The organism is Capnocytophaga leadbetteri (genome assembly GCF_003054025.1).
In the GTDB taxonomy this organism is placed as follows: domain Bacteria; phylum Bacteroidota; class Bacteroidia; order Flavobacteriales; family Flavobacteriaceae; genus Capnocytophaga; species Capnocytophaga leadbetteri.
The window spans coordinates 1-57,671 of record NZ_QBKG01000004.1 but is presented as its reverse complement, the minus strand read 5'-3'; the positions used below and the strand labels follow the sequence as shown (position 1 = coordinate 57,671).

At 40.7% G+C, this 57,671-nt stretch carries 57 protein-coding genes and 2 pseudogenes (1 of these 59 running past the window's edge); 28 read left to right on the top strand and 31 right to left on the bottom strand.

All coding sequences use genetic code 11. From position 1 onward, the window contains the following. From C8P65_RS05145 to C8P65_RS05100, 10 genes are all read left to right on the top strand, one after another. Nucleotides 1-376, top strand: partial view of a tRNA threonylcarbamoyladenosine dehydratase gene (locus tag C8P65_RS05145; protein ID WP_107781981.1) — the 3' portion only. The gene continues 338 nt to the left of window position 1, outside the view; only the last 376 of its 714 coding nucleotides appear in the window; its start codon lies off the left edge, out of view; its stop codon occupies nt 374-376. Between the two features lie 60 nt (nt 377-436). Further along, nucleotides 437-1,012: a DUF3592 domain-containing protein gene (locus C8P65_RS05140; RefSeq protein ID WP_146162916.1), complete on the top strand. Its 576-nt coding sequence runs from the start codon at nt 437-439 to the stop codon at nt 1,010-1,012. Nucleotides 1,013-1,138: 126 nt separating this feature from the next. Beyond that, complete coding sequence (locus tag C8P65_RS05135) at nt 1,139-1,327, top strand: hypothetical protein (RefSeq protein WP_107781883.1); 189 nt, start codon at nt 1,139-1,141, stop codon at nt 1,325-1,327. Beyond that, entirely contained in the window at nt 1,309-1,872 is a 564-nt protein-coding gene (locus tag C8P65_RS05130) for a GNAT family N-acetyltransferase (protein WP_107781881.1), read from the top strand. Before C8P65_RS05135 ends, C8P65_RS05130 begins: the two co-directional genes overlap by 19 nt. 83 nt (nt 1,873-1,955) lie before the next feature. Next, on the top strand, nt 1,956-3,575 hold the full coding sequence (pgi, locus tag C8P65_RS05125) for a glucose-6-phosphate isomerase (RefSeq protein ID WP_107781879.1): 1,620 nt from the start codon (nt 1,956-1,958) through the stop codon (nt 3,573-3,575). Between the two features lie 88 nt (nt 3,576-3,663). Beyond that, complete coding sequence (gene map / locus C8P65_RS05120) at nt 3,664-4,467, top strand: type I methionyl aminopeptidase (RefSeq protein ID WP_107781877.1); 804 nt, start codon at nt 3,664-3,666, stop codon at nt 4,465-4,467. Nucleotides 4,468-4,523: 56 nt separating this feature from the next. Then, nucleotides 4,524-4,703, top strand: a complete 180-nt coding sequence (locus tag C8P65_RS05115) for a hypothetical protein (RefSeq protein ID WP_107781875.1) — start codon at nt 4,524-4,526, stop codon at nt 4,701-4,703. 2 nt (nt 4,704-4,705) lie between these two features. Continuing rightward, a complete protein-coding gene (locus C8P65_RS05110) occupies nt 4,706-5,170 on the top strand; it encodes a hypothetical protein (protein ID WP_107781873.1) in 465 nt (154 codons plus the stop codon). Between the two features lie 23 nt (nt 5,171-5,193). Beyond that, nucleotides 5,194-6,942 (top strand): aspartate--tRNA ligase, encoded by a 1,749-nt coding sequence (gene aspS / locus C8P65_RS05105; protein ID WP_107781871.1) that lies wholly within the window; start codon nt 5,194-5,196, stop codon nt 6,940-6,942. A gap of 115 nt (nt 6,943-7,057) precedes the next feature. Then, a complete protein-coding gene (locus C8P65_RS05100) occupies nt 7,058-7,675 on the top strand; it encodes a DUF7691 family protein (protein WP_107781869.1) in 618 nt (205 codons plus the stop codon). A 154-nt stretch (nt 7,676-7,829) separates the two neighbouring features. Here C8P65_RS05100 and C8P65_RS05095 read toward each other — a convergent pair whose 3' ends face one another. After that, complete coding sequence (locus C8P65_RS05095; protein WP_107781867.1) at nt 7,830-8,324, bottom strand: TlpA family protein disulfide reductase; 495 nt, start codon at nt 8,322-8,324, stop codon at nt 7,830-7,832. Nucleotides 8,325-8,472: 148 nt separating this feature from the next. Between C8P65_RS05095 and C8P65_RS05090 the strand changes: the two genes are divergently transcribed. From C8P65_RS05090 to C8P65_RS05060, 7 genes are all read left to right on the top strand, one after another. Next, on the top strand, nt 8,473-9,045 hold the full coding sequence (locus C8P65_RS05090; protein ID WP_107781865.1) for an outer membrane beta-barrel protein: 573 nt from the start codon (nt 8,473-8,475) through the stop codon (nt 9,043-9,045). A 114-nt stretch (nt 9,046-9,159) separates the two neighbouring features. Beyond that, a complete protein-coding gene (locus C8P65_RS05085) occupies nt 9,160-11,286 on the top strand; it encodes a prolyl oligopeptidase family serine peptidase (protein WP_107781863.1) in 2,127 nt (708 codons plus the stop codon). A gap of 183 nt (nt 11,287-11,469) precedes the next feature. Then, nucleotides 11,470-12,846 carry a T9SS ring complex lipoprotein PorK/GldK gene (gene porK, locus C8P65_RS05080; protein WP_009388430.1) on the top strand — a complete coding sequence of 459 codons (1,377 nt, stop codon included), beginning with the start codon at nt 11,470-11,472 and terminating at the stop codon, nt 12,844-12,846. Nucleotides 12,847-12,914: 68 nt separating this feature from the next. Then, on the top strand, nt 12,915-13,589 hold the full coding sequence (porL, locus tag C8P65_RS05075) for a type IX secretion system motor protein PorL/GldL (protein ID WP_107781861.1): 675 nt from the start codon (nt 12,915-12,917) through the stop codon (nt 13,587-13,589). Between the two features lie 39 nt (nt 13,590-13,628). Continuing rightward, nucleotides 13,629-15,197: a type IX secretion system motor protein PorM/GldM gene (gene porM, locus C8P65_RS05070; RefSeq protein ID WP_107781859.1), complete on the top strand. Its 1,569-nt coding sequence runs from the start codon at nt 13,629-13,631 to the stop codon at nt 15,195-15,197. A gap of 11 nt (nt 15,198-15,208) precedes the next feature. After that, nucleotides 15,209-16,111 carry a type IX secretion system ring subunit PorN/GldN gene (gene porN / locus C8P65_RS05065; RefSeq protein ID WP_107781857.1) on the top strand — a complete coding sequence of 301 codons (903 nt, stop codon included), beginning with the start codon at nt 15,209-15,211 and terminating at the stop codon, nt 16,109-16,111. 93 nt (nt 16,112-16,204) lie between these two features. After that, entirely contained in the window at nt 16,205-16,531 is a 327-nt protein-coding gene (locus C8P65_RS05060) for a nucleotide pyrophosphohydrolase (protein WP_009388426.1), read from the top strand. Nucleotides 16,532-16,583: 52 nt separating this feature from the next. On the opposite strand, the gene recA is transcribed toward C8P65_RS05060, so the two are convergent. From recA to C8P65_RS05005, 12 genes and pseudogenes are all read right to left on the bottom strand, one after another. Further along, nucleotides 16,584-17,747, bottom strand: coding sequence for a recombinase RecA (gene recA, locus C8P65_RS05055; RefSeq protein ID WP_107781855.1), 1,164 nt, complete (start codon nt 17,745-17,747; stop codon nt 16,584-16,586). A 76-nt stretch (nt 17,748-17,823) separates the two neighbouring features. Further along, a complete protein-coding gene (locus C8P65_RS05050; RefSeq protein ID WP_107781853.1) occupies nt 17,824-18,285 on the bottom strand; it encodes a PLDc N-terminal domain-containing protein in 462 nt (153 codons plus the stop codon). Nucleotides 18,286-18,535: 250 nt separating this feature from the next. Then, nucleotides 18,536-19,141, bottom strand: coding sequence for a beta-phosphoglucomutase (gene pgmB / locus C8P65_RS12225; RefSeq protein ID WP_281260401.1), 606 nt, complete (start codon nt 19,139-19,141; stop codon nt 18,536-18,538). Nucleotides 19,142-19,180: 39 nt separating this feature from the next. Further along, nucleotides 19,181-19,621, bottom strand: a pseudogene (locus tag C8P65_RS12220) (6-pyruvoyl trahydropterin synthase family protein); the annotation flags it as partial. A 30-nt stretch (nt 19,622-19,651) separates the two neighbouring features. After that, entirely contained in the window at nt 19,652-20,419 is a 768-nt protein-coding gene (locus tag C8P65_RS05040; RefSeq protein ID WP_107781849.1) for a UDP-2,3-diacylglucosamine diphosphatase, read from the bottom strand. 1 nt (nt 20,420) lies between these two features. Beyond that, nucleotides 20,421-21,305: an NAD kinase gene (locus C8P65_RS05035; RefSeq protein ID WP_107781847.1), complete on the bottom strand. Its 885-nt coding sequence runs from the start codon at nt 21,303-21,305 to the stop codon at nt 20,421-20,423. An 88-nt stretch (nt 21,306-21,393) separates the two neighbouring features. Beyond that, nucleotides 21,394-22,686 carry a Fic family protein gene (locus C8P65_RS05030; RefSeq protein WP_107781845.1) on the bottom strand — a complete coding sequence of 431 codons (1,293 nt, stop codon included), beginning with the start codon at nt 22,684-22,686 and terminating at the stop codon, nt 21,394-21,396. A 91-nt stretch (nt 22,687-22,777) separates the two neighbouring features. Next, complete coding sequence (locus tag C8P65_RS05025; RefSeq protein WP_009388416.1) at nt 22,778-23,746, bottom strand: glycoside hydrolase family 130 protein; 969 nt, start codon at nt 23,744-23,746, stop codon at nt 22,778-22,780. A gap of 32 nt (nt 23,747-23,778) precedes the next feature. Beyond that, nucleotides 23,779-26,043 (bottom strand): NADP-dependent malic enzyme, encoded by a 2,265-nt coding sequence (locus C8P65_RS05020; RefSeq protein WP_107781843.1) that lies wholly within the window; start codon nt 26,041-26,043, stop codon nt 23,779-23,781. A 15-nt stretch (nt 26,044-26,058) separates the two neighbouring features. Then, nucleotides 26,059-27,183 carry a DegT/DnrJ/EryC1/StrS family aminotransferase gene (locus C8P65_RS05015; protein WP_107781980.1) on the bottom strand — a complete coding sequence of 375 codons (1,125 nt, stop codon included), beginning with the start codon at nt 27,181-27,183 and terminating at the stop codon, nt 26,059-26,061. A gap of 14 nt (nt 27,184-27,197) precedes the next feature. After that, nucleotides 27,198-27,830 (bottom strand): HNH endonuclease, encoded by a 633-nt coding sequence (locus C8P65_RS05010; RefSeq protein WP_107781841.1) that lies wholly within the window; start codon nt 27,828-27,830, stop codon nt 27,198-27,200. Then, entirely contained in the window at nt 27,827-28,951 is a 1,125-nt protein-coding gene (locus C8P65_RS05005) for an AAA family ATPase (RefSeq protein WP_107781839.1), read from the bottom strand. Before C8P65_RS05005 ends, C8P65_RS05010 begins: the two co-directional genes overlap by 4 nt. A gap of 304 nt (nt 28,952-29,255) precedes the next feature. Here C8P65_RS05005 and C8P65_RS05000 point away from each other — a divergent pair, with 304 nt between their 5' ends. The 5 genes from C8P65_RS05000 to C8P65_RS04980 all read left to right on the top strand — a co-directional run bounded on the left by C8P65_RS05000 (nt 29,256) and on the right by C8P65_RS04980 (nt 33,730). After that, nucleotides 29,256-29,477 carry an antitoxin gene (locus C8P65_RS05000; protein ID WP_107781837.1) on the top strand — a complete coding sequence of 74 codons (222 nt, stop codon included), beginning with the start codon at nt 29,256-29,258 and terminating at the stop codon, nt 29,475-29,477. 119 nt (nt 29,478-29,596) lie between these two features. After that, nucleotides 29,597-30,535 (top strand): hypothetical protein, encoded by a 939-nt coding sequence (locus C8P65_RS04995; RefSeq protein ID WP_107781835.1) that lies wholly within the window; start codon nt 29,597-29,599, stop codon nt 30,533-30,535. A gap of 55 nt (nt 30,536-30,590) precedes the next feature. Beyond that, the gene (locus tag C8P65_RS04990; RefSeq protein ID WP_002666358.1) at nt 30,591-30,869 is read left to right on the top strand and encodes a SemiSWEET family transporter; all 279 of its coding nucleotides are present in this window, start codon (nt 30,591-30,593) and stop codon (nt 30,867-30,869) included. A gap of 105 nt (nt 30,870-30,974) precedes the next feature. Continuing rightward, the gene (locus C8P65_RS04985; protein ID WP_311337982.1) at nt 30,975-31,247 is read left to right on the top strand and encodes a hypothetical protein; all 273 of its coding nucleotides are present in this window, start codon (nt 30,975-30,977) and stop codon (nt 31,245-31,247) included. 203 nt (nt 31,248-31,450) lie between these two features. After that, nucleotides 31,451-33,730: a TonB-dependent receptor gene (locus C8P65_RS04980; RefSeq protein WP_107781832.1), complete on the top strand. Its 2,280-nt coding sequence runs from the start codon at nt 31,451-31,453 to the stop codon at nt 33,728-33,730. A 68-nt stretch (nt 33,731-33,798) separates the two neighbouring features. Here C8P65_RS04980 and feoB read toward each other — a convergent pair whose 3' ends face one another. Further along, nucleotides 33,799-35,958 (bottom strand): ferrous iron transport protein B, encoded by a 2,160-nt coding sequence (gene feoB, locus C8P65_RS04975; protein ID WP_107781830.1) that lies wholly within the window; start codon nt 35,956-35,958, stop codon nt 33,799-33,801. Next, nucleotides 35,942-36,196 (bottom strand): FeoA family protein, encoded by a 255-nt coding sequence (locus C8P65_RS04970; RefSeq protein WP_095914877.1) that lies wholly within the window; start codon nt 36,194-36,196, stop codon nt 35,942-35,944. The genes feoB and C8P65_RS04970 overlap by 17 nt, the downstream gene beginning before the upstream one ends. 121 nt (nt 36,197-36,317) lie before the next feature. Between C8P65_RS04970 and C8P65_RS04965 the strand changes: the two genes are divergently transcribed. From C8P65_RS04965 to C8P65_RS04945, 5 genes are all read left to right on the top strand, one after another. Then, nucleotides 36,318-37,550, top strand: a complete 1,233-nt coding sequence (locus C8P65_RS04965; RefSeq protein ID WP_107781828.1) for a M23 family metallopeptidase — start codon at nt 36,318-36,320, stop codon at nt 37,548-37,550. Further along, nucleotides 37,551-38,552: a DUF3592 domain-containing protein gene (locus tag C8P65_RS04960; RefSeq protein WP_107781827.1), complete on the top strand. Its 1,002-nt coding sequence runs from the start codon at nt 37,551-37,553 to the stop codon at nt 38,550-38,552. 164 nt (nt 38,553-38,716) lie between these two features. Continuing rightward, nucleotides 38,717-39,694, top strand: a complete 978-nt coding sequence (locus C8P65_RS04955; protein ID WP_107781825.1) for a pyruvate dehydrogenase complex E1 component subunit beta — start codon at nt 38,717-38,719, stop codon at nt 39,692-39,694. A gap of 332 nt (nt 39,695-40,026) precedes the next feature. Beyond that, a complete protein-coding gene (locus C8P65_RS04950; RefSeq protein WP_107781823.1) occupies nt 40,027-40,644 on the top strand; it encodes a 4'-phosphopantetheinyl transferase family protein in 618 nt (205 codons plus the stop codon). Nucleotides 40,645-40,836: 192 nt separating this feature from the next. Further along, a complete protein-coding gene (locus tag C8P65_RS04945) occupies nt 40,837-43,128 on the top strand; it encodes a TonB-dependent receptor (RefSeq protein ID WP_107781821.1) in 2,292 nt (763 codons plus the stop codon). 86 nt (nt 43,129-43,214) lie between these two features. On the opposite strand, the gene C8P65_RS04940 is transcribed toward C8P65_RS04945, so the two are convergent. From C8P65_RS04940 to C8P65_RS04890, 11 genes are all read right to left on the bottom strand, one after another. Next, nucleotides 43,215-44,726: a GH3 auxin-responsive promoter family protein gene (locus tag C8P65_RS04940; protein WP_107781818.1), complete on the bottom strand. Its 1,512-nt coding sequence runs from the start codon at nt 44,724-44,726 to the stop codon at nt 43,215-43,217. A 102-nt stretch (nt 44,727-44,828) separates the two neighbouring features. After that, nucleotides 44,829-46,382 carry a phosphoethanolamine transferase gene (locus C8P65_RS04935; RefSeq protein WP_107781816.1) on the bottom strand — a complete coding sequence of 518 codons (1,554 nt, stop codon included), beginning with the start codon at nt 46,380-46,382 and terminating at the stop codon, nt 44,829-44,831. A 124-nt stretch (nt 46,383-46,506) separates the two neighbouring features. Beyond that, on the bottom strand, nt 46,507-47,256 hold the full coding sequence (locus tag C8P65_RS04930; RefSeq protein WP_107781814.1) for a uroporphyrinogen-III synthase: 750 nt from the start codon (nt 47,254-47,256) through the stop codon (nt 46,507-46,509). A gap of 56 nt (nt 47,257-47,312) precedes the next feature. Further along, the gene (locus C8P65_RS04925; protein WP_107781812.1) at nt 47,313-47,984 is read right to left on the bottom strand and encodes a DUF4271 domain-containing protein; all 672 of its coding nucleotides are present in this window, start codon (nt 47,982-47,984) and stop codon (nt 47,313-47,315) included. A 14-nt stretch (nt 47,985-47,998) separates the two neighbouring features. Further along, complete coding sequence (locus tag C8P65_RS04920; RefSeq protein ID WP_107781810.1) at nt 47,999-48,409, bottom strand: DUF4296 domain-containing protein; 411 nt, start codon at nt 48,407-48,409, stop codon at nt 47,999-48,001. A 1-nt stretch (nt 48,410) separates the two neighbouring features. Further along, the gene (locus C8P65_RS04915; RefSeq protein ID WP_107781808.1) at nt 48,411-49,748 is read right to left on the bottom strand and encodes a dihydroorotase; all 1,338 of its coding nucleotides are present in this window, start codon (nt 49,746-49,748) and stop codon (nt 48,411-48,413) included. 6 nt (nt 49,749-49,754) lie between these two features. Further along, nucleotides 49,755-50,297 carry a GNAT family N-acetyltransferase gene (locus tag C8P65_RS04910; protein WP_107781806.1) on the bottom strand — a complete coding sequence of 181 codons (543 nt, stop codon included), beginning with the start codon at nt 50,295-50,297 and terminating at the stop codon, nt 49,755-49,757. 4 nt (nt 50,298-50,301) lie between these two features. After that, entirely contained in the window at nt 50,302-50,592 is a 291-nt protein-coding gene (locus tag C8P65_RS04905; protein ID WP_107781804.1) for a DciA family protein, read from the bottom strand. Between the two features lie 169 nt (nt 50,593-50,761). After that, nucleotides 50,762-51,664 carry a radical SAM mobile pair protein B gene (locus C8P65_RS04900; RefSeq protein WP_107781802.1) on the bottom strand — a complete coding sequence of 301 codons (903 nt, stop codon included), beginning with the start codon at nt 51,662-51,664 and terminating at the stop codon, nt 50,762-50,764. A gap of 17 nt (nt 51,665-51,681) precedes the next feature. Continuing rightward, on the bottom strand, nt 51,682-52,446 hold the full coding sequence (locus C8P65_RS04895; protein WP_107781801.1) for an MBL fold metallo-hydrolase: 765 nt from the start codon (nt 52,444-52,446) through the stop codon (nt 51,682-51,684). A gap of 12 nt (nt 52,447-52,458) precedes the next feature. Continuing rightward, entirely contained in the window at nt 52,459-52,911 is a 453-nt protein-coding gene (locus tag C8P65_RS04890; protein ID WP_009388372.1) for a cupin domain-containing protein, read from the bottom strand. 234 nt (nt 52,912-53,145) lie between these two features. On the opposite strand from C8P65_RS04890, the gene C8P65_RS04885 reads away from it, so the two are divergent. Beyond that, nucleotides 53,146-53,937, top strand: a complete 792-nt coding sequence (locus C8P65_RS04885; RefSeq protein WP_231121867.1) for a helix-turn-helix domain-containing protein — start codon at nt 53,146-53,148, stop codon at nt 53,935-53,937. A gap of 647 nt (nt 53,938-54,584) precedes the next feature. On the opposite strand, the gene C8P65_RS04880 is transcribed toward C8P65_RS04885, so the two are convergent. The 5 genes and pseudogenes from C8P65_RS04880 to C8P65_RS04855 all read right to left on the bottom strand — a co-directional run. Then, a complete protein-coding gene (locus tag C8P65_RS04880; RefSeq protein WP_107781799.1) occupies nt 54,585-55,031 on the bottom strand; it encodes a hypothetical protein in 447 nt (148 codons plus the stop codon). A 135-nt stretch (nt 55,032-55,166) separates the two neighbouring features. After that, nucleotides 55,167-55,610: a hypothetical protein gene (locus C8P65_RS04875; protein WP_107781797.1), complete on the bottom strand. Its 444-nt coding sequence runs from the start codon at nt 55,608-55,610 to the stop codon at nt 55,167-55,169. 166 nt (nt 55,611-55,776) lie between these two features. Beyond that, complete coding sequence (locus C8P65_RS12215) at nt 55,777-56,874, bottom strand: hypothetical protein (protein WP_245887328.1); 1,098 nt, start codon at nt 56,872-56,874, stop codon at nt 55,777-55,779. A 1-nt stretch (nt 56,875) separates the two neighbouring features. Continuing rightward, a complete protein-coding gene (locus C8P65_RS04860) occupies nt 56,876-57,298 on the bottom strand; it encodes a hypothetical protein (protein WP_107781793.1) in 423 nt (140 codons plus the stop codon). A gap of 105 nt (nt 57,299-57,403) precedes the next feature. After that, nucleotides 57,404-57,671: pseudogene (locus tag C8P65_RS04855) on the bottom strand (hypothetical protein); the annotation flags it as partial.

The window sequence follows — 57,671 nt, the reverse complement described above, 5'->3', positions numbered from 1 at the left end:
CGATTATGTGATAGACTGCATCGATAGCATCACCCCGAAGCTCAATCTTATTTTGTCCTCAAAGCGCAAACGCGTAAAGATAGTCAGTTGTATGGGGGCAGGAGGGGCAACCGATGTTTCGCAAATAAAGGTCGTCGATTTGATGAAGACCTATAACTGTCCATTGGCGAAGTTCATCCGCAAACGACTCAAAAACGAACACATCGATTCCGGAGTAAAGGCGGTCTTTTCGGCAGAGATAGTTTCTAAGGACAGTATGCAGCGCACCGATGGCTTAGATTATAAGAAGTCGTATTATGGTACCATCAGTTTTCTCCCAGCTGCCTTCGGACTCCACGCGGCTGCCACCGTAATAAACTATCTACTAAAGCGATAACCTAAGTTTGCTAAATAGGCAATAATTTTGTATATTTGCATTTTTAGATAATATAACAATATGCCTTCAATTCGAATCTTTTGGACAATCACAGCGGTTTCAGTAATGGCTCTTGCTCTTGTGTTTTTCCCTATAGATAGCTTTGAAACTTATGGCATTCCCTGCGCAATAGCCTTAGGCATATCGGTAGGGATGCTCTCCTATTTGGCTATGGTCAAGGTTAAAAATTTTAGCGAACTCTACACCGCTATGTACGATAAAGAGGCTAAGTCAAATAACTTTATTAATGTGGCCATTACGTATGCCATAATGGTGGGGTCAAGTATTTTGTTTTACCAATTGATAAGTCATCGTATTGAGAATTTACTTAAAACAGAAGGAGTTTATACCCAAGCAACTATTGAAGAGCGGCAAAAAGACACCAGTCGCAGAAGAGGCAGCACTTATACTACTTGCACCATAAGGATAGCATATAATGATAAACAAAGCGGACAATCTTATAAGGTCAATGGCAAAATAGCTAAAGATGTCTATGAAAATCTCTATCAAGGTCAAGAAATAGAAGTGCTTTATTTACCTAAACACCCCTCCATTTTCCGATTGATGACAGAGGATAACATCACACGTTACAAATAACTAAAAAGTTGAAAGATGAGTTTGTGGTATTTTGATAAGTTATTTGATAGAGAAGAGATAACAATTTTCGTGTTTTACGATTATTTTGTACATTTGCATTTTGAAAACAATTAAAATCTGAAAACTATGGCAAGAGAGATAAAACCAACCCCTGTATTAGAGGGACAAGACGTAATAGAGTTCTATAAAAAAATGGCAAACTTCAAGCAAAGTTTAGCTGAAAAAGGAATTACACGTGAGAGTGTTCGTAAGAATGCTATGATTTTAAAATCGATATTTAAAGACGATAGAGAAGAATGCAAACAAGTAATTTAACCAACACATTGCAAGATATGTCTTTTTTCAGGCTCAGAGAGGGACATATTATCAAACCTTTTGATTGTGAAGATGATGATTTGAATGAGTTTCTTTTTCAGGAAGCCATACCTTACCGAAAAGAAAAACTTGCTACTACTTTTATAATAGAAAATAAGGAACGCACTTTAGGGTATTACAGCTTGCTAAATGATAGCTTACAGCTAAAAGAAGAAATGTTTAGCAGTAAAAGTCAATATAATAAATTTCGCAGAGATTTATTACCTTATCCAAAACGGCATTTAAGCAATATCCCGTCAGTAAAAATAGGGCGTTTAGCTATTGATAAGACCTTTAAAGGCAAGGGATTAGGAAGAGTTATCATTGATACAATTATAAATCATTGTATAGATTTGAATGAAGATCAAGCCTGCCGTGTTATTACAGTAGATGCCTATGCTCAAGCTGTAAATTTTTATCATAAAATAGGGTTTGAATTCTTAACAAAATTAGATGAAGAAGAAGAAACCCGACTAATGTTCCTTGATTTAACAAGCTTTATTTAGAAAATAAAATTAACTCCCTTCTAACGACTAACGGCTAATAACTAACGACTAAAAATTACAACTAAAAAATAATTATACTAAAAATGTTAAAAAATAGTAACCCAACACAAACCAATGCTTGGAAAGCATTGCAAAAACATTTCGCGGAAGTAAAAGACCGCCATACTCTTTCTCTTTTCGAGAAAGATGCTGCTCGCGCTGATAAATTCAGCATTCAGTGGCACGATTTCTATGTAGATTATTCTAAAAACCGCATTGATGAGGAAACAATGAAGCTCCTCGTACAATTAGCGGACGAGTGTCACCTTAAAGAGGCTATCGAAAAGTACTTTGGTGGCGACCTTATCAACAACACCGAAAAACGTGCGGTTTTGCACACTGCTCTTCGTGCGCCCGAAAACAGTGTAGTGAATGTAGATGGCAAGAATGTAATGCCCGAAGTAGCCGCTGTAAAGCATAAAATCAAACAGTTTAGCGAGGAAGTCATCAGTGGCAAACGCAAAGGTTATAGCGGTAAAGCCTTTACCGATGTAGTAAATATTGGTATTGGTGGTTCTGATTTAGGTCCAGCAATGGTAACTGAGGCGCTTAAGTTCTACAAAAATCACCTCAATGTGCATTTCATTAGCAATGTAGATGGCGACCACGTGCTCGAAACCATTAAGCACCTCAATCCAGAAACTACCCTGATAGTGATTGTATCTAAAACTTTCACAACATTAGAAACCCTTTCTAACGCACTTACTGTAAAAGAATGGTTCCTCAAATCAGGTAGCGAGAAAGATATTGCTAAACACTTTGTAGCGGTGTCTACTAACCTCCAAGAGATTGACAAATTTGGCATCGACCCCGATAACGTATTCCCTATGTGGGATTGGGTAGGCGGACGCTTCTCATTGTGGAGTGCCGTAGGCTTGAGCATCGCTCTATCAGTAGGCTATGACAATTTTGATAAGTTGCTCAAAGGTGCTCACGCTATGGACGAGCATTTCCGTACCGCTGCTTTTGGCCAGAACATTCCGGTAGTCTTGGCATTGCTTAGCGTATGGTATAACAACTTCTACGGAGCCGAAAGCCAAGCTATCATTCCTTACACTCAGTATTTGCACCGCTTAGCGGCATACCTACAACAGGGTATTATGGAAAGTAACGGCAAGCAAACCGACCGCGATGGCAACCCTATCCCTTACCAAACAGGGGTAATCATCTGGGGCGAACCAGGAACCAACTCTCAACACGCATTCTTCCAGCTTATTCACCAAGGTACTAAGTTAATACCTACTGATTTCATTGGCTTTAAGCACTCTTTGCACGGTAATACTGACCACCACAACAAGCTAATGGCCAACTTCTTTGCTCAAACTGAAGCGCTTCTTAAAGGTAAGACTGAAGCTGAGGTGCGCAAAGAAATGGGCGATAAGGTAAACGAAGCTTTAGTGCCTTTCAAAGTGTTTACAGGCAATCGTCCTACTACTTCTTTCCTTATCAATAAGCTTACCCCAGAGAGTTTGGGTAGCCTTATCGCTATGTACGAGCATAAGATATTCGTAGAGGGTGTTATTTGGAACATCTACAGCTACGATCAATGGGGCGTAGAGCTTGGCAAACAGTTAGCAAGCAAAATCCTTAAAGACATTGCAGCTACTGAAATCTCAGCTCACGACAGCTCAACCACCAATTTACTGAAACAATTTAAAAAATAAATAAAGGCGTTAGTTATCAGTCGTTAGTGGTTAGAAATCGTAGTATTCTAACGACTAACGACTAACGACTAACAGCTAATTGCTAAAAATGATTCATATTAGAACAACCGAAGAAATAGAACTACTACATCAGGCAGCCCAAGTGGTATCTCGCACTTTGGGGTTAATGGCAAAAGAAGTAAAACCAGGGGTAACCACTCTCTACTTAGATAAGATAGCAGAGGAGTACATTCGCAGTCAGGGGGCAATCCCAGGATTTTTGGGCTTGTATGGTTTCCCTAACACATTGTGTATGAGCCCTAATGCACAAGTAGTACACGGTATCCCTAACGACCGTCCGCTACAAGAGGGCGACATCATTTCAATAGACTGTGGAGCACTGAAAAACGGTTATTACGGCGACCACGCTTATACTTTCGAGGTAGGCGAAGTAGCTCCCGAAGTAAAAGAACTATTACGTGTAACCAAAGAATCGTTGTACATAGGCATTCGTCAGTTTCGTGCGGGCAACCGTGTAGGCGATGTGGGACACGCTATACAGCAGCACTGCGAGGCTCACGGCTATGGAGTAGTGCGCGAACTCGTAGGGCACGGTGTAGGACGCAAGATGCACGAAGACCCTGAGATGCCTAACTACGGCAAGCGCGGTAATGGTAAGAAGTTCAAAGACGGAATGGTAGTGGCTATAGAGCCAATGATTAATATGGGCACTAAGAGCATACGCCAACTCAAAGACGGCTGGACAATCCTCACTGCCGACGGCAAACCTTCAGCTCACTTCGAACACGATGTAGCCCTCATCGACGGCAAACCCCGATTGCTTTCCACCTTCAAATACATATACGAAGCCTTAGGCATTGAAAGCGATGAAGAGGACGAGTTTTTATTGTGATTTGCCGGAGTTTTCGCATACTTTAGCAAAGTTAGAAACATAAAAAAGAGATACTAATGGAAAAAGAAAAAGTAAACGAGAGAGTAGTGCTGCACAAAACCCATAATGCAGAGACTATAGAGATTAGAAACCCCAGTGAAAAGCTATTAGCTTTTATGGAAGAACTTGAGGAACGAAAGAAGAGACTTAAAAAAGAAATAAGGGAAATGAAACACAAAGAATATATAAAAATTTAATTTTGGACTTTGATCTTAGAATATCTTTCGAAATAGAGGAAGGACTATATACTTTAGCCTTATCAGAATATCAACCTAATACTGATATTCCAATAACTGTAGTTGAAATAGTTTTAGAATTAGAAAAATATCCTCTATCACCTAATCCTCTAAAAGTTTTCTCTTATATAATCTCAAAGATAGAAAAATATATAGCAGAAAGAGAGGTTATCCTATACTATTATTGTGATAGTGCGGGTATATATTACAGAAATAACAATAAACGTAGATTCCAATCGCCTCAACATTTTAGAAGTGAGTTGTTTCAGGCTTTATTCCTAAGAGTAAATTCGAAAACACTATTTATTAAAAACTCTGTTATTTCTAATCCTTTAGTAGGCAACCATTATATCTCTTTTATCTATAAACAAAAACATCAACCCTATGTAGATATTCTTACTGAGGAATTAGAAGAATATCAAAAGTAATTCAAAATTCATAATTAAAAGAAATGTACAGAACGCATACTTGTGGAGAGCTACGTCTCTCGCACGAAAACCAACAAGTAACCCTCAGCGGATGGGTACAACGCGTCCGCAACAAGGGATTTATGATTTGGGTAGACCTACGTGACCGCTACGGTATCACCCAGCTTATTTTTGATGAAGAACGCACTGACAAAGCAGTATTCGAGAAAGCGAAAACCCTTTCGCGCGAAGATGTTATCCAGATACAAGGTATTGTTATCAAGCGTGAGGCAGCTAACACAAATATCCCTACCGGAGAAGTAGAAATACTCGTTACAGCACTCACTTTGCTCAACCATTCTGAACTTCCTCCTTTTACCATTGAAGATAATACCGATGGCGGTGAAGACCTCCGTATGAAGTACCGCTACCTCGATATACGCCGTACTCCTGTGCGCGATAATCTTATTTTCCGCCACAAAGTGGGGATAATGGTGCGCAACTACCTTTCTGAACAAGGTTTTATAGAGGTAGAAACGCCTGTACTTATCAAATCGACACCTGAAGGGGCACGCGACTTCGTGGTGCCTAGCCGTATGAACCCAGGTGAGTTCTACGCACTCCCTCAATCGCCACAAACCTTTAAGCAGTTGCTTATGGTAGGTGGATTAGACAAGTATTTCCAAATTGTAAAGTGCTTCCGCGATGAAGACCTCCGCGCCGACCGTCAGCCTGAATTTACCCAAATAGACTGCGAAATGTCGTTTGTAGAACAAGAGGATATTATCCAGACCTTTGAAGGATTGGCAAAACACCTTCTTAAAGAACTTAAAGGCTTAGAGTTCGGGGCTTTCCCTCGTATGACCTATGCCGAGGCGATGAAAACTTACGGTAACGACAAACCTGATATCCGCTTCGGTATGAAATTCGGCGAGCTCAATGACCTTGCACAGCACCGTGATTTCAAGGTATTCAACGAAGCCGAATTAGTAGTTGGTATTGCCGTACCTGGTGCCAACAGCTATACTCGCAAAGAGATTGATGCTTTGATAGAATGGGTGAAACGTCCGCAAGTAGGCGCTTCGGGAATGGTATATGTAAAATGCAATGAAGACGGTAGTTTCAAATCGTCAGTAGATAAATTCTATAACGAGGACGACCTTAAGGCGTGGGCAGAACGCACTGGCGCTAAAGCAGGTGACCTTATCTGTATCCTTTCAGGCAAGGCAAATAAAGTACGTGGACAACTCAGCGCCCTCCGTATGGAACTCGCTGAGCGTCTTGGTTTGCGCAAACCTGATGAGTATGCGCCATTGTGGGTAGTAGATTTCCCTCTTTTGGAGTGGAGCGAAGAGGAAGAACGTTTCTTTGCGATGCACCACCCTTTCACCTCGCCTAAACCTGAAGATATTCCGTTACTCGATAGCAACCCAGGTGCTGTACGTGCCAATGCTTACGACCTCGTACTCAACGGCAATGAAGTAGGCGGTGGTTCTATACGTATCTTCAACCAAGAGTTGCAAGCCAAAATGTTTGAGCTGTTAGGCTTTACCCCAGAGCAGGCACAAGCACAATTTGGCTTCTTGATGAACGCCTTCCGATACGGCGCTCCTCCTCACGGTGGTTTGGCTTTTGGTTTCGACCGATTGGTGGCACTGCTCGGTGGACAAGAAACTATCCGCGACTTTATCGCTTTCCCTAAAAACAATAGCGGTCGTGATGTGATGATTGATGCCCCTTCGCCTATTGATGAGGCACAACTCAAAGAACTCAGCATTCAATTAGCAAATTAGAAAATTTGTCAATTAGTAAATAAAAGGCTGTCGCAAAATAAGATTTGCGACAGCTTTTTTTGTTTCTCTCCATAAAAATGCTATCTTTGTCCTTTCAATAAAAAATATTTTACTTATGGGATACTATATGTTTGCTTACGGAGTGAAAACTCCTGAAATCAAAGCTGTTTTTGGCTCTAAAGATGAAGCCCTTTTGCAAAAGGTAAAAGCTAATGATACTTTTCAGAACTATGCCGATGAAGATGATGACAATCAGACTATTAAGGCCCTTACCGACATCATTATGGGTAATCAGTATAATGAACAAGATGGGTATATCTATGGCTATGCCTTTATCGGTATTTGCGCTACTTTGGGTGTAGAATTACCTTATACACAGGAGATTAAGTTTTGGTACGAAACAGAACTTATCAATCAAGTGCTTTCAGAAGAATGGAATATAAAGACTGAAATAGATACCGAACTCTTCCCTGCTGACCATTTTCACCCATTTTCTATCCCAGAGATAGATGATTTCCCTATGATAAGTCTACTTGATAAAAAGCACCTGCAAGCCCTTTCGGATTTATTATCAAAAGTGCATAAAACCCCTGAGGAAATAGAAGACTTAATTGAAGGTGAAACTGATGAAGAAGAAGACAAAGGCTATAGCTATGAACATATTATGGGACTAAAAGAGAACATCGCTTTTTGTCTTGAAAACGAATTAGATATGGTGGCTTTTTGTCATTAACAAAAAATGAAAAGTAAAAAAGCTGTCGCAAATCTTATTTTGTGACAGCTTTTTTTATACTAACTTGCCGACTTTCCTTCGCTTATTGTTCGCTCATCGTTCGCTCATCGTTCGCTCATTGTTCGGTGAAAGTAAGGGCAAATTAACTTAGGGGTTAATTCTTTATGTATTTTGCTAATGTTTTCATTAGGTCTTGTCCGCGTAGGGTTTCGCCTTGACTTAATAGGTTGCCCTCAGGGTCGATGAGGAATGCTGAAGGCAGGCTCTCTACTCCATAACTGTCAGAAGTCTTTTTGTCGTCTAAAAGTTGCGTCCAGACTAAACCATCGGCCTTGATGGCGTCTAACCATTTTTCGCGGTCGCGGGGTTTGTCTACTGATACTGATACAATAGTGAAGTTCTGATTTTTGTAGGTATTATAGGCCTTGCGCAGGTGGCGACTCTCTTGTCGGCAAGGGCCACACCACGATGCCCAAAAGTCTATCAGTACATATTTGCCTTTCAGAGAGGAAAGGTTGAACTTTTCGCCACTAGGCTGTACCAATTCTATAGCAGGTACAGGACTATGGCGCTGTAGCGATTGTGCTAAGCTGGGTAGCACTCCTAAAAAAAGAAGGGCTATAGTAGCTATGCATACTTTCTTTTTCATAATATAATAAATTGTTTATTAATACATTGGCACTTCCCACAAAAACAATGCCACGAAAAAATATAAGAATTAATATCAGAAAAAACTTGTCTATTCAAAAAAAAGAATTACCTTTGCGATAATAAACGTAAAAAAAATTAAAAAAACTATGAAAAAATTGTTTTTATTGGCAGCAGTTGCTTTTGCCAGTGCTTCTTACGCACAAACTGAAAAAGGAAATTGGTTTGCAGGTTCTGACTTAGGACTTTCATTCTCTTCTGAAACTGTTAAAGAAAAATACGACGGTAGAGAATTGAGCAACTCAACAACATCTACTTTCAAATTCACACCTAATGTTAACTATTTTGTGATAGATAATTTGGCGGTAGGTTTAGGTTTAGAGTATACTAACTCTAAAACAAAAGGTGCATCAGATAGTGAAAATATTTTTACTATAGCACCTAATGCTACTTATTTCTTCCCGCTAAGTGCTAATTTGGCACCATTTGTAGGGGCTAAAGTAGGTTATGCTATGGCGTCAGCAGGAAGTTCTGATGCTAATAAGTATAACGGATTAGTATTTGGTGGTAAAGCAGGGATTGCTTATTTTGTAAACCAAGGAGCGGCTATCACTGGTTATGTAGGCTATGATAGCTATTCTCTTAAAAATAAAGCAGATAGCAAAGCTGAAACCCAAAAAGGAACCTTAGGTGTAGGCGTAGGGGTTGCTTTATTCTTCTAATATAAAGAGAAATACGAAAAAAACAATAATAACTTTGCCAAAGGAATTAATGTAAATCCTTTGGCAAGGTTTATTTGCTAACTATCAACCACTTATCATAATAATTGAAAAAATATGAAACACTTTGTATTACCGGTAGGGCTGCTGCTATTAGTAGCTTGCCAGCAAAATCAAACTCCTTCCTCTACTAATGAAGAGAAAATGAATTATCCACAAACACGCAAAGACAGTACGGTAGATACTTACTTCGGCACTCAAGTGGCTGACCCTTATAGATGGTTAGAAGATGACCGCTCGGCTGAAACTGCTGCGTGGGTGAAGGCTCAGAATGCTTTCACTTTTGACTATCTCTCTAAAATTCCTTATAGGCAAACTATTAAAGAGAAATTAGAAAAGCTGTGGAACTACGAAAAAATAGGTTCACCTTTTGTAGAAGGCGATTACACCTATTATTATAAGAACGATGGACTGCAAAATCAGTCGGTGTTGTACCGCAAAGATAAAGACGGTAAAGAAGAAGTATTTTTGAATCCTAATACTTTTTCGGCTGATGGTACCACCTCATTAGCTACAGTGGCTTTCACCGAAGACGGCTCGCTTGTGGCGTACCTCATCTCGGAGGGGGGTAGCGACTGGCGCAAGGGTATCGTATTAGATGCTAAAACCAAAAAACAAATAGGCGAGACCTTAGTAGATATAAAATTTAGTGGCATAGCGTGGAAAGGCAACGAAGGTTTTTACTACTCAAGCTATGACAAACCCAAAGGTAGTGAGCTATCGGCTAAGACTGACCAACATAAGCTATACTACCATAAACTCGGCACCCCACAAAGTCAAGATGTATTGGTATTTGGTGGTACTCCTGCCGAAAAATACCGCTATGTATCGGGCAGCGTGTCGGACGATGGTGCTTACCTCTTCATTTCGGCTGCCAATGCGACTTCAGGCAACAAGTTATTTGTGAAAGATTTGACCAAAGCTAACGCTCCTCTTGTAACCATTACTGATAGCTTTGACGGCGACACAAGCTTTGTGAGCAACCAAGGTACGACCTTCTTCTTAGAGACAAATCTGAATGCTCCTAACGGTAGATTGGTGAAGGTAGAGGCTAAAAATCCGCAACCTGCTCACTGGCAAGATGTGATTGCAGAAACGGATAATGTATTGAGTATCAGTACCGCTGGCGAGTATCTTTTCGCTCACTATATGGTAGATGCGCTTTCAAAAGTAAAACAGTACGACTATACAGGCAAGCTCGTGCGCGAGGTGCAGTTGCCTAATATAGGTACTGCGAGTGGCTTTCACGCTAAGAAGAAAGAAGCGCATACTTATTTCACTTTTACTAACTATGCTACCCCCAGCAGTATCTATAAAATGGACTTAGCTTCAGGGGCTATTGAGCAATATTGGAAACCTGCGATTGCTTTTGATGCTACTCAATATGAGTCGAAGCAAGTATTTTACACTTCTAAAGATGGAACTAAAGTGCCAATGATGATTACCTATAAGAAAGGCTTGAAGTTAGATGGTAAAAATCCTACCTTATTATATGGTTACGGAGGTTTCAACGTGAGTTTGACTCCTGCTTTCAGCGTTGTAAATGCTGTATGGATGGAGCAAGGCGGTGTATATGCTGTACCTAACTTACGCGGTGGAGGCGAATATGGTAAAAAATGGCACGATGCGGGTACTAAGATGCAGAAACAGAATGTGTTTGACGATTTTATAGCAGCGGCTGAGTACCTTATCAAAGAGAAATACACTTCGCCTGCTTATTTGGCTATCAAAGGAGGTTCTAATGGTGGGCTGTTAGTAGGCGCTACTATGCTACAACGCCCTGACCTCTTTAGGGTGGCACTTCCGGCAGTGGGTGTGCTTGATATGCTACGTTACCACACCTTTACAGCAGGTGCTGGCTGGGCGTATGACTATGGTACTGCTGACGACAGCGCTGAGATGTTTAAATACCTAAAAGGTTATTCGCCTCTGCATAATGTGAAAAAAGGTGTCAGCTACCCAGCGACCCTCATTACCACTGGTGACCACGATGATAGGGTAGTGCCTGCCCACAGTTTTAAATTTGCGGCAGAGCTACAGAGCAAGCAAGAGGGTAATTTGCCTATACTTATCAGGATAGAAACCAATGCAGGACACGGAGCGGGTACCCCTGTGAGCAAAACCATAGAGCAAAATGCCGATTTGCAAGCGTTTACCTTGTGGAATATGGGTATTAAAAAGTAACGAAGCAAGTATAATAAAAACGATTTTCTTTTAATCTTTTTTTACAAATAGGTGTGACGAAACGCGGTGAATTGTAAATAAATTGTTAAAATTTGCCTTTCACAAAAAATAAAAGTAAATAAATTTTGCTGGTGTAAAATAAAATGCGTACGTTTGCGCCCTAATTAAATGTGAATTTAAACAATGTTTATGGCAAGAAGAATATTTGTAGTGCTACTATCATTCTTTGTAATGACAGCGTGTAGACGTGGAGGTGGCGATAACAAAGGAGAGCTTGTAGGTGTAGGGGGTAAGAGCTGGAAGCAGCCTACTCCGTATGGTATGACGCTTATCCCGAGTGGTTCTTTCATTATGGGTAGTTCTGATGATGATAAAACCGCGAGTTTAAACGCTCCAGTCAAAACTGTGAGTGTTGGTTCGTTTTATATGGACGAAACTGAAATTACAAATAGTGAATACCGCCAATTTGTGAATTGGGTACGCGACTCTATTATCCGTACTCAGTTAGCCGATATGGCTGAACAAACAGGCCAAACCTCAGGTAGCGGTGGTATTGGTGACTTTGCATACTTAGACACTAATACAGAGAAGATGAACGCTTACCAACAGTATCTTCAAAATACTTACGGTGACCAAAAAGCGCGTAAACTCAATAAGAAGAAAGCACTTATTTGGGATACAAATAAATATCCTGATGAGTACTATTCTGAAGTAATGGACAAAATGTACTTGCCCGAAGAGGAAGCTTATAACGGCAAGCGCATTATGGACGTACAAAAGTTTGAGTTTAAATATCAATGGCTTGATATGGAAAAAGCTGCTCGTGCAAGAGGTAAACGTAAAGACTTCATTAAAGAAGAAATAGTGAAAGTTTATCCTGATACTACTGTATGGATTAGAGACTTTAACTACTCATATAATGAGCCTATGCACAATGACTATTTCTGGCACGAAGCCTATGGCGACTACCCTGTAGTAGGTGTAAGCTGGATACAAGCGAAGGCTTTCTGCGAGTGGCGTACTCTTAATAAGAATGCTTATCAGAAATCAAAAGGTGATTATACGGTGAATGCTTTCCGCCTACCGATTGAATCGGAGTGGGAATATGCAGCACGTGGTGGGCTACCAGGAGGTACTTATCCTTGGGGAGGTCCTTATACCTATGATGATAAAGCGTGCTTTTTGGCGAACTTTAAACCATTACGTGGTGACTACGCCTCAGACAACGCCCTTTATACTGTAGAAGCAAAATCGTACGAGCCCAACGGATACAACCTATATAATATGGCTGGTAACGTATCGGAATGGACGAATACTTCATACGACCCTAACTCTTATGAATATATGTCGACAATGAACCCTAACGTATTGGACGACAACAACAGACGTAAGGTAATACGCGGTGGTTCTTGGAAAGACGTAGCCTTTATGCTGCAAGTAAATACCCGTGACTATGAGTATCAAGACTCTGCGCGTAGCTACATTGGCTTCCGCACAGTACAAGACTTTATGGGTATCAGCGAAAAACAACAAGCTAAATCAGCACGAGGCTATAGATAGAATAGTAAACAAATAATCAAAAAAACCAAAAACAAATAAACTAACAACATTTTTAATTTCAGAGTATTATGGCAGGAAGTAAAGTAACAAAGAGAATTTTTAATTATGCTTATGGTATAGGTGCCTCTGTGGTAATTGTCGGTGCCTTGGCTAAGATTTTGCACGCAGATATTATGGGTATTAGTGGTAGTGTGCTATTGGCAGTAGGTATGGGTACTGAGGCCGTTATCTTCTTTATGTCGGCATTTGAGCCTATTGAAGAAGAACTAGATTGGTCATTAGTATACCCAGAGCTAAAAGGTGGACAGCCAGTATCACGCCAAGTGCAAGCTGTAGCCCAACAAGTAAATCCAGCAGAAGAGAAAGCGCTAAAAGAATCTCTTTCTGAAAAATTAGATGGTATTTTGGCAGAAGCTAAGATTGACGCTAACCTAATGCGTTCATTAGGTAAATCGATAGAAAACTTTGCAGAAGCAAGCAAAGAAATCGCTCCTGTAGCAGGTACTATGGTTGCTACTCACAAATATGGTGAAGAGCTATCAGAGGCAGCCTCTAACTTAGAATCACTAAACAGCCTTTACAAATTACAATTAGAAAGAACTGAACGTCAGGTTTCTGCTCAAGCAGGTATTGCCGATAACCTAGACTCATTGAACAAACAAATGCTTTCATTTAAAGACAATCTAAAATCTTTGAACACAATTTATGGAGGTATGTTGTCAGCAATGGGAGGTGCACGATAAGAAGAATTTATTAACTTAACTAATTTAAAAATTTAGCTTATGGCAGGTGGAAAGGCAAGTCCTAGACAGAAAATGATTAACCTGATGTATCTGGTTTTCCTTGCGATGATAGCGCTTAATATGGGGAAACAAGTATTGGATGCATTTGGGTTAGTTAATGCAAAATTTGAATCAGCAAATACAAGGGCCAACGGTACCATCGAGGCTACTTTTGCTGATCTGGAAACTAAAGCGAGTGAAAACCCAAAACTGTATGCTGCGATTTTAGAACAATCGAAGCAAATAAAATCACTCTCTTCAGATTTGTATAGCTATATCCAAGAGATTAAAACCGGATTGGAAGATGCTATTGGACAGAAAGATAAGAAGGTAGAGGAGAAAGATTATCAAGCAATGGATAAATCTGACTATACAGACCACTTATTTTTTGCTGAAGGTGCTACAAAAGGCACAGAATTTGTAGAGAAGATTAATGCGTATCGCGAAGGAATTCTAAAAATATTGGGTGAAGACAAGGCTTACGCTGAGTTAGCTACTAAAGTAAAAGAAAATTTTAGTACTAATGACCGCAAAGATAAAGACGGTAATACCGTAAAATGGTTGCACTTCAACTTTGAAGGATTCCCTTATATCGCTTCTTTGGCGAAGTTCTCTATGATGCAGTCAGACATCTTATCAGTACAACAAGATTTCTTTGCTAAAGCACTTGAAAGTAGTTTGAATACGCAAGTATCGATGACTAACTATACTACTTTGCTTGAACAAGGTAAAGGAGCTTACTATCAAGGTGAGAAATTTGATGGTTCGATAGTATTAGGTCGTAAAGATGCTTTTACGCGCCCTAATGCAGTAGATATTTCATTAGACGGAAGAAAGCTTTCACAAAGTGAATTTACCATTGAAGATGGACGTGTGAAACTTAACATCTCAGCAGGTAATACTGGTGAGCACAAAATTACAGGTAACCTTTACTTTGACCAACAAGGTGAGCGTATAGCAGTGCCTGTATCACAAAGTTTCTCTACTATTCCTAAACCAAATTCAGCTGTTATCTCGGCTGATAAGATGAACGTAGTATATCGTGGGGTAGATAACCCTATCACCATCTCAATGCCTGGTGTACCTGATAACAAAATTATGGCTTCAGGACAAGGACTCTCTAAAGCCTCTGGAACAGGAGCTTGGGTGATGAGACCAGGACAAGGTAAAGATGTAACCATCACTGTAACAGGTGAGTTAGACGGACAACGCTTTAGTTCTTCTAAACTTTTCCGAATTAAGAGTATTCCTCGTGCGGTAACTAGTATAGCAGGAATTATAGGTGATGGCAAATTGCCAAAAGATAATATCGGTGTATTACCAATCAACGCTGTACTTGAAGACTTTGACTTTGACTTGAAACTACAAGTAAATGAGTTTAAAGTATTTATACCAGGACAACCTAGTGTGGTAGTGAAAGGAAATAAATTTAATGAGCAAGCACGCTCAGCTTTATCACGAGCTAAACGAGGTGATAAAGTACAGATATTCGATGTAAAAGCGAATATAGTAGGCAATAGCACATTGAAATTACCTCCTGTTTCACCTATCGTTATCGAAATAAACTAAGAAGAATTTTTATGTTACAACTAAAAAATATAATAGTACTATTAATTTTAGTGTTTACTTTTCAGCTTTCATCAGCACAGGTGAACATTCTCAATGCTAAGGTAGCATCGGATATCGGTGTGAAAACAGCTGCACAGATAGAGGCTGACAATGATAAGCCCCTACCTTACGGCTATGTAGATGACCGAGATATCCTATGGTCTGTAGAAGTATGGGAAGTAATTGACCTAAACGAAAGGGTAAACTTTCCGCTTCTTTTCCCTACTGATACACTTGAGGTAGACGCTTATCGCCGCTCTCTATACGATGTGCTTATCAAGAATATCAAAAATGGTAAGATAAAAGATCTGTATGTAGATTCATATTTTACACAGACTAAGACAGCTGAGGCTATCCAAGCTTCTATGTCTAAGATTGATACGCTTGATATAGGGTATGAGCAATTAAATGCTGGAGAGAAACTTTCGCCTGAGTACGTTACTCGTCGTAACTTAGAGTCATCGGATATTGCTCAGTATCACATACGTGGTATATGGTACTTCGACAAACGCCAAGGAGAGCTTAAATACCGTTTATTGGCATTGGCTCCTGTAGCACCTGATGTAAACTTTATAGACTCAGACGACTCTACGATGTCGGCATTAGTACCTTTATTCTGGGTGTTCTATCCGCAGGTGCGAGAAATTTTGCACGAGGCTAAAACGTTCAATAGAAAGAACGATGCCCGCCCGATGTCATTCGACCACTTGCTCAATGCCCGAATGTTTAGTTCTGTTATCTATCAAGAAGCTAACGTATATGGCGATAGAAAGATAAAGGACTACATTCAAAACAACGCACTCTTCCAGCTCTTAGAGTCTGATAAGATAAAAGAGAAGATTCGCGACAGAGAGCAAGATATGTGGGCTAATTAGAATTTAAATTCACAGAAATATTCTTTTAACTGTTAAAAAAAAGCATTGTTGTAATGACAATGCTTTTGTTTTAGATATAAATCAAGAAAAAAAATGGACATTAAGAATGCACAATTAGAAGTAGATAATTGGATTAAGGAGCATGGAGTGAGATACTTCAATGAGCTTACCAATATGGCACAACTTACTGAAGAAGTAGGTGAGGTGGCTCGTATTATAGCACGTCGCTATGGGGAGCAATCAGAGAAAGAAAGCGATAAGAACAAAGACTTGGGCGAAGAGCTTGCAGATGTAGTATTTGTAGTACTCTGCTTAGCTAACCAAACAGGCATTGATTTGCAGCAAGCCTTTGATAAGAAGATGCTTAAAAAAACTGAGCGAGATCACAATCGCCATCATAATAACGAGAAGTTAAAATAAAAAATAGGGGATACCTATTTAGGTATCCCCTATTTTTTATGCGAAAAATTATCTATTCTTCATCTTCAAATAGTTCTTCATCATCATCAAAGTCCTCATCTTCTACCTCATCATCAAGGTCTTCTTCTTTAGCTTTTTTGCTAACTGCTTTCTTACCTTTTTTCTTGCCTTTGCTTGGCAACTCGTTACTCTTAAGCCATTCTCTTATAGCAGCTTCTAATTCTTCAGTTAGCTCAGGGTTGTCTTTTAATACTTTTATTACAGCATCGCGACCTTGTCCGAGCTTACTTTCTTTATAGCTAAACCACGAACCGCTTTTGGTTATAATATCGGCATCTACACCTATATCTAATATTTCACCAATCTTAGAGATTCCTAACCCAAAGATAATATCAAATTCAGTAGCCTTAAATGGAGAGGCTACTTTATTTTTCACAACTTTTACCTTAGTACGGTTACCAATAATTTCACCATTTCCATCTTTGATAGCAGCACTACCTTGAGGACCTCCAGCCTTGCGGATATCTAAACGCACTGATGAATAGAATTTTAATGCATTACCTCCTGTAGTAGTTTCAGGAGAGCCAAATGATACGCCTATCTTATCGCGTAGCTGGTTGATGAATATCACTATACAGTTAGCTTTGCTTATGCTGGCTGTTATCTTGCGCAGAGCTTGTGACATTAGGCGAGCGTGAAGCCCCATTTTAGAGTCACCCATATCGCCTTCAATTTCTCCTTTAGGGGTTAAGGCAGCTACCGAGTCGATAACGATAAGGTCTACTGCACCAGAGCGTATAAGGGCATCTGCTATTTCAAGAGCCTGCTCACCACTATCGGGTTGTGTAACCAATAGATTTTTAACATCTACTCCTAAACGCTGTGCGTATACAGGGTCAAAAGCGTGCTCAGCATCTATAAAAGCTGCTGTACCTTTAGCTTTTTGTACCTCAGCTATAGCGTGTAGGGTAAGAGTGGTCTTACCAGATGATTCTGGTCCGTATATCTCAATTACGCGCCCTTTAGGGTAGCCACCTACACCGAGGGCTGCATCTAAGCCTATAGAACCTGTAGAGTATACTTCTACATCTTCTACAGGGCTATCGCCTAAAGCGCGTACGGTTCCTTTGCCGTAAGCCTTATCCAGCTTGGCTAAGGTTAGCTTGAGGGCTTCTCTTTTTTGTTCTTCTACACTGAGTTCTTTGTTCTTTGCCATTAGTGTTTACTTTAATAAGGTGCAAAAATAGTAATAAAATCAGTAAGCTACAAATATTTACTGATGGGCTTATGCATTAAAGTGCCTGCCGTTTGCTTTGTTCTACTCTCACTACAAATAGTCCGATGCCTAATCCGATGGCGAAAATGCCTAAGTCTTGCAGGTGCAGTGTATTTACTTCTTTGTAGAGAGCGCTAACAGTCATCAGACAGATACCTAATAATAAAAGGGCAGGGTAGACTTTAGTAAAGCTAAAATCTTGCTCTAAGCTGTTTAGGCGACGCAGACTAAACTGTCTCTTTCGTCTATTAATTGTATTAAAATAGAGCCATACCCCTAATATAGGAGTACCTACAATCATCAGCGCCCATAAGATAACATCTTGTTTCTTTTCGTTCTTGTACCTTTTAAATAGGTCAGTGAGTGCCCATATAGCAAAAGCGACTTGTAGCACTACAAGGGTAATAATTAGTTCAGTTTGCATAATAGGTGTAGTTCCTTTTGAGTGGTTATCAAAAAGATGCCACAAAGGTAACATTTATATTTGATAAATGCAAGTCTTTTTAAGATATAAAATAAAAAAAAAAGTCCGATAAACAATTATCGGACTTTTCCATTAACCAACCAAAACTTTAAATTATGAAAACTATTATTTGAAGTTTTACAATGAGCTACCACCCTCATTGCGTTGGCAAAGGTACGGCGTTTTTTTGAAATACCAAAATAAAATCAGACTTTAACAAAAAATTAACGCATATCACTTTTTTAGGTAGCTCATTATCAACATTTTAACCATTAGCTAAAGAATTGATTACTTTATCAGCTCCTTTCAGAATTTCCGGACTTCCTACTCCTATAGCAGTCATTCCAGCAGCTTTAGCAGCCTGTATACCCGCAGGAGCATCTTCTAATACACAGCAGCGGTCGGCATTGAGGTGTAGGGCTTCGGCTGCTTTCAAGAAAACTTCTGGGTCAGGTTTAGCTTTGCTGACCATCGTTCCATCAACTATAGCATCAAAATAAGGCAGTATGCCGGTGCGTTCTAATACTAAGCGCGCATTTCTACTAGCAGAACCAAGAGCTATCTTTTTGCCTTTGCTTTTCAGTTGCTGAAGCAGTGGCAATACCCCTGGTAATAGTTCCTTATGGTCTATATGACTTATTTTCTGCAGATAACTTTCATTCTTTCTAAGAGCGGTCTGCGCAAAAACTTCCTCGCTAAGGCTCTTGCCAGCCCACGATAATATTTTGTGCAGCGATACCTCTCGTCCTATGCCTTTCAGTTGCTCATTATGCTCGGGAGTAAGCTCAAAACCAAACTCTTTAGCGATTTCTTTCCAAGCTAAATAATGATATTTAGCCGTATCTACTAACACCCCATCGAGGTCGAAAATATACCCATCAACATCAGGTAAGGTGCATACAGGCTGCGGATTGTCAGAAGCAAACCATTCAGCATACGAACTTTCGGTTTCGCATAGGCGTATAGAGTGAAGTTGCACATTTGGGGGCAACTGCTGCTGAATGCGCTGTGCAAAGTCAATTACCAGATTTTCGCTCGTAGGCTGATAGGGTACACTGATAATATTGTGTCCTTTGGCGCGTAGGCTTTCTGCTAGCTCTTGATGAGGTGAGTTAGAGTTGAACACCATAGCGTGGTCAAAAGGGGTGATAATCTGTTCTTGTACGATGTGTTTTAGGTCGCCAAAATCGATAACCATACCGTTTTTAACGTTATGAGGGTCATTGATGGGCGTACCAATAACGGTTACTAAAAGTTTATAGCTATGTCCGTGCAGGTTTTTGCACTTGCCGTCATAACCATAGAGGGCGTGACCTGCCTCAAAATCAAATTTCTTTGTAATACGAATCATTTTCTAATCGTTAATTCAAAAATTCATAATTTATAATTCAAAATTCATCAGCTTTGTTTCTTTGCCATCAAATACAGCATAAGTGTAGTAGTGTATCCAGTCACCGGTATTTATATAGGTAGCTTTGCCGCCCAAATCGATGGTCATTGGTAGGTGCCGATGCCCAAAAAGGAAGTAATCATAATGGGTAGTCTCTAATTTGCGCTTGCAGTACTGCACTAACCACTCTTTGTCTTCACCTAAGAAATGCACGTCTTCATCGCCCGAAATCATCTTGTTTTTCACCGATAAATATTGCGCTAAACGCACGCCTATATCGGGGTGCAACCAGCGGAAAAGCCACTTGCAAAAAGGATTGGTAAATACTTTCTTCATTCGCTTGTAGCCCTTATCACCTGGCCCTAAACCATCGCCGTGCCCTATCAGGAAGCGTTTGCCGCAGCTCTCTACCTCTTGCGGACGGTGAAAGACAGGTATATTGAGTTCTTTTTCAAAATAATCGTCCATCCATAGGTCGTGGTTGCCTACGAAAAAGTAGATAGCAATGCCGCTATCGTGCAGTTCGGCCAGCTTACCTAAGGTGCGTACGAAGCCTTTAGGCACTACCGTGCGGTACTCAAACCAGAAGTCGAATAAGTCGCCTAAGAGGAAGATAGCCCCTGCATCGGCTTTTATAGTGTCGAGCCAGCGCACGAATTTAGCTTCGCGTTCTTTGCTCGCCTCAGGGGTAGGAGCGCCCAAGTGATTGTCTGAGGCAAAGTATATTTTCTTATTTTCAGTTAGTGATACGTGCAACATCTTATTTATTTCGTTTATCTTCACCCCAAAGTAGCTTGGAGCGAAGGGTTTTGATAAAGCTATCGCCCTCTAAACGAATCATCTTCACTACGAAAGGGGCTTTCCTAACTATGATACTCTGTTTGTTGGGTATCGATTTGATATGCGAGTCAAGCGACATCAGGAACTTCTTTTCGCGCCCCGAAATGCTCAGTTTCACCTCTGCATCTTCCGGAATGATAACAGGACGAGCGCTCAGATTATGAGGAGCGATAGGGGTAAGCACAAAGTTCTTAGCGGTGGGCAATATTACCGGCCCAGCACAGCTTAGCGAGTAGCCCGTAGAGCCTGTAGGGGTAGCGATGATAAGTCCGTCAGCCCAATAAGAGCACAGGTAGTCGCCGTTTAGTTCCGTATCGACCGTTATCATCGAGGCGGTATTTTTGCGAGTAACGGTTATCTCGTTGAGGGCGAAGTTTACCGTATCTACCGGTTCGCCTGTATCGGCAAACACAGCCTCTATAACCGAACGTTCTACCACCTGATAATCGCCTTTGCGCAGTTGTTCTAATACATTAGGCAAGTCGTCTTTATGGGCGGTTGCCAAGAAGCCTAATCGCCCTGCATTGATGCCCAAAATAGGTATCTGCAAACTGCGTACATAGGTAATGCCTTTTAGCAGCGTGCCATCGCCCCCTATAGTCAGCATCACGTCGTAAGAGGTGTTTAGGTCTTCGAATGAAGCAAAAGATTTAGCGCTGTTAAATTTATCAGACCTCAGCTGCAATTCCGATAGTATTTCCTGCTCTATATACACTTGGTCATCAGGGGTAAAGAGCGAGAAAAGCTGCTGTAAGATGCTTTCGTTTTCAGCAGTATATTGGCGTATATAAATAGCGATTTTCATCTTTCATCAAATGATTATAGAGTACAAAGATAAGGAGTTCTAAAGAAAGTACAAAATTTTTAATTTTAATGTATAATTCCCCCTCTCGTTACCCCCTCTGCAATAACTTATAAAACGAAGCCGACTTTATAAAGCTCTGTTTCTTCTTATTCACGGGTATTACCTCTAAAAATCCTAAATCTACTAATTGTTTCAGGTCAGTGCGGGCGGTGTGGTTAGTGATGAGAAAACGGTTTTCTATCTCTTTGATGCTGAGCACTCGTTCGGGGTCGTCATAAATGATCTTGATAATTTGTGCCATACGGTCGTTTACCCCTGCTATTTTCATAAACTGCGAGGCTTGAAATATCTCTTTTTGCTTTCTGTTGATGTACGTTTTCAGCGCCTCAAAAGCCTTTTCCATTGCCTTGAGTTGATAAGTAATGAAATAACTGAGGTCGTTGTCATCAGCTTCAGTGTACAGAAAGGCTTTTTTGTACTGCTTTTTCGTTTCTTTTATAATACGCGAAATAGAGAGGTATTCGGTAAGCCAATAGCCCGACTTAAGCATATACCAATAGAATACCGCCCGTGCTGTGCGCCCATTGCCATCGGCAAAAGGGTGTATAAAACCTATCATAAAGTGCAATACACAGGCTTTGATAAGAGGGTGTATAAAGGTATGGCTATCAGTGTTGAAGAAAGTGCAGAGTTGCGCTATAAGCACAGGTATTTCAGCCGCATCGGGCGGCGTGTGTACTACCTCGCTATTGGTAAAATCAACTACATAAATATCGTTATGGGTTCTAAAAGCACCTTCTTCTTCAGGTAGGTCGAGGGTTTTATAGGCTATAAGCTGATGTATATATTGCAAACTCTCAGGTGTCAGAGGCTCGTGCTTGTGTTGCACTATGTGCTGCATAGTGTTGTAGTTATTCATAATCATCTGCTCCGACTTGCTTTTGGGCTTGGTGCCCTTCTGTATCATCTCTTTAGCCTTCTTACGAGTAGTATTAGCCCCCTCTATCTGACTGCTTGCGATAGACTCCTCAATGATAGAACTCACCATAAATTTATGCGTATCTACTTCAGCAATCCCCATATTGCTCGTTAGTGTACCGCCTATATGCATATCAAAGGTGTGTAGGGCTTGCTGTATATAGTCGGTAAGCACGTAGCTAAACTGATATTTGCCAAACTGTAGCGTACGCTCATTTAAGCGGCGATAGAGTTTCACCGCTTGCCATAATTGCTCAGGAGCGGTATCTTTAGCCTTGTACTTCAACTGCGACCAATATAGGTATTCATTCTGTATTTTCTGCAGAAAACCCTCTGATAATAAAGGTTTTATAAGGTTATAAGTATCAGCAGTAGGTGCAAAAGTAGGGGGAGTTTCTATCATAGGTAGATGAGTTTTAAAATGCAAAAATAATAAAAATTGCGTGATTTTCCACAAATCACGCAATTTTTATTATGTTGCTCTTCTCTTAAAATTAAAGCGAATTTTCTTTAGTAAACTTCACGATTTCAGAGATACGTCCGAAAGCTACGCCTACTACTGTATCAGCAGCGCCGTAGTATACCGCTACTTTGTCCTCTTCAATAGAATGTAGGGCAGCGCAAGGGAATACTACATTAGGCACATCGCCAGTAGTTTCATAAAGAGTGGCAGGCGCCAAAAGGTAAGGCTGTGTACGAGCGATTACCTTGCTTGGGTCGTTTAGGTCTAATAGGGCAGCCCCCATAGAGTAACGGAAGCCGTTGCAAGTATTAATCACCCCGTGATAGAATAATAACCAACCGTCTTTAGTTTTGATAGGCACGGCACCAGCTCCTATCTTAGTACATTGCCAAGCGCTATCAACGAAAGGCGTTACTTTCATCACACAGCGGTGCTCGCCCCAGTACTTCATATCCGGACTGTAGCTGATGAAAATATCACCAAAAGGAGTATGTCCGTTATCACTTGGGCGACTTAACATCGCGTATTTACCATTGATTTTCTCAGGGAAAAGCACTCCATTGCGGTTGAATGGCAAAAAGGCATTCTCGCATTGGAAGAACTCTTTAAAGTCGAAAGTGTAAGCAATACCGATAGTAGGGCCACAATAGCCGTTGCACCAAGTCACCCAATAGCGGTCTTCTATAAAGGTTACGCGAGGGTCGTATTTGTACTCAGAGTGTAAGAAATCGGTATTACCCCCTTTCATCACGATAGGTTCGTGGTTGATTTCCCAGTGAATAGCATCTTTACTGAAGCCAGCAAAAATGTTCATTTGCACGGCTTTATTGTCGCAGCGGAATACCCCTGCAAAACCATCGCCAAAAGGCACTACAGCCGAGTTGAAAATACTGTTAGAAGTAGGAATATCATATCTACCGATAATAGGGTTTTCAGAGTAACGCCACATCACATCGGTACAACCTGCAGGGCGTTCTTGCCAAGGAATTTTATGACTCATTATATTTTTATTATTTTATTTTTTTAGGTTAATTATTTACCCTGTGCTTCTATCACAGCCAGAGTCGCTAAGTTTACCATCTCATCTACGGTCGAACCGATAGTGGTAATGTGTATAGGCTTAGTAAGACCCATAATCACAGGGCCTATGGTGTCTAAGTGCTGCGTTTCCTTTAGTAGCTTATAGCTGATGTTAGCAGCCTCTAAGTTAGGGAATATCAGCGCATTAGCCCCCTTGCCATTGTTCAGTTTAGAGAACGGATAGGTCTTGGCTATCTTGTCAGGGTTAAGGGCAAAGTCCGCTTGTATCTCGCCATCTACCACTAAGTCAGGATAATGCTTGTGTAAGTAAGCCACAGCCTCGCGTACCTTTAGCGTACTTTCAGAGGTAGCCGACCCAAAGTTAGAATACGATAGCATCGCTACTGAAGGTTCTAAGCCGAAGAATTTTACCGCTTTAGCCGTTAGCAGCGCTATATTAGCAAGGTCAGCAGCCGATGGGTCTATGTTGATAGTGGCATCCGATAAGAAAATAGGCCCTTGCTTGCTAAGCATTATACTTGCAGCCGCTATGCGTGTTACGCCTTCTTCTTTTTTGATGATTTCTAGCACCGGACGTATAGCGTTAGGATAAGCGTGCGAGTAACCAGTAATCATAGCATCTGCCTGACCGGTTTCTACCAGCATAGTACCGAAGTAGTTGCGCTCGCGCATTAGTCGGTCAGCCGCCTCGTAGGTTACCCCACGGCGTTCGCGTTGTTTCCAGTATAGCTCGATGAAGCGTTCGCGGCGGGCGCGTTCGGCATCGCTCTTAGGGTCTATTACATCTACGCGGGCAGTAAAACCTATTTCGTGCTTCAAGGCTTTAATAACATCTTTGTTACCCAAAAGCACTGGTATACCGATACCGTCTTCGTAAATGCGTTGTGCCGCTTTTAGCACTTCTTTCTGGTCACCTTCTGCAAATACTACTCGCTTAGGAGCGCGTTTAGCACGGTCTTGCAATAGGCGTATTTCTTTGCTACCTACCCCTATTCTGTCCATTAGTTCGCCTTTGTAGGCTTCCCAATCGCTGATAGGGTGTTGGGCTACTCCTGTAGCGATAGCCGCTTTGGCGATAGCAGGGGGTACTTCGTATATAAGTCGAGGGTCAAAAGGTTTAGGTATGATGTAGTTTCTGCCAAAGGTTAAGTTCTCGCCTCCGTATACCAAACTCACTTGCTGAGGGACAGGTTTTTTAGCCAATTCAGCTATAGCGCGTACCGCAGCCAATTTCATTTCCTCGTTAATCTTAGTAGCGCGAACGTCTAACGCTCCGCGGAAGATATAAGGGAAGCCAAGCACGTTGTTTACTTGGTTAGGATAATCTGAGCGACCGGTAGCCATTATAATATCCTGACGAGTTTTCACTGCCAAGTCGTAGTCAATCTCAGGGGTAGGGTTCGCCATCGCAAATACGATAGCGTCTTTGTTCATCGAAAGCAGCATTTCGGGGGTAAGTACATTACCTTTAGAAAGCCCGATAAATACATCAGAACCCTTTACAGCTTCTTCCAGCGTGCGAAGGTCGCGGTCGGTAGCAAATTCAGCTTTTTGTTCTGTTAGGTTAGGCGCATCTTTGCGTATAACCCCTTTGCTATCGCACATTACTATGTTCTTAGGGTCAGCACCGAGGGCTACGTATAAGCGAGTACAAGAGATAGCAGCCGCACCAGCTCCGTTTACTACTATCTGTGCTTTGCTGATGTCTTTGCCTACGATTTCTAACGCGTTGATAAGGGCAGCTGCCGAGATGATAGCCGTACCGTGTTGGTCGTCGTGCATCACCGGTATATCCAATTCTTCTTTCAGACGACGTTCTATTTCGAAAGCCTCAGGCGCTTTGATGTCCTCGAGGTTAATCCCCCCAAAAGTAGGAGCGATAGCCTTTACGGTTTCTACAAACTTATCTACATCGGTAGCATCTACCTCAATATCAAATACATCTATACCTGCGAATATTTTGAAGAGCAATCCTTTCCCTTCCATTACAGGCTTCGAAGCGTCAGCGCCTATATCGCCCAAACCGAGCACTGCCGTACCGTTCGAGATAACGGCTACAAGGTTACTTTTAGCGGTATATTTATAAGCGTTGCTTTTGTCTTCAGCGATAGCCAAACAAGGCTCAGCCACACCAGGCGAGTAAGCCAAAGAGAGGTCGTGTTGGGTAGCGTGTTTTTTGGTAGGTACAATAGCTATCTTACCGGGTTGCGGAAACTCGTGATAGTGTAATGCTTCTTCTTTCTTTCTTTGATCCATTTTTTTAATCTCTGATTATACGGTTTTATTGATAAGGTCTGTTATAAAAGCTATTTGCTCCTCTTCCAGCTCGGTGTGCATCGGTAGCGAAATGACCTCTTGCACTAACTGATTGGTTACACCGAAGTCAGCCTCGTTATAAGAGCTACGAGTATAAGCTTTCTGAGCGTGTAGCGGTATAGGGTAGTAGATGCCAAAAGGTACCCCATTATCAGCAAAAACTTTAGCCAAGGCATCGCGTTTGCCGTTGGTGATGCGCAAGGTGTATTGGTGGAATACGTGGTCGTAGCCTTTAGCGATTACAGGGGTGATAACGTTAGCGTTGCCTTGTAGGGCTTCGGTATATTTGCGGGCAGCTTCGCGACGGCAGTTGTTATACTCGTCTAAGTGAGGCAGTTTAGCGCGTAGCACAGCCGCTTGTAGCGAGTCTAAACGCGAGTTTACCCCTACCACATCGTGGTGATAGCGCACATACATACCGTGGTTTACGATACCTCTAAGGGTGTAAGCCAGCTCATCGTCATTGGTGAAGATAGCCCCTCCGTCGCCATAGCAACCTAAGTTTTTAGAAGGGAAGAAAGAGGTAGCCCCTACGTGTCCGATAGTACCCACTTTCTGTTGGCGTCCGTCGGCAAAGGTATAGTCAGCCCCTATCGCTTGGGCGTTATCTTCAATTACGAAGAGGTTATGCTTTTTAGCCAATGCCATAACCGCCTCCATATTAGCCGGTTGCCCAAAAAGATGTACAGGCACGATAGCTTTAGTACGCTTAGTAATAGCTTTTTCTATGGCTTCGATATTGATATTAAAAGTATCGTCATACACATCTACTAGTACGGGGGTTAGTTTCAGTAGGGCAATCACCTCTACGGTAGCGGCAAAGGTAAAGTCGGCGGTTATCACCTCATCGCCTTCTTTCAGACCGAGTCCCATCATTGCTATTTGCAGCGCATCGGTACCATTAGCACAAGGGATTACGTGTTTCACGCCCATATAGGCTTCTAATTCTTTCTGAAACTGCTGTACCTGAGGGCCATTGATAAAGGCAGTAGTACTAAGCACTTCTTCAAAAGAAGCCTGCACCTCACTTCTAATTCTTTCATACTGACCTTGTAGGTCTACCATTTGTATTTTTTTCATATATGTTGAATATTTCACTTGTTCCATATAATATTATTCGAAAACTCTCGAAAAAGAGTAGGGTTATTCTTGATTATCCAATACTTAAACCCTAAAAATTCTTGTTCTATAGAGAGTAACTCTCTTATTACCTCTTTGGTTTCTGGGGTAGGTGCAGAGAGATAATCATTAACAGCTTTTTCAAAATGATTCATTTTTGAGAGAAACTCCTCAAAAAAACGCTCTTCCTTAACCTTTCTTATGGCATTTTTCCCATTGAAAATACGATTCAGTAGCACAATCGTTTGTTGTATAGCCTCCGAAGTATCATTAGTAGCAAAATCTGCTTTGTCATAATTAAGGGTTTGCACAATTTTCTCTTCAATAGCTTCTTTAGTAGGATTTACAATACCGTCAAAATTAGCCGACTTTTTTCCATTACAATAGCTACATACAAAGAAAAGATTATCCCAATTATACTTTTCATCAGGGTAGTGCTCTTGGCTGTGCAAATGTTCTACTTGAAAATCAGTAGTTAGTTGGCGCTCACAGATATAGCATTTATCATAATGGTCTTTAGCTAATAAGGCTTTCACATCCTCGCCGTCATATTTGTTTTTAGTAGCCAAAGAAGCAGGAGCGGTGGTAGTTTTTTGCAATTGTATCATAGCGCATTGATTTTTGCAAAATGTTGGTTCTTCAGTTGTAAGTACCTCCCTATAATTTTGGGTGAGACTACCTCTGGTATTTTATCAAAATCACAGATAAGGTCTTTTAGTTCAGTCTTTTCAGAAAGAGGAAGCATTTCTTTTTTCAAAAGTTCCTCTAATCTACCCAATTGCATTCCCATATAGCTGGAAGCAGTTTTTACCCCAAAATATCCTTCAGCTAATGATTCGTATGAATACTCGGTTAAATCTTCTATTATTTCTTGGTGTTCTAAGTCAAACGCTACGGCATTGCTGAGCGAACTCAACACAAAAGGCGAGTGGGTAGTAACAATAAACTGTATATTAGGGAAAATCTCTGTCAGTAGTGGCATAATGACCTTTTGCAATTCCAAGTGCAAGTGGGTTTCAATTTCATCTACTAACACGATGCCTTCGCACTCATAAGCCCTTGTAAGTTGGTTTTTATGCTGCATTTTCAGTATAAGGTCTACTACTATATCCAAAACCGCAGCAAAACCATCTGATAACTCTGTAAACTTAAATTCTTTTCCTTTGGTTAATATCTTAAAAGAATAATCTTTATAATTAAAATATAATTGTAAGTCTTTATCTTGAAAAATCTCACCCAAAAGCCTTTCAAAATTCACAAACCATTCTCTGATTTGGTTAGCATCTTTCTCTAATTTTTCATTTCGTGCTAAAGCCTCTTGTATTTTAAGGTCAGCAAGGAATTTTAAGAATTCTTGAGTAGAGGTTTGCTTTATTCCCCATTTATCTTGAAGTTCAGGTTTAGTAGGGGTTTTAGGTTCTTGGAGTTTTTTTATAGTTCTATGCGCTTCATAAAAAGCAATAATAAAATTGCCATCTTGATATTTTCTAATAAGGTTATCAACATCTTCAAAAGCAACGGTTACCTCACCAACATTTTCAAAAAGCTTACAGCGATCATTTGCTATTCTTTCAATATGATTAGCAATGGCATTGAGTAGAGAAGTTTTCCCACTACCATTCTTACCAGTAATCATCAAATGAGGATAATCTTCCTTTTCCAAAGGAATATTTATGTTGCTCAGATGTCGTACTTTATTGATATGTATATTTTTGATATATCTACTCATAGAGGCTCTATAACTTTTCAAAATGCAAAGATATAAAATAAATATCAATTATGAATGTTTAACGACTAATTATTTAGGTCAAATACACTTTATTCTCTTGTTTGCTAATTCGGCAGAAAAAAGCACTACAGCCACCTTCCCTATACAAACGATATAGGAACCATATAGGAAGAGCGAAGGATAAGCGAAAGATGAGCAAAGTATAAACATTTAATTACCGCTCAAAACCCAGAAAAATTTGCTAATCGGCAAATTTGTTAATTAGCTAATTAATCTGTATCTTTGCCCTCTAAAATAGAAAGATATGAGTACAGCTATATTACACGCAGAGATAAATACAATTGATATTCCCATAATTAGAGTATTATTAGAGAAGTTCAAAGCTAAAAAGGTAGTTTTTGAAGAGGAAACCTATGTGCCTAATGAAGTAACGCTTCAGGCTATGAAAGAAGTAGAGCAAATGAGGAGAGATAAAAATACTAAGTTTTTTGACTCTACCGAAGAGCTTTTGAAATCTTTAAAATAGAATCAGACCTATCGCGCTTGGGCTCTCATACCGATTTGTTTGACAAGAAAAAGTAGTAATCCTTTGCTAATTAGCTAATTTATTTGTACTTTTGCCCCGAATTTAAAAATAATAACCATATGAAAAAGTTTTTTATCGCCTTAATGGCAAGCGTAGCCTTAGTGGGTTGTGGTAAAGATGACAACAACGATACAGGCATACAAGAGGGAGCTTTCCCTAAGAAAATAACATCTACTTATCCTAATAGGAATAGGAGTAGTGTAACAACCTATAATATTCAGAACGGCAAGCTGTTGTCAGCTACTATTACTGAATACGAAAATGGCGTTCAAACAGGTACGGCTCATATTATCAAAGCAGAATACTTGGGAGACCGTATAACCCAAACAAAATATGGTCAACCTTCTACAGAAAATTATGCAATCAAAGATTATACCTATGACGGGCAAGGACGAGTGATAAAAGAAACACGTGTAGAGCCTCATAGAACAACAGAAAACGGAGATTCTTATACCCAAGAATACCGCTATGAAGGAGGGCAGCTAACAAAAATTATCAGACAAAACCCTACAACTAATTGGATTAACGGAGAGCGCAAAAAAGTAAATAGACATTCTGAGAAAGTGTTAGCCTATAGCGGTAGTGATATTATCGTAAACGAAACTGTTACCTATCGCGATGGGAATGGAGCGGTAGTAACAGGTACAAGTACTTATACAGAAACTACTACTTATACTGTAGCAGGGGGCAACCTAATAAAGAAGGTAGAAGGAACGCATATTACTGAGTATAAATACGATAGCAATATAAACCCTATGCCACTGAATGCATTATTGAGAACAACAGTTCCTGATTACTTTTTAAATGAGGATTATAGTAAAAATAACCTGATAGAAGAGGTGGAGAGCTATACTGATTATCAAGGAAAATTGGTTAAGAATATTAAGTCTATTGAGCTTACCTATAACAGCAAGGGATATCCTACTATGAAAAAAACCTTTAGACAAAGAGGTAGTGAAACAAAAACTCTTAATTATATAGAAGAAATCGAATACTAAAATAAAGACGAAATAGAAAATACGAATTACTATCTTTGCAGAAAACCATATTATTGTGAACGAAAAAAGAAATATCAAGCAAAAAATTAATTTGTTTATAGGTTCCATAGGAGCCTTTATAGGAGTGGCGGTATTTGTAGCCTATATTCCTCAAATTATGGCCAACTTAGAGGGGCACAAAGCACAACCTTGGCAACCTTTGTTTGCAGCTGGGTCTTGTCTTATCTGGGTGGTGTATGGCTGGACAAAAGAGCCTAAGCCAGATTATATTCTCATTATCCCCAATTTGGTAGGGGTAGTTTTAGGATTCTTAACTTTTATTACTTCACTTTAAAGCTACTGGATGTTTCTGCTTTTCGGCAAAAGCAAAAACGATCACTAATCCCTACATTGGAATAATTTTTGTATCTTTGCCTTACAGAATAAGAATCTTATGTCTATGACCTTTACCATTAATGAGAGTCACCCACAAGCCTCTGCCCTTGTGGAACTTCTTAAAACATTCAGTTTTGTTTCCTTTAAGGAGACCAAAACGAAGACAAAAAAGACTGCTACAAAGGAAAAAGCAGCCCTTGTAGAGGCTGCTTTTGAAGAAGAAAGCCCTGAAGATTATGAATTTATTATGGCACTTTCTAAAGAAGCCAATAGAAATGTAGCCCGTCGTCTGGCTAAGGAAAAAAACATAATACTCCCTTCTCAAAAGAAAAAATAATGATTTAATTTAAGTTTCGCAAGCTCTATAACTTACTGAAATAAAGGCGAAATAGAAAATACGAAAAGACGAAATGCGAGTAACACCCGTATTTCGTCTTTTGTATTTAAACACATATTATTTAAAAATTTTCTACATAAATGCTTGCAGTTATTTAGAAAGTTTTTATTTTTGCGCCCGAAAAGTAATAAATAAATGTTTTTATGAAAAACAAATCACTATTTTTGGGCAGTCTGCTGTTAGCTATGATAGCCTCTGAGGTAGCCGAAGCTAAGTCTTCAGCCCTCGAAAACACAAGCGTAACGCGCTTTCAACAAGAAGAGATAGAGGTAGAAGGACAAGTGTTCGATACCGATGGCTCTCCTATGTTAGGGGTTAGTGTGGTAGTAAAAGGCACTCACCGAGGCGTTATCACCGATGAAGAGGGGCGTTTTACCCTCAAGGCTGATGCTAATGCGGTACTCGTTTTCCGATTTTTGGGCTACCAAACCCAAGAGATTGCCCTAAATGGGCGCTCATCTATCAGCGTACAGATGAAAGCCTCTACACAAGAGTTAGGCGAGGTAACCGTTACTTCTACCGGTATCAAACGCCAAATAAAAGACTTTGCAGGTACTGTAAATGTTATTTCAGCTTCGCAAATAAAAGAATTAGCTATCCCAGCAGTGGGCGATGCGGTGCGCTTTATGCCAGGGGTGAACTACATAGATGAAGACGGTCGTGGCTTGCGCCCAGGTATAGGCTTGCGCGGTATAGAGCCCAACCGCAATAGCAATACTTTAGTGGTAATAGACGGTAAAATACCTATCGGACAGAGTTATTCTGATATGGGTGGTTACTATATGATGCCCGTAGGAGCTATAGAAAGTGTAGAAGTGATAAAAGGTGCTTCGCCTGCCCTCTACGGAAGTGGTAGTATAGGTGGGGTGGTAAACATCATCACTAAAAAAGGAGCTGCTCGCCCTTATACAGGCATCAACCTACAATACGGCAACCACAATGCCCTAAATATAGGGGTGGAAACGGTAGGCAATACTAATGAGGGGGGTATGAAGTACTACGCTGGTTTTCACCGCCGCCAAGGCGATGGCTTTAGAAAGTCGCGCAGCCGCTATAATGTGAACGACCTTACTGCCAACGTAACAGCTAAGGTAGGCGACAAAAACGAATGGCGTTTCTTCTTAAACGGCTTTACTGAATATTCTGAAACCCCAGGCGGACTCAGTCAAGCGCAATGGGAGCAAGACCCTGAGCAGTCTGTTAATCCGCACGACTTCTTCGAGGCAAGACGCTTCAGTACCGCTATTTCATACAAACGCAGTTTTGATGAAACCAATAGCCTAACCACTTCGGTATATGGTAGTTACCTAAAAAGGGACTGGTGGTTAGACAACCGCAACGCTACTGCTAGCAAGCGCAAGTTTACAGCAGCCCTACGCGATGTGCCTACAGTGGGCTTATTCTCAGACTACGAGCGCACCAATACCCTATTCGACAAAGAAAACAAGCTGTTAGCAGGTATCCGCCTACATACCGACGTTACCCACGAGGTATCAGTAGCTGGCGATGAAATGGGCAAGAAAGCAGGCAAGACTACTGCCAACTCGGCTAATACCGTAGCGGTGGTAGAGGGGTATGTGTTCGATGAGTTTCACATCACCGATAAGCTAAACATCAACCCAGGGGTGCGCTATACTTTTGTAAATTACGACAAAGAAGACTACTACAAAAATAGTTGGGATAACCGCAACGAAGATGCTTTTGTTTACTCATTAGGGTTGTTCTACAAATTCTCTGAGCAGTATCGCGCTTATGCTACTTATTCTAAAGGGTATAAGATGCCGCAGATACGTTCAGCATTCGAAACCAATGGCGACCTTGATGCCGAAACTTCTGACAACTACGAAATAGGACTACGCACACGCCCTACCCAATGGTTAGAAGTGGAGTTAGCCGCCTATATATTAGACTTCAATCATAAAATATTCCGCGAAAGTGGCTTGCTTAATAACGGAGGAAAAGCCCTACACAGAGGGATAGAAGTAAGTGGTGCTATTTATCCGGTAGAAGGATTAAAACTCTACGGTAGTGGTGCTATACAAAGAGCTACTATAGAGTACGGAATGAACAAAGGCAATCGCGTACCTTATGCACCGCGTTATACTGCAACTGCAGGGGCTAAATACCAATGTGGGGTAGGCGAGGGCACCCTTACTACCAACGTATATGGCAACTTTGTGAGCTCACAATTTTCAGACCTTGCCAATACTTTAGAAGGCTCTGCTAATGGCAATGTAGGGTTAATACCTAAGTTCTTCTTGCTCAATGCAACGGCTAGCTATAGCTACAAACAATGGAACTTCAACCTCAATGCCCTTAACTTGCTCAATCGCAAATACTTCACTACGCGCCACAATGCTTGGGGAGGTATTATGCCAGCAGCTACTATTAGCGTATTAGGTGGTGTAGGCTATCAGTTCTAAAAAATAGAGACGAAATACGAAATACAAAAGACGAAATACGGGTGTTACTCGCATTTCGTCTTTTGTCTTTAAAAAATCGTTTTTACTAAAAAGCAAACTATTATGCCGTATAGTATAGGCAGAAAAGTAGCGATGAGCGTCCATTTCTTGCTGTTAGTCTCTTTGTAGATGGTGTAGATGGTAGTGCTACAAGGGTTGTGCAAAAGGCTAAAAAGCATCAGATTCACAGCCGTGAGGAGCGTCCAGCCACCAGCGTGTAGTAGGTTGCCAACTTCGCTGTTGGTAGCCTCCATTAGTACCCCTGCTTCGGCTGCGGTAGCTTGTCCTAATACCATAGTGGTGAGCATCAGTATCGTAGGGATAACAATCTCGTTAGCCGGTATTGCCACCACGTAGGCGAGGAGTATCACTCCGTTAAGACCGATGAACATACCTATAGGGTCGAGCCCCTGTATGAGCCAAAGAGCTAACGGCTGACTGCCCACCGGTATATGGCAAATAAGCCAGATAACAGCCCCTGCGGGAGCGGCAAAAACGACAGCTCGCCATAGCACGATAAGGGTGCGGTCGATAAGCGAAGTGTAGAGCGTCTGAAAGAAACGCGGCGGGCGGTAAGGGGGCAACTCAAGCACAAAGAAAGATGATTCCCCTTTCAGCAGTGTTTTAGACAGCAGCCACGAGGTGAAAAGCGAAAAGGCAATCCCCAATACGGCTATGCTTATCACTGCCAACATCGATACGGTGCCCGACCACTCTTTGGGTACTAATGCCCCTATAAAGAGTGTAGCAATAAGTATTTGGGTAGGCCAGCGTCCATTGCATAGCGAAAAGTTATTGGTGATGATAGCGATGAGCTTCTCGCGCGGACTGTTGATAATGCGGGTAGCTACCACGCCAGCGGCATTGCAGCCAAAGCCCATACTCATCGTTAGGGCTTGCTTGCCGTGTGCGCCAGCGGTGCGAAACATACGGTCGAGGTTGAAGGCCACACGCGGTAGGTAACCAAAGTCTTCGAGTAGGGTGAAGAGCGGAAAGAAGATACTCATAGGGGGTAGCATTACCGATACTACCCATACCGTAGCTAGATAGACGCCATCGATAAGGAAGCCACTGAGCCACCAAGGGAAGTGCAAAGTTGTAGCGCCTTCTTTTAGCAAAGGGTATAGCCATCCTATAAACAAATCGGAGAGCCATTGCGAAGGGTAGTTAGCCCCAATAATGGTAATCCACAGTACAGCCGAAAGCAATAGCAACATAATAGGGAAGCCCCATAGTCGGTGGGTAACGATGCGGTCGATAGCGCGGTCGATGCGGAAAGAACGCGCCGAAAAGTCAGTGCTTACTGAAGCACGACACAAAGCATTTGCTTTGGCATAAATAGCCTCTACCAAATCGTTGCGATAGCTGTCGCCCAATAAGCGGTGATACTCATCGGCTATCCGTAGCACTCGTGTTTGCTTCTCTGGAGAATTGACTTCAGAAAATACCCCTTCAGCAACGCCTTTCTTTACGCTTTCATCGCCCTCAATAAGGCGCATCGCTAACCAGCGCGTATTGGGTAGCGCAGGGTTTAGCTCGCTGAGCAGCTGACTAAGCTGAGCAATAGCTTCAGCATTCTGCTTAGGTAGGTCGATAAAAGTTTGTTTTTTAGTCTGAAAAGCCCCACTTACTACGGCTTCTATAGCTTGTAATAGGTCGGTTATGCCCTCTTTAGTGCGCGCGCTGGTGGCTACTACCGGTATGCCCAAATCGCGCGAAAGGGTGCGCGTATCGATGCTGATGTGGTGGCGGCGCGCCTCGTCCATCAGGTTCAGGCATAGCACTACCTTGTCAGTTATTTCTAATATCTGTAGCGCAAGGCTGAGGTTGCGCTCTAATCGGCTGGCATCTACCACCACTACTGTAACATCGGGCTTTCCGAAGAGGATAAAATCGCGGGCTACCTCTTCGTCTTCAGAGGTAGAAAGCAGCGAGTAGGTACCGGGGAGGTCTATCATCTTATAGCGCGTACCGCCGAAAGAAAAACTCCCCTCGGCACGTGTTACGGTCTTGCCCGTCCAGTTGCCCGTGTGTTGGTGTAGCCCTGTAAGAGCGTTGAACACGGTACTTTTGCCCGTATTAGGGTTGCCTGCTAAGGCGATAGTATAGCTATAGTCACCTTGCTCTTCGCCCAATCGTTTGAGCGAGGCAGCAGGGTTTAGTTCGCAAGTATCACATACATTTTTCATTTTCTTCTAAGTTTATCAGTACACATAAAGCATCGCTTTTTCGCAAGGCTATCTGGGTGTTGTGGATATTGTACGCCACAGGGTCGGATAGCGGACTTACGTTCTCTACCCTAATGGTAGTGCCACGCACGAACCCCAAGTCTAACAAGCGTTGGCGCACCTCTTGTCGGCAGTCAGGGGCAAAACCCGTAATCACTGCTGATTGTCCTTTCTCAAGAGAGGCTAAAGTAAGCGTTATCATATAAGTTCTATTAGTATTAAAAATATTTTTAGATGAGCAAAATTAATATTTTTTTTGATAATGACCAAATTATCAATAATAAATAGTATCTTTGCCCGAATATTAACACAGAGAGAAAATGATAAAGAAAGCGTTTTATATGGCTCTTAGTGCCCTTGCACTAACCTCGTGCGAGCAGTATACTATTAGCACAGGCACTACTAGTGCTACTACCCAAGTAGCTACCCCTGCACCTGTATATGAATTCGGTTTTAACCTCAATGATTACAATATTAACAAAGATACCCTAAGGCAGGGCGATACTTTTGGCAAGCTTTTGGAAGAGAAGGGCGTAGCTGTGGGCGACATCTATAACATAACCACCCAAACCAAAGAGCTCATTAACCCTAAGAACTTTCACGTAGGCAAAATGTACGCCTTTCTGTACGACAAAAAGAAACCCAACACGCCCCATAGTTTTGTATATCAGCCTAATGTGGTAGATTATATAGTGGTACACCTAACCGACTCTATCTATGCTTATACCGCTCAGCGCAAAGTGTCGGTGGTAGAAAAAGCCTTTGCGGGCAGCATAGAAAACAACCTAACCGTCGATGCACAAGCTGCAGGTATCAGCCAAAACGCTACCTATCAGTTAGGACAGATTTTTGACTACACTATCGACTTCTTCCGCCTACAAAAAGGCGATGTTTTCAAGATTATTTATGACGAGCGCTATGTAGAAGATACTATCTTTGCAGGAGTCGAAAAGGTTAAAGCAGCTTACTTCGAGTGGGAAGGCAAAAAGTATTACGCTTTCAACTACACTACTGACACTATCAAAGGCACAAATGGCTTTTACGACGAAAACGGAAATATGATGAAGCGTATGTTCCTAAAATCGCCATTAGATATCTTTCGTATTACCTCTAAATTCGGGATGCGTTTTCACCCCGTGCTACACCGTATGAAAGGGCATTTTGGTACTGACTACGCTGCTCCTACCGGCACCCCTATACGCGTAACGGCAGCCGGCACAGTGATAGAGGCAGGACATACCTCAGGCAATGGCAATTACGTAAAGGTACGCCATAACAACACCTATACTACCCAGTACCTACATATGTCGAGAATTATAGCCCGCAAGGGGCAGCACGTATCGCAAGGCGAGGTGATTGGGTTAGTGGGCAGCACCGGCTTGGCTACCGGTCCCCACGTGTGCTATCGTTTTTGGAAGAATGGCGTGCAAGTAGACCCACTGAAAGAAAAGCTACCCGATGCCGTGCCTATAGACGATAAGCTAAAAGCCCCTTACTTAGAGTATATCAAACCGCTGAAAGCACAATTAGATAATTTGCAAAGTAACAAATAGATGAGCCGTACCCGTCTTTTCTGGATAATAGCCTCGCTGCTGACAATTGCCGCTGCAGTGGTCTTTTTTCCCATAGAGGCATTTGAAAAAAGAGGTATATACTACGCTTTGCTGATGGGGGTGCTGATAGGGCTGCTCTCTTTCTTAGCCATAGCCGAAATTACAACTTTTAGCGGGTTGCGCAAGGCTATGCTCGACAAAGAAGCGCCTACTAATACCCCAATGAATGCCTTTATACCAGTGATGGTGCTTATCGTTGCCGGCTTTGTTATCTATCAGCTGATAAACTACCGCATAGACTACCTGCTGAAGACCGAAGGGCTATATGCTGAGGCTACTATCGAGCAAGGACAGAGAGAAACCATAAAGCGTATAGGTAGCACGTCAGAAAACTACAAGGTGCAAGTGTCGTTTGCTGATGCTAAGACCGCTAAGCAGTATACTTTTAGCACGGCTGTCCCCAAAGAGCTCTTTAGTATGATTTACAAAGGGCAGCGCCTAAAGGTGCTATACCTGCCTAAGCAGCCTACTGTCTTCAGACTTATGGCAGGGGAAAACATAGAGCGATACCAAGAGCGGCAAAACCGAAAGCTACGGCTGCAAGACCTCAATACACTGTTTGCTACCTCTCCTGCTGAGGTGCTCAAAGCGCTGAAGCGTATCAGTCCCACGTGGGAGGTCGCTGCTGAGGATGAGCTTCCCGACCGCCCTTTGGTGATAGAGGGGCATCTATTTAAGAACGATCAGCTACAAGAGCGTTTGCTCATTTCATCACACGGCATTGCCCTTTATGAGGGTAGCTATACCTACGATTTTATACATAGAACACCTGTGCTAAAGCAGCCTGAAACTACCTCTTTGCCTTTAGAAGACGGAAAGAGCGAAAAGGTTACGCTTTATCAAACAGCTGCTTATACGGTGAAACGAGTAGAGGTGATAACTTTTGGGGCTTCTTCTATTTCAGTAGAGGCGTATTATTTGGTAATGGCAAATGAAAAATAACTAAATCATATAAATAGCTATAAAACAATATATTAAAAAAAAAATGCGAAATAAAAGTCGCAAAAATGTAGGATATTCAATAATTATTATTACTTTTGTGCTTTCAAAAAGAAAAATAACAGACAATTTTAGTTATATACTTTAATTTTATAATTTTCATATAAATGAGAACGATACAATTTAGAGAAGCTGTTTGCGAAGCGATGAGTGAAGAGATGCGTCGCGATGAGTCTATTTATCTAATGGGCGAAGAGGTAGCCGAGTATAACGGAGCCTACAAAGCCTCTAAAGGAATGCTCGATGAGTTCGGACCTAAGCGCGTTATCGATACCCCTATAGCTGAAGGCGGTTTCGCAGGTATTTCAGTAGGGGCTGCTATGAATGGTTGCCGTCCTATAGTAGAATTTATGACCTTCAACTTTTCGCTTGTAGCTATTGACCAAATTATCAATAACGCAGCAAAAATGCGCCAAATGTCTGGCGGTCAGTTTAATATTCCGATAGTATTTAGAGGCCCTACCGCTTCTGCAGGTCAGCTGGCTGCTACCCACTCTCAAGCTTTTGAGAATTGGTATGCTAACTGCCCAGGGCTAAAAGTAGTAGTTCCTTCTAACCCTTATGATGCTAAGGGGCTACTAAAATCAGCTATACGCGATAATGACCCTGTTATCTTTATGGAGTCAGAGCAAATGTATGGTGATAAAGGTGAAGTGCCTGAAGAAGAGTACACTATTCCATTAGGAGTAGCTGATATCAAACGCGAAGGTAAAGACGTAACCGTAGTGTCATTTGGTAAGATCATTAAAGAAGCCTACAAGGCAGCTGATATTTTGGCTCAAGAAGGTATAGAGTGCGAAGTTATCGACCTACGTACCATCCGCCCAATGGACTTTGAAACTATCTTCAACTCAGTGAAGAAAACAAATCGTTTAGTAATCCTCGAAGAGGCTTGGCCTTTCAGCAGTGTTTCTTCTGAAATCACTTACCAAGTACAAGAGAACATTTTTGATTACTTAGACGCACCTGTACAGCGTATTACTACAGCTGATACCCCAGCACCTTTCTCTTCAGAATTACTAAAAGAATGGTTGCCTAACGTTGACGATGTAGTAAAAGCAGTGAAAAAAGTACTTTACAAATAAGAATTAGCATATCATTTTTATTTTTTTAAAGTTATATTTTATTTTTTTAGTCCTTGTGGTCTCTCTTCCACAAGGACTTTTTTTGTCAGTATGACTGTTAATACGATGTTAAACTTGTAACTTTTCAATGTTAAATTTACAACGAACTATTTTGCATTGATTTAATAAATAAACGTATATAAAATATTAATAAACAGCCAAATTTTAATATAATTAATACATTTGTTAGTAAAATTTTTATGTTAAATAAAGAACCCTACCTCTTGTACATTTGTGTAGAAATCAAAAAATCTCTACTTTTGTAGTGAAATTCAGATGAAAGAAATAATAATATGGCTTTAATTAAAACAATAGACATTGATCAGAAATCCCGATTATACGTCTGGGATGTTCAAGAACCTCTTGCTACTTTGCAAGAGGGAGTGAGCCTTACACCTCAGCAAAATGAGATGTTTCAGGCAATACACAACGAAAAAGGTAAGAAGAATTTTTTAGCAACAAGGGTCTTACTTAAGAATTTAGGTTACGCTCCAAATGCGCTGTTTTATGACCCTAATGGGAAACCTTTCCTAAGCGATGGCAAACAGATTTCTATTAGTCATTCGTTTGACAAAGTAGCTGTGATTATCAGCAACAGAGGCGTAGGAGTAGATATAGAGAAAAAGAGAGATAAAATCATACGTATAGCCCCAAAGTTTACTCATTGGGACTATCGTGCTGCAGCGTTTTCATTCGAAAATATCATACAGAAACTTACTATGATTTGGTGCGCTAAAGAGGTGGGCTTCAAAGTACACGGCAATCCAGCTCTTACACTCAACGATATCAAAGTACGCGATTTTTTTCCTACAGATACACGTACCGAGATAAAAGTAGAGAAAACAGTATATGAAGTGTTCTTTCATTTTATAAGCGACTTCGTGCTGAGCTATTGCCTACACATTAAATAATTATGAATGTTGAATTGATAATTAGCAATTAAAAAAGGAAATTTAAAGATAAAAGGGCTGCCTATAGGTAGTCCTTTTTTGTATGTCTAAAATATATAAATTCAATTTGTCTAAAAATAATATGTTAAAAATTTTCGTGTTATCTAAAAACGTTTTATCTTTGCCCCGAATAATTCAATTTAGATAAGATATATGAAAACGTATTTAGTAGCAATTGCTATGTTTATTGGTGCTATTGGCTTTGCGCAGAATGGCACTATTACCGGTAAGGTTACTTCTTCAGACTTACCTTTAGAGGCTGTTTCTATTCAGCTTGAAAACAAAACCATCAAAAAATGGACGACTACCGACCGCAACGGGCAATATACGCTTAGCTTGCCTGCTGGTGAGTATCGCCTAAAAGTACAATCATTGGGCTATATACCTCATAACGATAAAATAATCATCAATGCCGACCAAACAGTTCAACTCCCTATTAATCTAAAAGAAGACGTCTTAGGTATTGACGAGGTGGTGATAACCGCTACTAAAACCAAAGAGAATCGCAAAGAGGCTCCCGTATTGGTAAGTGTAACAGGCACTAAAGAACTCGCTTCTGCCAAGGCACATACCTTAGTAGAGGGCTTGGTATTTCAGCCAGGGTTGCGCACTGAGGTAAACTGTCAGAACTGTGGTACTACCCAAGTGCGTATCAATGGCTTAGACGGGCCTTACTCGCAAATACTCATCGATGGTCGCCCTATATTTGGGTCGCTTAATGGGGTGTATGGTTTAGACCAGATTCCTGCTAATATGATTGAGCGTATTGAGGTAATACGCGGTGGGGGCTCAGCGCTCTTCGGCTCTAATGCCATTGCGGGTACTATAAATGTTATCACTAAAAACCCTATCAAAAACGAAGCCCAAGCAGGGATAGTTAGCAGCCTTATCGCGGGCAAAGCTGCCGATGTGGTAAGTTCGCTAAATGGGTCACTAATAAGCGACAATTACACCAGAGGGATTTCATTTCACGCACTACACCGCGCTCGTCAGAGCTATGATGCTAACGGCGATGATTTTACCGAGATAACTCGCTTGCGCAACCTAAACGTAGGAGCTAAACTCTTCAACGATTTTACTGACCGCCATAAGCTCACCGGTGAAGTGAATATGAGCAATGAAAACAGACGCGGGGGTAACAAGTTAGACGAACCTGAACACCTTGCTGATATAGCCGAGAGTATCCGTACTCAAATGGTAGGAGGTACTGCTAACTATGAGTATTTCTCGCCTGCTTATAATCATAAGTTTACAGCTTATGCCAGTGGCGAACGCACTCGTGCCGATAACTATTACGGTGGTTTAGAAGGAAATGATATCGAGGCTTCAACCGGCAACTACGGACTTACCAAAGAGCACATCTGGGCGTTCGGAGGGCAGCACACCGCTTATGTGCCTATAGCCAAAGGCAACCTACAATGGACTTCAGGGTTAGAGTATCAATACGATAAAATATCCGAAAAACGCGTAAATCCTCTTATTTTGGCAGTAAACCAAAAAGCTAATATTTTCGGTGCTTTCACTCAAGCCGACTGGCGTATTTCGCCTAAAGTAAAGGTATTAGGAGGTCTTCGTTTAGACAATGTAACTTCTGATATTCTCAAGAGCAGCATCACAGTGCTAAACCCACGTGCAAGTGTGTTGTATAATATTGATGAGAACTTCATAGCACGTGCTTCTTATGGGCGTGGCTTCCGTGCTCCTTTCTTCTATTCTGAAGATGTACATAGCGAATTGCCTAGTGGCGAGGTACGCCGTGTAAAACTCTCTGACGACCTTAAAAAAGAAACTTCCGATAGCTTTACCGCTTCATTCGAGTACAACCATACCCACGAGGCACATCAGTTTGTAGCGATGATAGAAGGTTTTTATACGGCTCTACACGACCGTTTCGACTATCGCGATATAGGTGAAGAAAATGGCTTGAAAGTAAAAGAGAAGTTTAATACCGATGGGGCAATCGTAAAAGGACTTAATATCGAGTTGAAGTATAGCCCTAATAAGCAATTTATCTTTCAGTTAGCTACTACTATACAAAGTGCTAAGTACAACAGCACCCAAAATCCTGAAGACAATATTTTCACCGACCAGCTACTCAAAACCCCTAATGTATATGGTAACTTGCTAGCTACCTACAAGCCACGCCCTAACTGGGACATCAATCTTGTAACCGTGTATACCGGAAGTATGAAAGTAGTGCACTTAGCGGGTTATATAGCTGAAAACCGCTTAGAAACTACTAAAGGATTGGTAGATATAGGGCTAAACACCTCATATCAAATCAACGCTAGCAACTTCTTCCCTTTAGAAGTGAGCTGCGGAGTGAAAAACCTCTTTAATCAGTACCAAAACGACTTCGATAAAGGAGCTAAACGCGATGCCGACTATATCTATGGGCCTGCTTTGCCTCGTACAGTATTCGTAGGCTTAAAGGTGAAGATGTAGCAATTAATAATAGTTCACAAAACAACAAAAAAGGATTGCCAGTACTTGTATGTGCTGGCAATCCTTTTTTGAAAAACTAAATAATTTTATAATAGCTTCAGCAGTTCCTCTACATATTCCCTGCTGTTAGATAAACGCGGAACTTTGTTCTGCCCGCCTAGTTTGTCTTTGTCTTTTAGCCAATCGTGGAAGAGCCCTGTGCGCGCTTGGTGCACTTTAGGCATATTTAGGGTCATATTGTTATAGCGTTTGGCCTCATAATCCGAGTTGAGTTTCTTAAGTTCAGTGTCCAATACCTCAGTAAAATGCTCCAGATTTGCCGGAGGGGCGTCAAATTCTATCACCCATTCGTGTCCGCCTTTTAGCTTATCTTGCATAAAGATAGGGGCTACGGTGTACTCTATCAGATGGCTACCCGTCTGCTCGCAGGCTTTCTCAAGGGCGCGCTCGGCGTTCTCTATGATAAGTTCTTCCCCAAATACATTTATAAAGTGCTTCGTGCGTCCTGTAATCTTTATCCTATAAGGACTCACAGAGGTAAAGCGCACCGTGTCACCTATCAGATAGCGCCATAAGCCAGCATTCGTAGTAATCACCATTGCGTAGTTTTTGCCTATTGCTACCTCGCTAAGAGGGATTATAGTTTGCTCAGGAGTGCCAAAGGTATCCATCGGAATAAACTCGTAAAAAATACCATAGTCTAACATCAGCAACATCTCGTCAGAATTATTTCGGTCTTGTATAGCAAAGAAGCCTTCAGAAGCATTGTATATTTCGTAGTAACGGAAGGTATCAGAAGGGATAATGTGCTTGTACTGTTCCCTATAAGGGGTGAAGCTCACGCCTCCGTGAAAATACACCTCTAAGTTCTTCCACAGTTCTAACAGATGCTCTTTTTTCGTTTCCTCTAATATCCTATTGAGCAGTACGAGCATCCACGATGGTACCCCTGCTATGCTCGTAACGTTTTCGTTTTTAGCTTCTCTGATGATAGCTTTTAGCTTGCTTTCCCACTCGCTCATTAGCGACACCTTATTGCTGGGGGTACAACTAAGTTCAGCCCAAAAAGGTAAATTTTCAATCAGTATAGCCGATAGGTCGCCAAAATAAGTGCCATTTTGCTCATATAGTTCTTTGCTACCACCCAAGCGCAAACTTTTCCCTTTAAAAAGATTAGAATCCTCGTTGTTATTGAGGTACAAACACAGCATATCTTTACCCGATTTGTAATGGCACTGCTGTAGTGCCTCTTCGCTTACGGGTATGAATTTGCTCTTGGCGTTGGTAGTACCGCTACTCTTAGCAAACCATTTGATAGGGGTATGCCAAAAGATATTGCGTTCGCCACGCCTTGCACGCTCTACAAAAGGCTCAAATGATTCGTAAGTAGTAAGGGGGGTATTGCGTATAAACTGCTGATAGTTGGTTACCTCTCCGAAGTTATAAGCCTTGCCTAATTCAGTGTTTTTAGCGGCATTAGTCAGCTCGAGCAATACGCGCTCTTGCACCCTATGGGGGTGTTGTACAAACTCCTGAATTTGGTCTATGCGGCGTTTGAGGAACCACGATGTGATAGAATTAAATAGTGCTAATGGCATCTTATTATTGCTGATAATGTGTTAGTTAATTATCTTTTACCTGAGTATCGATGATTTGCGGCTACAAAGATATATATTTCCGTCTAAATAACCAAATGCCCATTACTTTATTACCTCATCTTCTGCCAAATCGGCAAAAGGTACATTCTTGTATTGGTCAAATACCTGTAGAGTGTCAGGGGTAGGCGACAAGAAATCGTAATGGCTGTCTAAGCTGCACTCTCTAATGCCCAACCAATGCGCATACCCACTTAAGAACTGAAAAGCCGACTTATTTACCTTCACTTGCTTGTGCTCAGTGTCATCGCTGTTTATAAGTGCAAAAGGCACGCGGTAGCACGCTTTGTTGGGGTGAGTATCGCCGTGGGTAAGGGTAGCGGAATAAGAGCCTCTATCTTTGGTCATCAGCCCGTGGTCAGCAAAGTAGAGCAGCGAAAAAGGCTCTTGCTGGGCTTGCAGCGCTGCGTATATCGCCGATAACAAATGGTCAGTCTGCTCAATAGTCTGCAGATAAGCCGAAAAGTTGCGGTTGTAATAATCGTAGTGTATGGGGTTTTCTAAACGCTCAGGGAAGTACAGATGCGACCCCATAATATGCACCACTAGCAGGCGTGGCTTATGGCTCTTTTGCTGCAAATAGCGCTTCAGCACCGGCAGTAGGGCAGAGTCATAGATGTTCATCGAGTCGTACTCGCCCATTTTAGTAAAAGTGCGATGGTCAGACAGCGAGGCTATCTTGCTGATAGGCGTATCCCACGTACCTACCGAACCCTGATTCGAGAGCCAGTAGGTCTCAAATCCCGCCCTTTTAGCTAAGCTGATGAGGTTATTTTCATACACGAACTCCTCTTCGCCTTTGCGCTGTAAAAACATACGTAGCAGTGCCGTAGTAGTGTTAGGGGCTGCTCCGGTATAGCCTTCTAATATGGTGCCTTTCACTTGCTCCAGAAAAGGCGAGTTTTCTATCGGAAACCCATACACCGACATATAGTCGCGGCGCACACTCTCGCCTATTACCAACACGTAGTTGCGATAGGCAGGCGCACTGCTTTCTATCTGCCACGTAGGCTCACCTGCTAGCTGTTCGTTCAGCTCTCTGCGCAACTGCTGATAGCGCTCTATATTATTGTAAATCGAGGCGTAAAAAGCGATAGGGGCAGTGCGCGAGGTTTCCCAGCTAAAACTACCTATTTCCTCTATCTTTTTTAAAGGGCGATATACCGTTAGCCCTATTCCTACCAATGCCATTACCCCTGTGATGAGCCAATGCTTACGCGAGCGCACATAGCGTTTTTTCTTTCCTAAGTATAGTATATAGATGCTGAAGAATAGCGTCAGCACCGATACCCCATAGGCATATAGGGGCAGCGATTGCATAAACTCCTTGCTTTCGCGAAAGTCTGTTTCAAAGAAAGCCCCTATCATAGTAGCAGGGGGGTGACCAAACCATATAATCTGAGGCAAAAACAGCACGCAAGTAATCGCAATAAAGCCAAAAGCCACTAAAAACAACCCGTAGTAAGTACGTCTTAATGCCAAAAACAGCAGAAAGGTAGCCAGCATACCATAGACCGCCAGATTCATATCAAGGGCAAATGGGATAGCTACCGAAAACAGGAGTAGTAAGATTTCAAACAAATACGCTTTTAGTTTCATCACTTTTTATAATAAATCAGCTGCAAAAATAATAAAAAAAACATTGCCAGCACCTAAACGCCAGCAATGTTATTAATTTTTTCATTTGCTAATTTGCTAATTTCCAAATTTGCTAATTATCCAATTACTTCTTCCCATTCATCTTATTGATGTAGTGGTCAAGTGCTACGGTCATCGAAGGGCTTTCAGGTGAGGGGGCTTTAATGTCTATTACAAGCCCTGCCTCTTCAGCCGCTTTCAGGGTAGCGTCACCATACACAGCTATTTTGGTTTTCTTCTGCGAGAAGTCAGGGAAACTCTTAAAAAGAGCCTCAATACCCGCAGGCGAGAAGAATGTAAGTATATCGTATTTATTGTTTTTGATAGCCGAAATATCGCAATATACGGTGCGGTAGAATACCACGCGTTCCCATTTTATTTTCAGGTCGTTCAGCGCTGCGGTAGCCTCAGGCTTAGGCGAGTCAGACCCTGGGAAAAGAAAGTTCTCATCTTTGTATTTCTTCAGTATAGGCAATAATTCCGAGAACTCTTTTTTGCCTACATATATCTTCCGCTTCCTATAAGTGATATATTTCTGCAAATAATAAGCTATAGCTTCTGACTGACAAAAGTATTTCATCGTATCGGGCACTTTAAATCGCATCTCTTCTGCTATTCGAAAATAATGATCTACTGACTTCCGGCTCGTTAGAATAACTGCTGAAAACTTAGTAAGGTCTATTTTCTGCATACGAATATCTTTTGCTGTCATTCCTTCTACTTTTATAAAGGGTACAAAGTCTACTTTTACATTATGATTTTCGATAATCTGAGAGTATGGAGAGTTCTCCGCTTTGGGCTCAGGCTGCGATACTAAAATTGATTTTACCTTCATAAATTTCTTTCTTTACACTCTATAAGTCTTCTTAATTTACTTAAAAAAGCACACTATTATTGATGAGCTATCACCAGCCTTGCCCCGTAGATAAGGAAGACGTAGGGTGCGATTTCAAGGGCGCAAAGATACAAAATAAAATAGAAAATATAGGGTTTTATTTCTTTTAGATTGTTTTTAATAATTTTTATCCATCCTAAAGCGTTAATAATCAGTAGTGTAATAAATAACACTGTCAATAGTGTTACTCCTACTAATGAACTGTAAATTCCTACAAAAAGCACCAAACTCGCCCCTATAACTGCATACGATGAGTAGGCTATGCGCACAAATACATAGTCTTTATAAAACTCCGAAAGATCAAAAAGACTACTGATCCAACGCTGTATCATTAGCTTCAGTAGCAGCACTCCTATTACCGATAGGGTTAGCTCCAAAAACATAAAACGCTCACTAAAGAGCCTCTTGATACCAAAGTATTTCATCCCTACGTAGATGAGCAGTGCCAAACACACGCACTGCATTAGGTAGAGTACCACCGTAAAAAGATGCAACTTGCGCTCCTTTTTGCCGTAAATAGCTATGTATTTATTGTTTACTAACAGTCGCTCATAGTCGGCAAAATGCTTGGGGTAAAACGCACGCAAGAAAGCCACCAACCCAAATATAAGCAGGAAGGCGGGGAATACCCACGTCAGGTACGAATGATGTAGCGTAATAGGTTCCAATCGTTTTTGTTTTTTTAGGGGTGAATACTATCCAAAGGCGGTAGGGGAGGTCTTTTGGGTATGTTAGGCTCAATGGGCGGAGCGCTCTGCATCTCCTTATTAAGGCTGTCGCGTTGTGCTTTCAGCCGTTCATCTACCCTGTGCACTATTTGGTCGTATTGCTTCGGAAAAGAAGCGTAATACACCATATTTTGCGCCAGTGCCGTACTGTCGCATTCATATTTCCGATAGATAAACGCTTTAGCATCAAACTGTAGCGAGTCCAAGGTATGCGATTCTGTTGCTTTCATCGACTCTAATAGCGCCAAATCGTACAATAACGATTCCATCTGATGCTCATCTAAAAAATGGTCAGGTTTAGGCACTATATTCTTTTTGCAGGCCACAAGGCTCAGCAGCCCTGTTATATAAATGATTTTCTTCATATTATCGGTTAAAGGTTACACGTTTTCCGTAGGGGGTAGGGCATACCTGCCCGTTGTTATAAGCCAATTGCCCGTTTACGAAAGTGCTCACTACTCGCACGTGAAACTGCTGTCCTTCCAGCGGACTCCAGCCGCACTTGTACAGCAAGTTTTGCTTTTGCACCGTCCACAGAGCGTTCATATCCACCAGCACCAAGTCAGCGTAATAGCCCTCGCGTAGGTAACCTCTGTCTTCTATATCAAAGAGGATAGCAGGGTTATGACACATCTTTTCTACTATTTTTTTAAGTGAAATAACCCCCTTGTGTGCCTTTTCGAGCATCGCTACCAGCGAGTGCTGCACTAGCGGAGCGCCAGAAGGGATATTCGTATAGCCTTTTTGCTGCTTTTCTTCTAGCGTATGAGGGGCGTGGTCAGTAGCGATAACATCAAGGCGGTCGTCTAAGAGTGCTTGCCATAGGGCGGCGCGGTCTTCGGCAGTCTTCACTGCAGGGTTCCATTTGATGAACGCCCCGCGAGTAGTATAATCGTCTTCTGAAAACCAAAGGTGATGCACACATACCTCAGCGGTTATCTTCTTGTCTTTTAGCGGAATATTATTGCCGAAAAGCTCTGTTTCGGCAGCGGTCGAAAGGTGGAACACGTGCAAGCGGGCTCCTGTTTTTTTAGCCAAAGCGATAGCCCGCGACGACGACAGATAGCAAGCCTCTGCACTGCGTATATGTGGGTGCAGGTCTATCGGAATATCATTGCCGTATAGCGCCTGATAGTGAGCCAGATTTTTTCTAATAGTTGCCTCATCTTCGCAATGGGCAGCAATTACCAAATCCACATTGCTAAAAATCGCCTCTATGGTCTTCTCGTTATCTACCAACATATTGCCGGTCGACGAACCCAAGAAGAGCTTCACCCCTGCACAAGCCTTAGGGTCTAAGCGTTTTAGTTCCTCAAGGTTATCGTTAGTACCCCCAAGGAAAAACGAATAGTTAGCAAACGAACTCTTCTGAGCGATAGCAAATTTTTCTTCGAGGCGTTCAAGGGTTACCGTTTGGGGTACGGTGTTGGGTTGTTCAAAGAAAGTAGTAACCCCTCCAGCCACAGCCGCCTTACTTTCGGTAGCGATAGTAGCCTTGTGGGTAAGACCAGGTTCGCGAAAGTGTACTTGGTCGTCAATCACCCCAGGCAGCAGATACTTCCCAGTAGCGTCAATTACCTGATAATCTCCCTTCGGATGAAGGTTAGCACCTATCCTACTGATGCGCTCATCCTCTATCAAGAGGTCAGCCACTTGTAGCTCGTTTTCATTCACGAGCGTTGCGTTTTTTATTAGGGTTTTCATAAGGCGTTATATTTTTAGTATCAAATGTTTATACCTTCCTCCAGCAAGTTCCTGATGATTAGCGTATTCAAAACCTAACCGAGTGTAGAGGCGTTCAGCTTCAGGGTTATTTACATCTACTAATAACCCTATGGGCTGCGAGCTCACCTCGCATAGGTGGCGTATGAGCTTCGACCCTATCCCGCGCCCTTGGGCTCTGGGCAATACGCTTAGCGTATCGATGTACAGTTCACCAGCGGCGGTCTCATCTTCAAGTACAATATCTATACCATAGCTACTGCGAATGAGTGCCAACACCGGAGTGCGCAAGGCGTGCAATTGCGCCCCATCGTAAGCTATAACCGACCCTACTACGTTACCCGCTTCCTCATATACCCAAGCGTTTTCGTACGAATATTGGTTATTTTTTTGGGCGAATAGCTGTGCTAGTAGAGCGATAGCCTCTTCTTTATGAGGTTTGCCAATCATTTTATAGACGATTTCCTCCATTGCCTGAAACATCAGTGGGGCAACGGCAAGGGCATCGGAGGGAGTAGCGTTACGTATCATAGTATTAGTGTAAGAAAACCAGTTTTTGTATAACCTCACTGCCGAGGGCTTCGTTGAGGGTACTTATTATTTTGCTTTTCCCATAGCTAAGCTCTTGGGCAAGGGCAGGCGAGGTCAGTTGTACGAAAAGGGTAGTTCCTTTCAGCGCTACCGACGAGGTGTACTTAGCTACCGGAGCCCCCATTAGTTCAGCCCAAAGGGTGGGCAGCTGCGCGCGATAGAGCCCGTAGCTGAGGTTATTTTGCTGAATATACAGGCGCACCATTTCGCCGAGCGTATGGGTATTAGCGTCCATAAGAAAGTTTATTTTGGCGCAAAATTATGAATAAAAAGCAAAACTACAAAAAATAATGTAATTAGCTCATACAAAGGAGATTAATTTTTTGACAAGAAGATAAGAGAAGATAGACTCTTAGATGATTTGGACAGGCTTTTTCAAACAACAGTAGAGATACACATCTGTTTTATTGTATAACATTCCTTTTACCCGTATTTTCTGACCCTCTGATTTCTTCGTGATAAAGATAATTCACTATCGAGGGATGTCCTTTCGGACTTCGTTCGTAAGGCAATTCATTATCCACATACTTACATTGAGCCTCCTGCGCCATTTTCGCGGCTTCTTGCTCCAATTGCTTCCAATATGTTCGGTCTTTATGCAGATAGATTTCTTCATAAAGTGGGAACAAATGGGGATATTGTGATTTGATATAACCCATAATGTTAGCCTTAAAACTACCCCGCAGATTGAGGTTCTCAAGCCAAAAGAGGTCGCAAATATCTTTCACTTCCTGAAAAATAGCTTTGAAATTGGTGATACCGGGAAAGATAGGCGACACAAAACAAACTGTTCGGATGCCCGCCTCGTAGACTTTTCGCATGGCTGCGATGCGCCGCTCTATGCTCACGGCCTTGTCCATGTCGGCACGAAATGTCTCATCAAGCGTGTTGATTGACCACGATACGGTAACTTTCTTCATTTGTTTCAACAGGTCAAGATCACGCAACACGAGGTCACTCTTTGTACAAATGAGTATTTCTGCATCGCTGTCTTTGAACTCTTCAAGCAGTTTACGTGTCCTGCCGAAAGTTGCTTCTTCGGGATTGTACCCATCGGTCACCGATCCAATAACCACCCGTTGTCCGGCATATTCCTTCGGATTCTTGATTGCAGGCCAATATTTCACGTCTAAGAAACTGCCCCATTCTTCTTTATGTCCTGTGAAGCGCTTCATAAATGAGGCGTAACAATACTTGCAAGCATGGGTGCAACCCACATATGGATTCACCGAATAACCACCAACAGGGAGGTTCGACTTGGTTATGATGCTGCGCACCTCTTTCGTTCCAATGAGTGTTTCTGTCATATTTATTCTTTTATTTTTTATAAATTTTCTACCTTTTCTCCATCTTCAGGAATAAAGACACGATTTAATATTCCAGCCGCTTCAGCACACTTTCTCACCATTTCACGCGTCACACTATTATGGTTTACGCCTTCAAGATGCGTCACAAATATCTTTGCATTAGGTGCAGCTGCAGCAACTTTTACCACATCTTCATCGTTCATAATAACGCGTCCACCCAAGCGAAAGCCATTGCCACCTGCATTAAGAGTGATAACCTCGGGGCGAAAACGCTTCAAATTGCGTTTCACACCAGCATACCAAATGGTATCTCCGGCGTGATAGAGCGTTTTTTCTTGTGGATGAGTGAATACATAACCCGTTGTATGTCCGGCAGGATACTTCATAATGAAATTACCATGCTGGCTTTCGGCTTTTTGTATGCTCACTTCCCCGACCCTTGTATTGTTGCCAACAACTTCCACATGATTAAATCCATGCGACATCACCACCTGCCGATCGTTTTTGTCTTGCACAAAAAATCGTATATCTTTAGGCATCATTTCATAGGCCGCCTCATCAATATGGTCATCGTGTAGATGGGTAAGCAACACCGCATCTACACCTTTTAATATCTCTTCTACAGGAAAAGGTAGTTCATGAAGTGGGTTGCGCAGGTGTTGATTTCTACTAAAGGGGAAAGGCTGCATGCAGCCTTTCTTTCCCAACATAGGGTCTATCAGAATTTTCTTTCCCCCATATTCAACGATTATCGTTGCATTTCTTATTTGCTGGATATTCATTGTTTATTAAAATTAAAGTTTAACATTGGCTTCCAGCATAATAGCATCTTTCAGTGGTTCATCATCATCAGAGAACGAATTTGCTTTATATTGTACACAAAGCACGAGCATTTCGCTGCTACCTGTGTTCTTGAAAGCGCGTTTGCCATTGGGCGCAATTCTCACGATGCTTCCCTCCGAAATGGGAAATCGTTTGCCATCTACATCGAAAATGCCTTCACCTTTAAGAATGAAATAAAGCTCTTCGTGGGTTTTATGGGCATGGCGTGTGCCATAATCCTGCCCAGCGGCAAGACTTTGGAAAGACAATTCTGCGCCTGTCGCTTGCAATGCATGACCAGCAAACATCTTTCCCGGGATAGAGAAATTGCCCATAGCCAACTCATATTCCTTAATTTCATTCAACTTACCTACGTTCACCGTGGTGAAGTTCTCACCTTTTTCTACAATTTGAATTTCTTTCATGATAATATTTGTTTTTGATTACGGGTGCAAAGGTAGGGCATAAAACAAAGACGCATTCTACCATTAACAATATATGTTCTACCATTTTGATAACTCGTTTATTTTTCATACATTTGTCCTATGAAATTAGCGATTAGTCCCAAAGAACTTACATATGTTCCCTTCAGCAAAACGGAATGTGGTGTAGACTTCAACCTCAATACTGATACACACCAGCGGTTGCGTGGTGTATTGATGGAGTATCCGTGTTTCAAAACTAACTTTTTCGAGTTGTTTTTCTTCAGGAAAGCATCTGGGTGGCTGCGTTATGGCTTTCAACATATCGCGTTGAAAGACAATACGGTGCTGATACTTTCGCCGCACATCCATCAAGAGTGGCATATTAATGAAAGCCAAACCGATTATCGTTTCCTTGTTTTTCGTGATGACTTTCTTTCAACCTATCTTGCCGATCCTTTCTTTACTTATCGTTTGCTTTATTGCTACCAAACAGATTTCCCACCCTATCTGTTGGCTACTGCTATAGAACAACAAGAATACGAGCGTTTGCTTGTGCGGATAAAAGAAGAACTCAACCATCCTCTTGCCGATAGCTATCACATCATCGTATCCTTGCTTCATTATCTGCTTATGACCCTTAATCGTAGGTATTCTGCTCAATACCATCTGCCTTTTGATGCTCCCAAGAACCACCATGCCTTTATGTTCAAGCAACTCTTAGAGAAACATATTCGCCAATACCAGCAAGTGGCCGACTATGCAGCCATGCTGAACATCAGCCGCATTACATTGAATGCTTCTGTACAAGCACAATATGGGCAAACGGCCATACATCTGCTCAAACAACGTCTGCTTGCAGAAATCAAGAATGAAATACTCTTCACTGACAAAACCACCAGTGAATTGGCATACGAATTTAATTTCTCAGAGCCAGGACATTTAATGCGTTTCTTCAAAAAACAAACAGGACAGACGGTTACGGAGTTTAAAGAAGAATATAAAGGACAACAGTTTACCGAAGAATAGAAAAATGGTTAAACGCAAAAACTTACCAATAAACGAACGGCACTTGAAACAGAGATATCTCTGCTCAAGTGCCGTTATCCATTCAGCAATATACGCTTATTGCCTTTATTGAGTAGCGATTTCAGCGATACATACCTCTCCATTTTCGTAGCAAAGATACTATATAATTAGCAAATGAGCAACGACTTCTAACTTCAAATAAAGCATTTCCTTTTTTACTTTTCCTATACGCATATCTACCTGCTCTTGATAAATGGTACTTTTCAGTGATTTCCATCCTAGCTTCAAAAGGTATAGAATCTATTTTATTTTTAATTTATCATATTTATTTGTTATCTAACTATGCAGTAGGAATTTCAACAGCTACTTTATATTTCCCATTTTGTTTCTTCAGAACAAAATCAAAAGTCGTTTTCCACACATCCATATATATACTAAAACAATTTTTATTTTCAGGGGAAAATCATTTTTTCTTTTACTATGTATAACTCTCTTAATTTTTCTACTTCTTTCATATTTTCTACTTTATAAAATCTTCTAATGATTTAATTTCAAATTTGATTCCTGTTTCTCTTGTTTTTTAGAGAGTTCTTTTTGCCAAAATGTTAACAGATTCGTTATATTTTCCCCAGACATACAAATAGCTTTTATTGTTTTCTCTCCAATTCTTCAATAAATTGCTGGTCAATTACTGTTTTTCCATCTATTAATAATAGAGCATCTAAGTAATTTGCCATATCCAAAAAAGACTTTAGTTCTTTATGAGTAATTTCTTTTTCAAAAGATATCATAACTTTATCACTTTGCTCAGAAAACCCTATAGAATAGTCATATTCTGTATTTCTATAATTATAGAAACAACGAACTTTTTTCAATAGGCTAACGAAACTATCTCTAAAATCATTTGGGATAGAATCTATATTCCTTAAGATATTTTTCCCTTTTTCTGTATCTTCAAACCACGTATAGGTTTCTTTATTTTTTTCAACAAATTCAGCCCATTTTTGATAGTCTACTCTATTTGTATTTTTTATTAGAAAATCATTTTTTTCTTTTACTATGTATAACTCTCTTAATTTTTCTACTTCTTTCATATTTTCTACTTTATAAAATCTTCTAATGCTCTAATTTCAAATTTAATTTTTGTTTCTCTTGTTTTCTTAGAGAGTTCTTTTTGCCAAAATGTTAACAAATCATTAGTTATATTTCCTTAGACATATAAATAGCTTTTATTGTTTTCTCTCCAATTCTTCAATAAATTGCTGGTCAATTACTGTTTTTCCATCTATTAACAATAGTGCATCTAAGTAATTTGCCATATTTAAAAGCATTTTAAGATGTTTTAAAGTTATTCTTTTCTGCGAAGTTATTGATATAACATTTAATTCTTCGATAAAACAGATGCGAATTTCATAGTATTTTTTTTCACTATTGAACTCGGCATAAGACTCTGTTTTATTTAAACTTCTTAAGATTCCCTCCTTTGCCCAATCAGGAATTTTATCTATATTGTCTTTTCTAAAAATACCATCTTCTGTATCCTCATTCCAAATAAAATAATCCTTATGTGTGTCAATGAATTTTTTCCATTTTTCATAGTCTATTTTTTTTTCGATTTTATTTATATTACTAAATTTTTCTTTAGCAATATAAAGGTCTTTTATCTTTTTCATTTCTAATATTCTTTAGTTAATAAAATCATCAAGAGAATTTATTTCAAATTTTATTTGAGGATAATCCTTATTTAATTTTTCTAACTACTCTGATTTTAATTGAGGTGTTATATCTGATTTTTTCATATAAATATATAATTCTGCTTTTATAACTAAAAGCAATAGTCTAGGCATTTTCTTCTCTTTCAAAAATATGCAACGTATGATTACTATCTAAGATATACACCTTATTTTCTGAGACTTTTAAATCTCTAAGGCGAGTAAAACTATCATCTCTTTCCACTACTGCAATAGGCTCTGAAACATAGATAATTTCCTTGGTGTTGATGTCTAAAATACCAAATCTTAGTTTTTCAGCAAGATAAAAGTACAATAGATTATCTTGAACAACATAACTTCCTGCAGTATCATTTGCTTTTTTGATGTTATACTTTTCAAACTCTTCCTGTAAGCCATATTGAGTAACAAAAGGAGGCTCTTGGGTTAAATCTATTTCAATAAAGACATCTATAGCCATACCAATAATTTTCCCTTTTTCATTGTCTAAGAGATAATCACTTCTAAAAAAATTTTTGCCTTTGCAAATAGTTCTTCCTATAGATTGATCATATTCAGTAATATGATATTTTAATTCTCCTCTTTCAATATCTAAGCCTACAAAGCCTCCCAACTCTATAAAAGCCCAAAAAATATTGTTGTATATACCAATAAGTTTATATACTTCAAAAAATCTTTCTTCATCCCACGAATTTTTCCACTTTCCAAATGAAGCAAGAGAAAACTCCCATAGATGCTCTTTCTCTTGAATAGAAAAAGCTCTGACAGACATTACATCATCATATATTTTATTCTTTTTGTATATATATATATATATATATATATCCATTTGGAAAAAACTTATAGAAAATTTGTCAATTTCACCTAATACTATGAGGTTTTCTTTTCTATCTATAATAGCAGTAATATCCTCTAGATATTCATTTGAATATTGTGTTTCTAAATAATCGTTAGATAAATATAAAAAAACTTTATCTTCGCCTTCTTCTACCAACTCCAAATTTTCGTCAAAAATTTTGTAATTATTATTCCATTCAGAACAATAGAACTTATTATTAAACATAACAAGCGGGCTTAGTGGTGTTCTATAAAGCATCTGTTTCTTTTCACCACATTGAATTTCACGTGATGTATTGATGTAATAAGGTTTGCCTTTATAAATAACATAATCTCTTACATTATCTATTTTAGAATTTAGTTTAAACATTTTATTGTGATTTTATAAAGTTATAAAGTGGAGAATTGGTGTCTTTTATTAGTAGTTTAAATACTTCTTCTCTATTTTTATTTATAAGTCCTAAACTTTTCTTCAATTCAGGGCTCATAATCTCTAAAATTTCATCACTATTACGCTTAAACACTTCTTTAAAAGCTTGTTTTACCTCATTTATATTAGCTTTATTACTGTTGATCACATAAGCTAAATCTTCTATTTTTTCGATACCTTCTGTGTTCAAGTAGCTTTTAAACTGTTGAATAAATCCTTTATCATTAGCTATTTTACTCCACGTTTCGCTATTATAACTCTTGAACTCTTCAAATAAAGGTAGACCTTCATTTCGGTTAGTGTTAAACTTCACGTCATAACGGCAGTTGGCACAGATATCATCTAAAGCTTTTTCAAACTTCATATCTATATGCTCAATGTTTTCAGGCGTATATTTCTTAGGGTTTTTCTATGCTTACTAAATGAAAGTAAAAGTAATAGAAATGAAATTAGTATGATAAAACAAGAACTATTCTTCACGTTCAAAAATATGCAACGTATGATTACTATCTAATATATAGACCTTATTTTCTGAGACTTTTAAATCTTTAAGCTGGGTAAAACTATCATCTCTTTCCACTACTGCAATAGGTTCTGAAACATAGATAATTTCCTTGGTATTGATGTCTAAAACACCAAATCTTAGTTGTTCAGCAAGATAAAAGTACAATAGATTATCTTGAACAACAAAATCTTCGGCAGTATCATTTGCTTTTTTGATGTTGTACTTTTCAAAC

Excerpts from the sequence above, each read along its gene's own strand:
- C8P65_RS05140 (WP_146162916.1), top strand. The coding sequence starts at position 437 with ATGCCTTCAATTCGAATCTTTTGGACAATCACAGCGGTTTCAGTAATG.
- C8P65_RS05135 (WP_107781883.1), top strand. The coding sequence starts at position 1,139 with ATGGCAAGAGAGATAAAACCAACCCCTGTATTAGAGGGACAAGACGTA.
- C8P65_RS05130 (WP_107781881.1), top strand. The coding sequence starts at position 1,309 with ATGCAAACAAGTAATTTAACCAACACATTGCAAGATATGTCTTTTTTC.
- pgi (WP_107781879.1), top strand. The coding sequence starts at position 1,956 with ATGTTAAAAAATAGTAACCCAACACAAACCAATGCTTGGAAAGCATTG.
- map (WP_107781877.1), top strand. The coding sequence starts at position 3,664 with ATGATTCATATTAGAACAACCGAAGAAATAGAACTACTACATCAGGCA.
- C8P65_RS05115 (WP_107781875.1), top strand. The coding sequence starts at position 4,524 with ATGGAAAAAGAAAAAGTAAACGAGAGAGTAGTGCTGCACAAAACCCAT.
- aspS (WP_107781871.1), top strand. The coding sequence starts at position 5,194 with ATGTACAGAACGCATACTTGTGGAGAGCTACGTCTCTCGCACGAAAAC.
- C8P65_RS05100 (WP_107781869.1), top strand. The coding sequence starts at position 7,058 with ATGGGATACTATATGTTTGCTTACGGAGTGAAAACTCCTGAAATCAAA.
- C8P65_RS05095 (WP_107781867.1), bottom strand. The coding sequence starts at position 8,324 with ATGAAAAAGAAAGTATGCATAGCTACTATAGCCCTTCTTTTTTTAGGA.
- C8P65_RS05090 (WP_107781865.1), top strand. The coding sequence starts at position 8,473 with ATGAAAAAATTGTTTTTATTGGCAGCAGTTGCTTTTGCCAGTGCTTCT.
- C8P65_RS05085 (WP_107781863.1), top strand. The coding sequence starts at position 9,160 with ATGAAACACTTTGTATTACCGGTAGGGCTGCTGCTATTAGTAGCTTGC.
- porK (WP_009388430.1), top strand. The coding sequence starts at position 11,470 with ATGTTTATGGCAAGAAGAATATTTGTAGTGCTACTATCATTCTTTGTA.
- porL (WP_107781861.1), top strand. The coding sequence starts at position 12,915 with ATGGCAGGAAGTAAAGTAACAAAGAGAATTTTTAATTATGCTTATGGT.
- porM (WP_107781859.1), top strand. The coding sequence starts at position 13,629 with ATGGCAGGTGGAAAGGCAAGTCCTAGACAGAAAATGATTAACCTGATG.
- porN (WP_107781857.1), top strand. The coding sequence starts at position 15,209 with ATGTTACAACTAAAAAATATAATAGTACTATTAATTTTAGTGTTTACT.
- C8P65_RS05060 (WP_009388426.1), top strand. The coding sequence starts at position 16,205 with ATGGACATTAAGAATGCACAATTAGAAGTAGATAATTGGATTAAGGAG.
- recA (WP_107781855.1), bottom strand. The coding sequence starts at position 17,747 with ATGGCAAAGAACAAAGAACTCAGTGTAGAAGAACAAAAAAGAGAAGCC.
- C8P65_RS05050 (WP_107781853.1), bottom strand. The coding sequence starts at position 18,285 with ATGTTACCTTTGTGGCATCTTTTTGATAACCACTCAAAAGGAACTACA.
- C8P65_RS05040 (WP_107781849.1), bottom strand. The coding sequence starts at position 20,419 with ATGTTGCACGTATCACTAACTGAAAATAAGAAAATATACTTTGCCTCA.
- C8P65_RS05035 (WP_107781847.1), bottom strand. The coding sequence starts at position 21,305 with ATGAAAATCGCTATTTATATACGCCAATATACTGCTGAAAACGAAAGC.
- C8P65_RS05030 (WP_107781845.1), bottom strand. The coding sequence starts at position 22,686 with ATGATAGAAACTCCCCCTACTTTTGCACCTACTGCTGATACTTATAAC.
- C8P65_RS05025 (WP_009388416.1), bottom strand. The coding sequence starts at position 23,746 with ATGAGTCATAAAATTCCTTGGCAAGAACGCCCTGCAGGTTGTACCGAT.
- C8P65_RS05020 (WP_107781843.1), bottom strand. The coding sequence starts at position 26,043 with ATGGATCAAAGAAAGAAAGAAGAAGCATTACACTATCACGAGTTTCCG.
- C8P65_RS05015 (WP_107781980.1), bottom strand. The coding sequence starts at position 27,183 with ATGAAAAAAATACAAATGGTAGACCTACAAGGTCAGTATGAAAGAATT.
- C8P65_RS05010 (WP_107781841.1), bottom strand. The coding sequence starts at position 27,830 with ATGATACAATTGCAAAAAACTACCACCGCTCCTGCTTCTTTGGCTACT.
- C8P65_RS05005 (WP_107781839.1), bottom strand. The coding sequence starts at position 28,951 with ATGAGTAGATATATCAAAAATATACATATCAATAAAGTACGACATCTG.
- C8P65_RS05000 (WP_107781837.1), top strand. The coding sequence starts at position 29,256 with ATGAGTACAGCTATATTACACGCAGAGATAAATACAATTGATATTCCC.
- C8P65_RS04995 (WP_107781835.1), top strand. The coding sequence starts at position 29,597 with ATGAAAAAGTTTTTTATCGCCTTAATGGCAAGCGTAGCCTTAGTGGGT.
- C8P65_RS04985 (WP_311337982.1), top strand. The coding sequence starts at position 30,975 with ATGACCTTTACCATTAATGAGAGTCACCCACAAGCCTCTGCCCTTGTG.
- C8P65_RS04980 (WP_107781832.1), top strand. The coding sequence starts at position 31,451 with ATGAAAAACAAATCACTATTTTTGGGCAGTCTGCTGTTAGCTATGATA.
- feoB (WP_107781830.1), bottom strand. The coding sequence starts at position 35,958 with ATGAAAAATGTATGTGATACTTGCGAACTAAACCCTGCTGCCTCGCTC.
- C8P65_RS04965 (WP_107781828.1), top strand. The coding sequence starts at position 36,318 with ATGATAAAGAAAGCGTTTTATATGGCTCTTAGTGCCCTTGCACTAACC.
- C8P65_RS04960 (WP_107781827.1), top strand. The coding sequence starts at position 37,551 with ATGAGCCGTACCCGTCTTTTCTGGATAATAGCCTCGCTGCTGACAATT.
- C8P65_RS04955 (WP_107781825.1), top strand. The coding sequence starts at position 38,717 with ATGAGAACGATACAATTTAGAGAAGCTGTTTGCGAAGCGATGAGTGAA.
- C8P65_RS04950 (WP_107781823.1), top strand. The coding sequence starts at position 40,027 with ATGGCTTTAATTAAAACAATAGACATTGATCAGAAATCCCGATTATAC.
- C8P65_RS04945 (WP_107781821.1), top strand. The coding sequence starts at position 40,837 with ATGAAAACGTATTTAGTAGCAATTGCTATGTTTATTGGTGCTATTGGC.
- C8P65_RS04940 (WP_107781818.1), bottom strand. The coding sequence starts at position 44,726 with ATGCCATTAGCACTATTTAATTCTATCACATCGTGGTTCCTCAAACGC.
- C8P65_RS04935 (WP_107781816.1), bottom strand. The coding sequence starts at position 46,382 with ATGAAACTAAAAGCGTATTTGTTTGAAATCTTACTACTCCTGTTTTCG.
- C8P65_RS04930 (WP_107781814.1), bottom strand. The coding sequence starts at position 47,256 with ATGAAGGTAAAATCAATTTTAGTATCGCAGCCTGAGCCCAAAGCGGAG.
- C8P65_RS04920 (WP_107781810.1), bottom strand. The coding sequence starts at position 48,409 with ATGAAGAAAATCATTTATATAACAGGGCTGCTGAGCCTTGTGGCCTGC.
- C8P65_RS04915 (WP_107781808.1), bottom strand. The coding sequence starts at position 49,748 with ATGAAAACCCTAATAAAAAACGCAACGCTCGTGAATGAAAACGAGCTA.
- C8P65_RS04910 (WP_107781806.1), bottom strand. The coding sequence starts at position 50,297 with ATGATACGTAACGCTACTCCCTCCGATGCCCTTGCCGTTGCCCCACTG.
- C8P65_RS04905 (WP_107781804.1), bottom strand. The coding sequence starts at position 50,592 with ATGGACGCTAATACCCATACGCTCGGCGAAATGGTGCGCCTGTATATT.
- C8P65_RS04900 (WP_107781802.1), bottom strand. The coding sequence starts at position 51,664 with ATGACAGAAACACTCATTGGAACGAAAGAGGTGCGCAGCATCATAACC.
- C8P65_RS04895 (WP_107781801.1), bottom strand. The coding sequence starts at position 52,446 with ATGAATATCCAGCAAATAAGAAATGCAACGATAATCGTTGAATATGGG.
- C8P65_RS04890 (WP_009388372.1), bottom strand. The coding sequence starts at position 52,911 with ATGAAAGAAATTCAAATTGTAGAAAAAGGTGAGAACTTCACCACGGTG.
- C8P65_RS04885 (WP_231121867.1), top strand. The coding sequence starts at position 53,146 with ATGGAGTATCCGTGTTTCAAAACTAACTTTTTCGAGTTGTTTTTCTTC.
- C8P65_RS04880 (WP_107781799.1), bottom strand. The coding sequence starts at position 55,031 with ATGAAAGAAGTAGAAAAATTAAGAGAGTTATACATAGTAAAAGAAAAA.
- C8P65_RS04875 (WP_107781797.1), bottom strand. The coding sequence starts at position 55,610 with ATGAAAAAGATAAAAGACCTTTATATTGCTAAAGAAAAATTTAGTAAT.
- C8P65_RS12215 (WP_245887328.1), bottom strand. The coding sequence starts at position 56,874 with ATGTTTAAACTAAATTCTAAAATAGATAATGTAAGAGATTATGTTATT.
- C8P65_RS04860 (WP_107781793.1), bottom strand. The coding sequence starts at position 57,298 with ATGAAGTTTGAAAAAGCTTTAGATGATATCTGTGCCAACTGCCGTTAT.